The sequence below is a fragment of the Rahnella sp. CFA14(1/10) genome, from assembly GCF_004195095.1.
In the GTDB taxonomy this organism is placed as follows: domain Bacteria; phylum Pseudomonadota; class Gammaproteobacteria; order Enterobacterales; family Enterobacteriaceae; genus Rahnella; species Rahnella perminowiae.
The window spans coordinates 227,008-284,678 of sequence record NZ_SEWS01000009.1; the positions used below are offsets into that span (position 1 = coordinate 227,008).

General features: G+C 53.4%; 51 protein-coding genes and 2 tRNA genes (2 of these 53 only partly in view). 26 read left to right on the top strand and 27 right to left on the bottom strand.

The window, feature by feature from the left end; translation table 11 throughout:
• The 3 genes from EVX52_RS18895 to EVX52_RS18905 all read right to left on the bottom strand — a co-directional run.
• Positions 1-772 carry the 5' portion of a glycoside hydrolase family 1 protein gene (locus EVX52_RS18895; protein WP_129991883.1) on the bottom strand. The gene continues 626 nt to the left of window position 1, outside the view, so 772 of the gene's 1,398 nt are visible here — the first part of the coding sequence; it begins with the start codon at positions 770-772; its stop codon lies beyond the left edge, outside the window.
• Between the two features lie 22 nt (positions 773-794).
• Entirely contained in the window at positions 795-2,669 is a 1,875-nt protein-coding gene (bglF, locus tag EVX52_RS18900) for a PTS beta-glucoside transporter subunit IIABC (protein WP_129952656.1), read from the bottom strand.
• A 305-nt stretch (positions 2,670-2,974) separates the two neighbouring features.
• A complete protein-coding gene (locus tag EVX52_RS18905; protein ID WP_129991884.1) occupies positions 2,975-3,748 on the bottom strand; it encodes an SDR family NAD(P)-dependent oxidoreductase in 774 nt (257 codons plus the stop codon).
• Between the two features lie 118 nt (positions 3,749-3,866).
• Between EVX52_RS18905 and EVX52_RS18910 the strand changes: the two genes are divergently transcribed.
• The 3 genes from EVX52_RS18910 to EVX52_RS18920 all read left to right on the top strand — a co-directional run bounded on the left by EVX52_RS18910 (position 3,867) and on the right by EVX52_RS18920 (position 8,864).
• Entirely contained in the window at positions 3,867-4,769 is a 903-nt protein-coding gene (locus tag EVX52_RS18910; protein WP_129991885.1) for a LysR family transcriptional regulator, read from the top strand.
• Positions 4,770-5,076: 307 nt separating this feature from the next.
• Positions 5,077-6,489 (top strand): MFS transporter, encoded by a 1,413-nt coding sequence (locus EVX52_RS18915; RefSeq protein WP_129991886.1) that lies wholly within the window; start codon positions 5,077-5,079, stop codon positions 6,487-6,489.
• A complete protein-coding gene (locus tag EVX52_RS18920; protein ID WP_129991887.1) occupies positions 6,486-8,864 on the top strand; it encodes a glycoside hydrolase family 3 N-terminal domain-containing protein in 2,379 nt (792 codons plus the stop codon). The genes EVX52_RS18915 and EVX52_RS18920 overlap by 4 nt, the downstream gene beginning before the upstream one ends.
• A 64-nt stretch (positions 8,865-8,928) precedes the next feature.
• Here EVX52_RS18920 and ruvB read toward each other — a convergent pair whose 3' ends face one another.
• The 6 genes from ruvB to aspS form a co-directional block, all read right to left on the bottom strand.
• The gene (gene ruvB / locus EVX52_RS18925; protein ID WP_129991888.1) at positions 8,929-9,936 is read right to left on the bottom strand and encodes a Holliday junction branch migration DNA helicase RuvB; all 1,008 of its coding nucleotides are present in this window, start codon (positions 9,934-9,936) and stop codon (positions 8,929-8,931) included.
• An 8-nt stretch (positions 9,937-9,944) separates the two neighbouring features.
• A complete protein-coding gene (gene ruvA / locus EVX52_RS18930; RefSeq protein ID WP_129952650.1) occupies positions 9,945-10,559 on the bottom strand; it encodes a Holliday junction branch migration protein RuvA in 615 nt (204 codons plus the stop codon).
• Between the two features lie 87 nt (positions 10,560-10,646).
• Positions 10,647-11,168: a crossover junction endodeoxyribonuclease RuvC gene (gene ruvC, locus EVX52_RS18935; RefSeq protein WP_120133488.1), complete on the bottom strand. Its 522-nt coding sequence runs from the start codon at positions 11,166-11,168 to the stop codon at positions 10,647-10,649.
• 108 nt (positions 11,169-11,276) lie between these two features.
• Entirely contained in the window at positions 11,277-12,020 is a 744-nt protein-coding gene (locus EVX52_RS18940; protein ID WP_013575035.1) for a YebC/PmpR family DNA-binding transcriptional regulator, read from the bottom strand.
• 25 nt (positions 12,021-12,045) lie between these two features.
• A complete protein-coding gene (gene nudB / locus EVX52_RS18945) occupies positions 12,046-12,492 on the bottom strand; it encodes a dihydroneopterin triphosphate diphosphatase (RefSeq protein ID WP_129952649.1) in 447 nt (148 codons plus the stop codon).
• Positions 12,492-14,288 (bottom strand): aspartate--tRNA ligase, encoded by a 1,797-nt coding sequence (aspS, locus tag EVX52_RS18950; RefSeq protein ID WP_129991889.1) that lies wholly within the window; start codon positions 14,286-14,288, stop codon positions 12,492-12,494. The genes nudB and aspS overlap by 1 nt, the downstream gene beginning before the upstream one ends.
• A gap of 335 nt (positions 14,289-14,623) precedes the next feature.
• On the opposite strand from aspS, the gene EVX52_RS18955 reads away from it, so the two are divergent.
• From EVX52_RS18955 to EVX52_RS18980, 6 genes are all read left to right on the top strand, one after another.
• Complete coding sequence (locus EVX52_RS18955; protein ID WP_129991890.1) at positions 14,624-15,199, top strand: hydrolase; 576 nt, start codon at positions 14,624-14,626, stop codon at positions 15,197-15,199.
• Between the two features lie 84 nt (positions 15,200-15,283).
• The gene (locus EVX52_RS18960) at positions 15,284-16,102 is read left to right on the top strand and encodes a DUF72 domain-containing protein (RefSeq protein WP_129952646.1); all 819 of its coding nucleotides are present in this window, start codon (positions 15,284-15,286) and stop codon (positions 16,100-16,102) included.
• Between the two features lie 111 nt (positions 16,103-16,213).
• Entirely contained in the window at positions 16,214-16,609 is a 396-nt protein-coding gene (locus EVX52_RS18965) for an MAPEG family protein (protein WP_095922388.1), read from the top strand.
• 136 nt (positions 16,610-16,745) lie between these two features.
• Entirely contained in the window at positions 16,746-17,489 is a 744-nt protein-coding gene (gene cmoA / locus EVX52_RS18970; RefSeq protein WP_129952645.1) for a carboxy-S-adenosyl-L-methionine synthase CmoA, read from the top strand.
• Entirely contained in the window at positions 17,486-18,457 is a 972-nt protein-coding gene (cmoB, locus tag EVX52_RS18975) for a tRNA 5-methoxyuridine(34)/uridine 5-oxyacetic acid(34) synthase CmoB (RefSeq protein ID WP_129952644.1), read from the top strand. Before cmoA ends, cmoB begins: the two co-directional genes overlap by 4 nt.
• 170 nt (positions 18,458-18,627) lie before the next feature.
• On the top strand, positions 18,628-18,831 hold the full coding sequence (locus tag EVX52_RS18980) for a hypothetical protein (RefSeq protein ID WP_129991891.1): 204 nt from the start codon (positions 18,628-18,630) through the stop codon (positions 18,829-18,831).
• A gap of 388 nt (positions 18,832-19,219) precedes the next feature.
• Here the strand turns inward: EVX52_RS18980 and cutC are convergent, their stop codons facing one another.
• Positions 19,220-19,978, bottom strand: coding sequence for a copper homeostasis protein CutC (gene cutC / locus EVX52_RS18985; protein ID WP_129952642.1), 759 nt, complete (start codon positions 19,976-19,978; stop codon positions 19,220-19,222).
• 113 nt (positions 19,979-20,091) lie between these two features.
• Here cutC and EVX52_RS18990 point away from each other — a divergent pair, with 113 nt between their 5' ends.
• Entirely contained in the window at positions 20,092-21,240 is a 1,149-nt protein-coding gene (locus EVX52_RS18990) for a MalY/PatB family protein (RefSeq protein ID WP_129952641.1), read from the top strand.
• Here the strand turns inward: EVX52_RS18990 and EVX52_RS18995 are convergent.
• Entirely contained in the window at positions 21,237-21,806 is a 570-nt protein-coding gene (locus EVX52_RS18995; protein WP_165385190.1) for a VOC family protein, read from the bottom strand. The two genes, EVX52_RS18990 and EVX52_RS18995, sit on opposite strands and share 4 nt — an antisense overlap.
• 217 nt (positions 21,807-22,023) lie before the next feature.
• Between EVX52_RS18995 and argS the strand changes: the two genes are divergently transcribed.
• Entirely contained in the window at positions 22,024-23,757 is a 1,734-nt protein-coding gene (argS, locus tag EVX52_RS19000) for an arginine--tRNA ligase (protein WP_129952640.1), read from the top strand.
• 66 nt (positions 23,758-23,823) lie between these two features.
• On the opposite strand, the gene murJ is transcribed toward argS, so the two are convergent.
• The 4 genes from murJ to rimJ all read right to left on the bottom strand — a co-directional run bounded on the left by murJ (position 23,824) and on the right by rimJ (position 27,743).
• Complete coding sequence (gene murJ, locus EVX52_RS19005; protein WP_129952639.1) at positions 23,824-25,359, bottom strand: murein biosynthesis integral membrane protein MurJ; 1,536 nt, start codon at positions 25,357-25,359, stop codon at positions 23,824-23,826.
• Positions 25,360-25,563: 204 nt separating this feature from the next.
• Positions 25,564-26,475, bottom strand: a complete 912-nt coding sequence (locus EVX52_RS19010; protein WP_129952638.1) for a Gfo/Idh/MocA family protein — start codon at positions 26,473-26,475, stop codon at positions 25,564-25,566.
• 16 nt (positions 26,476-26,491) lie between these two features.
• Positions 26,492-27,145 (bottom strand): YceH family protein, encoded by a 654-nt coding sequence (locus EVX52_RS19015; protein ID WP_129991892.1) that lies wholly within the window; start codon positions 27,143-27,145, stop codon positions 26,492-26,494.
• A 10-nt stretch (positions 27,146-27,155) separates the two neighbouring features.
• Positions 27,156-27,743 (bottom strand): ribosomal protein S5-alanine N-acetyltransferase, encoded by a 588-nt coding sequence (gene rimJ / locus EVX52_RS19020; protein WP_129952636.1) that lies wholly within the window; start codon positions 27,741-27,743, stop codon positions 27,156-27,158.
• A 212-nt stretch (positions 27,744-27,955) separates the two neighbouring features.
• Between rimJ and mdtH the strand changes: the two genes are divergently transcribed.
• The 3 genes from mdtH (at position 27,956) to EVX52_RS19035 (ending at position 30,681) form a co-directional block, all read left to right on the top strand.
• Positions 27,956-29,161 (top strand): multidrug efflux MFS transporter MdtH, encoded by a 1,206-nt coding sequence (mdtH, locus tag EVX52_RS19025; RefSeq protein WP_129991893.1) that lies wholly within the window; start codon positions 27,956-27,958, stop codon positions 29,159-29,161.
• Positions 29,162-29,326: 165 nt separating this feature from the next.
• Complete coding sequence (gene grxB, locus EVX52_RS19030; RefSeq protein ID WP_129952634.1) at positions 29,327-29,974, top strand: glutaredoxin 2; 648 nt, start codon at positions 29,327-29,329, stop codon at positions 29,972-29,974.
• 143 nt (positions 29,975-30,117) lie between these two features.
• Complete coding sequence (locus tag EVX52_RS19035) at positions 30,118-30,681, top strand: lipoprotein (RefSeq protein WP_129952633.1); 564 nt, start codon at positions 30,118-30,120, stop codon at positions 30,679-30,681.
• 75 nt (positions 30,682-30,756) lie between these two features.
• Here the strand turns inward: EVX52_RS19035 and EVX52_RS19040 are convergent, their stop codons facing one another.
• The 4 genes from EVX52_RS19040 to EVX52_RS19055 form a co-directional block, all read right to left on the bottom strand.
• Positions 30,757-31,341, bottom strand: coding sequence for a molecular chaperone (locus EVX52_RS19040; RefSeq protein WP_129952632.1), 585 nt, complete (start codon positions 31,339-31,341; stop codon positions 30,757-30,759).
• A gap of 60 nt (positions 31,342-31,401) precedes the next feature.
• Positions 31,402-32,142, bottom strand: coding sequence for a phosphatase (locus EVX52_RS19045; protein WP_129991894.1), 741 nt, complete (start codon positions 32,140-32,142; stop codon positions 31,402-31,404).
• A 69-nt stretch (positions 32,143-32,211) separates the two neighbouring features.
• On the bottom strand, positions 32,212-33,153 hold the full coding sequence (gene ghrA, locus EVX52_RS19050; protein WP_129952630.1) for a glyoxylate/hydroxypyruvate reductase GhrA: 942 nt from the start codon (positions 33,151-33,153) through the stop codon (positions 32,212-32,214).
• A 125-nt stretch (positions 33,154-33,278) separates the two neighbouring features.
• Positions 33,279-34,760 (bottom strand): peptide MFS transporter, encoded by a 1,482-nt coding sequence (locus EVX52_RS19055; protein WP_129991895.1) that lies wholly within the window; start codon positions 34,758-34,760, stop codon positions 33,279-33,281.
• A gap of 396 nt (positions 34,761-35,156) precedes the next feature.
• Here EVX52_RS19055 and EVX52_RS19060 point away from each other — a divergent pair.
• Both EVX52_RS19060 and EVX52_RS19065 read left to right on the top strand, forming a co-directional pair.
• Positions 35,157-35,246: transfer RNA gene (locus tag EVX52_RS19060), tRNA-Ser, on the top strand.
• A gap of 195 nt (positions 35,247-35,441) precedes the next feature.
• A tRNA-Ser gene (locus tag EVX52_RS19065) sits at positions 35,442-35,531 on the top strand.
• Between the two features lie 294 nt (positions 35,532-35,825).
• Here the strand turns inward: EVX52_RS19065 and astE are convergent.
• The 5 genes from astE to EVX52_RS19090 are packed head-to-tail and all read right to left on the bottom strand — an operon-like array spanning position 35,826 to position 41,978.
• Positions 35,826-36,806 (bottom strand): succinylglutamate desuccinylase, encoded by a 981-nt coding sequence (astE, locus tag EVX52_RS19070; protein WP_129952628.1) that lies wholly within the window; start codon positions 36,804-36,806, stop codon positions 35,826-35,828.
• A 20-nt stretch (positions 36,807-36,826) separates the two neighbouring features.
• Positions 36,827-38,170 carry an N-succinylarginine dihydrolase gene (gene astB / locus EVX52_RS19075; RefSeq protein ID WP_129991896.1) on the bottom strand — a complete coding sequence of 448 codons (1,344 nt, stop codon included), beginning with the start codon at positions 38,168-38,170 and terminating at the stop codon, positions 36,827-36,829.
• Positions 38,171-38,180: 10 nt separating this feature from the next.
• Complete coding sequence (gene astD / locus EVX52_RS19080; RefSeq protein ID WP_129991897.1) at positions 38,181-39,659, bottom strand: succinylglutamate-semialdehyde dehydrogenase; 1,479 nt, start codon at positions 39,657-39,659, stop codon at positions 38,181-38,183.
• Positions 39,656-40,729 carry an arginine N-succinyltransferase gene (astA, locus tag EVX52_RS19085; RefSeq protein WP_129991898.1) on the bottom strand — a complete coding sequence of 358 codons (1,074 nt, stop codon included), beginning with the start codon at positions 40,727-40,729 and terminating at the stop codon, positions 39,656-39,658. The genes astD and astA overlap by 4 nt, the downstream gene beginning before the upstream one ends.
• A gap of 28 nt (positions 40,730-40,757) precedes the next feature.
• Positions 40,758-41,978 (bottom strand): aspartate aminotransferase family protein, encoded by a 1,221-nt coding sequence (locus EVX52_RS19090; RefSeq protein ID WP_129991899.1) that lies wholly within the window; start codon positions 41,976-41,978, stop codon positions 40,758-40,760.
• Between the two features lie 818 nt (positions 41,979-42,796).
• Here EVX52_RS19090 and EVX52_RS19095 point away from each other — a divergent pair.
• The 6 genes from EVX52_RS19095 to EVX52_RS19120 all read left to right on the top strand — a co-directional run bounded on the left by EVX52_RS19095 (position 42,797) and on the right by EVX52_RS19120 (position 49,782).
• A complete protein-coding gene (locus EVX52_RS19095) occupies positions 42,797-43,783 on the top strand; it encodes an autoinducer 2 ABC transporter substrate-binding protein (protein ID WP_129991900.1) in 987 nt (328 codons plus the stop codon).
• Positions 43,784-44,049: 266 nt separating this feature from the next.
• Positions 44,050-45,570, top strand: a complete 1,521-nt coding sequence (locus EVX52_RS19100) for a sugar ABC transporter ATP-binding protein (RefSeq protein ID WP_129952622.1) — start codon at positions 44,050-44,052, stop codon at positions 45,568-45,570.
• Complete coding sequence (locus tag EVX52_RS19105) at positions 45,563-46,552, top strand: ABC transporter permease (protein WP_129952621.1); 990 nt, start codon at positions 45,563-45,565, stop codon at positions 46,550-46,552. Before EVX52_RS19100 ends, EVX52_RS19105 begins: the two co-directional genes overlap by 8 nt.
• A 1-nt stretch (position 46,553) precedes the next feature.
• The gene (locus EVX52_RS19110; RefSeq protein ID WP_129952620.1) at positions 46,554-47,507 is read left to right on the top strand and encodes an ABC transporter permease; all 954 of its coding nucleotides are present in this window, start codon (positions 46,554-46,556) and stop codon (positions 47,505-47,507) included.
• A 29-nt stretch (positions 47,508-47,536) separates the two neighbouring features.
• A complete protein-coding gene (locus EVX52_RS19115) occupies positions 47,537-49,177 on the top strand; it encodes an FGGY-family carbohydrate kinase (RefSeq protein ID WP_129991901.1) in 1,641 nt (546 codons plus the stop codon).
• Entirely contained in the window at positions 49,174-49,782 is a 609-nt protein-coding gene (locus EVX52_RS19120; protein WP_129991902.1) for an SIS domain-containing protein, read from the top strand. Before EVX52_RS19115 ends, EVX52_RS19120 begins: the two co-directional genes overlap by 4 nt.
• Before the next feature lie 8 nt (positions 49,783-49,790).
• Here the strand turns inward: EVX52_RS19120 and EVX52_RS19125 are convergent, their stop codons facing one another.
• On the bottom strand, positions 49,791-51,224 hold the full coding sequence (locus EVX52_RS19125; protein ID WP_129952617.1) for a PLP-dependent aminotransferase family protein: 1,434 nt from the start codon (positions 51,222-51,224) through the stop codon (positions 49,791-49,793).
• A gap of 368 nt (positions 51,225-51,592) precedes the next feature.
• Here EVX52_RS19125 and spy point away from each other — a divergent pair, with 368 nt between their 5' ends.
• The 3 genes from spy (at position 51,593) to EVX52_RS19140 (ending at position 54,755) form a co-directional block, all read left to right on the top strand.
• A complete protein-coding gene (gene spy, locus EVX52_RS19130; RefSeq protein ID WP_129952616.1) occupies positions 51,593-52,102 on the top strand; it encodes an ATP-independent periplasmic protein-refolding chaperone Spy in 510 nt (169 codons plus the stop codon).
• A gap of 288 nt (positions 52,103-52,390) precedes the next feature.
• The gene (locus EVX52_RS19135) at positions 52,391-54,457 is read left to right on the top strand and encodes a carbon starvation CstA family protein (protein ID WP_129991903.1); all 2,067 of its coding nucleotides are present in this window, start codon (positions 52,391-52,393) and stop codon (positions 54,455-54,457) included.
• Positions 54,450-54,755 carry a YbdD/YjiX family protein gene (locus EVX52_RS19140; RefSeq protein WP_129952614.1) on the top strand — a complete coding sequence of 102 codons (306 nt, stop codon included), beginning with the start codon at positions 54,450-54,452 and terminating at the stop codon, positions 54,753-54,755. The genes EVX52_RS19135 and EVX52_RS19140 overlap by 8 nt, the downstream gene beginning before the upstream one ends.
• A 113-nt stretch (positions 54,756-54,868) precedes the next feature.
• Here EVX52_RS19140 and nac read toward each other — a convergent pair whose 3' ends face one another.
• Together nac and EVX52_RS19155 are read right to left on the bottom strand one after the other, a co-directional pair.
• Positions 54,869-55,795, bottom strand: a complete 927-nt coding sequence (gene nac / locus EVX52_RS19145) for a nitrogen assimilation transcriptional regulator NAC (protein ID WP_129991904.1) — start codon at positions 55,793-55,795, stop codon at positions 54,869-54,871.
• 494 nt (positions 55,796-56,289) lie between these two features.
• Positions 56,290-57,189 (bottom strand): GntR family transcriptional regulator, encoded by a 900-nt coding sequence (locus EVX52_RS19155; RefSeq protein ID WP_129952612.1) that lies wholly within the window; start codon positions 57,187-57,189, stop codon positions 56,290-56,292.
• A gap of 192 nt (positions 57,190-57,381) precedes the next feature.
• On the opposite strand from EVX52_RS19155, the gene EVX52_RS19160 reads away from it, so the two are divergent.
• Positions 57,382-57,671: the beginning of an ABC transporter substrate-binding protein gene (locus tag EVX52_RS19160; protein WP_129991905.1), read on the top strand. The gene runs 529 nt beyond the window's last position; only the first 290 of its 819 coding nucleotides appear in the window; it begins with the start codon at positions 57,382-57,384; the stop codon falls past the right edge of the window.

Below are 57,671 nucleotides of genomic sequence, written 5' to 3' on the forward strand. Positions count from 1 at the left end.
CATCGCCGAAGAATAACCAGTCGCGGTTTTGCTGCAACGTTTCCATCATATCGGCCGGTTTGCAGGTCAGCGGATACAGCATGCCCCCGAGCAACATATTACCGATTTTACCGTCAGGAATAATCTCGTGACAGGCTTTAACCGCTTTGGCACTGGCAACCAGCTGATGGTGGATGGCCTGATAAACTTCCTGCTTGCTGCTGTCTTCCGGCAGTCCCACGCCGGTGAACGGCGCATGCAGCGACATATTGATCTCGTTAAAGGTCAGCCAGTGCTTCACTTTATCTTTATAGCGGGTGAACACGGTACGGGCGTAATTTTCAAAGAAACCGATGGTGTCGCGACTGCCCCAGCCACCGTGTTTCTTCACGAGGCCGTACGGCATTTCGTAGTGAGAAAGCGTCACCAGCGGTGTAATACCGTATTTTGCCATTTCATCAAACAGGCGGTCGTAGAATGCCAGACCCGCTTCATTCGGCTGTGATTCATCACCCTGCGGGAAGATACGCGTCCAGGCGATTGAGGTACGCAGCACGGTAAAGCCCATTTCGGCGAACAATTTCATGTCCTGCGGATAACGGTGATAGAAGTCGATGGCAACATCTTTCACGCCGAAATCCCCTTCCGTACGTTCCTGCACCGGGCCGAAAACTCCCTGCGGTTGTAGATCTGATGTGGATAAGCCTTTACCGTCTGTCAGGTATGCCCCCTCCACCTGATTGGCTGCGACGGCTCCGCCCCATAAGAATCCGTTTGGGAATTGTTTGTTCATATGAACCTCCAGGCTCTGTTCGTTAGCGTAATAAAGTCAGTAAAGGGGTCTGTTCGCGGGCATCCTGCCCGACACCGGCCGGAATGACGTCAAGATAATCATCGCTGTTGGTGACAATCACTGGGGTAGTCAGGTCATAACCCGCATCCGTAATGCCCTGCAAATCGAATTCCAGAAGCAGATCACCCTGTTTCACCACCGCATCGACAGCAACGTGTGGCGTAAAGAATTTGCCGTCGAGTTTCACGGTGTCGATGCCGACGTGGATCAAAATTTCTGCGCCGCTTTCCGATTCAATTCCGATGGCGTGATGGGTTTTGAACAGTGAAACCACCGTGCCATCCACCGGTGACACGACTCTTCCGCTGACAGGCACAATGGCCACACCTTTACCCAGCAACCCGCTGGCAAATGTCGGATCTTTCACAGTATCGAGCGCGATACACGGACCGCTCATCGGGCTGGCGACCAGCGTTTTGCCACGCGGTGCCTGGATGGCTTCCGCTTTGGCCTTTTCGCTGACTGCCGGTGCGACCGCTTCTTCTTTCATCCCGAAGAAATAAGTCGCCAGTGCGGCAAACAGTATGGCAATCAGGGTGCCGGCAATCGCCGCCGTCACCGTGTTATTAAACCCTGCCGGCGGAATAATTTGGGTGAAGGTGAAAATACTGGGGAAACCGAAGGAGTAGGCAGTCGTCTGGAAATAGCCGAGGATCGCCGCGCCCAGCGCCCCGCCGATGCAGCCGAAAATGAACGGACGGCGATGCGGCAAGGTGATGCCATAGACCGCCGGTTCAGTAATACCGAAAATCCCGGCGCTGATCGCCGACCCTGCCAGCGCTTTGGTACGGGCATCTTTGGTGCGCAGCATCACACCAGCGACCGCACCGACCTGCCCCATCACCGCAGGCAGTAACAGCGGAAGCATAGTGTCATGGCCGAGCACGCTGAAGTTGTTGATCATCAGCGGCACCAGCCCCCAGTGCAGACCGAAGATCACACACACCTGCCACAGCGCACCCATAAAGGCACCCGCGACCATCGGGCTGACGTGATAAACAAACTGGTAGCCATTGGCCAGTTGCTGACTGGCCCAGGTCGCCACCGGACCGATAACCAGGAATGTCAGCGGCACAATCACCATTAGGCAGATTAATGGTGTAATAAAGTTACGCAGCGCGCCGGGCAAAATTTTCATTGCCCGCTTTTCCAGCCAGCTTGATGCCCACGCGGCCAGGATCACCGGGATAACCGAAGAGGTATAATTGATAAAGACCAGCGGGATGCCGAAGAAATGCTCACCCTGTGCGCCAGGCTGCTGTGCATTAAAGGCGGCAATCATCAGCGGATGCACCATCGCGCCGCCAATCATCATGGTCACAAACGGGTTACCGCCGAATTTTTTACCGGCGGTATAACCGATCACCAGCGGGAAGAAATAGAACATAGCGTCGCTGGCGGCGAACCAGACTTTATAGGTCCCGCTTTCCGGCACCATCCAGCCGCAGGCCAGCGCCAGTGCCAGAAAACCTTTCAGGATCCCTGATGCGGCCATAATGCCAATAAACGGCGTGAAGATGCCTGAGATGACATCGATGGCTCTTGCAAACAAACTGTCTTTTTCGCCGGTGTCGTCGTCACCGCTGTCGGAAAGCGCGCTGCCTTTCACCAGCGCGTCATACACTGCACCGACGTGGTTGCCGATCACCACCTGAAACTGACCGCCGCTCTCGACCACCATGATTACGCCCGGATTTTCTTTCAGCCCGGCTGCATCGGCTTTACGGGTGTCTTTGAGTTTAAAACGTAAGCGGGTGGCGCAATGCACCACACTGTTAACGTTGTCCTTTCCGCCCACTCCGCGGAGAATTTCATCGGCTAATGTTCTGTATTCCATAGTGTCATCTCATCAGAGTAATGGCGTCGTGCACGACATTGCCGTTGTGTTTCAAAGGGGCGGCCGGCCCCTGAATTCAGGCCAAAAAAAAACCTAAATTTCCCGATTCTTTGCGATACACAAAGAAATGAGAAATTTAGGTTTTGCCTGTCAGACAGTAACAATCCTGCTTTCTGAACCGGATTCTCTGGCGAATCGTAAACAGAAACAAGTCGTAATATCTGCCGGATGATGAAATTGTGATCGGCTTCAGATTTTATGCAGACAGACGCCCGTCCCTGAGCCTCCGTCTCTTTTCGTCTTATCTAGCGCAACCCCGCCACCGTGAATCCACCATCCACCAGCAGATTCTGACCGGTCACAAACCTCGCTTCATCGCTGCACAGCCACGCCACCACGTCGCCGACATCTGCCGGTTGGCCCACGCGCCCAGCCGGGGTCAGCCGCACAAAAGGGATCAGCGTTTCTTCATTGGCTCCCAGCCGCCGCGCCATGGGGGTATCGATAATGCCGGGATTAACGTTATTGATGCGGATATTCTGCGCACCGGTTTCCAGTGCTATAGCGCGGATCATCGCGTCAAGTCCGCCTTTGCTGGCGGAATACGCCGCAGAGCCAATACTTGCTCCGTGCGCCAGCCAGGAAGAGGTATTCACAATCGCGCCGCCACGCCCTGCGGCGGTCATGGCTTCCAGCTGATATTTCACTGACAGCCAGACGCCTTTCAGATTAGTGGCAATCACCCGGTCAAATTCTGCTTCTGTCATGTCACTGACCGGCGCAAAGCCTTCCACACCCGCGTTATTAAACGCGGCGTCCAGCCGCCCGTACTGTGCCAGCGTCGCGGCAATAAGATGCCGGACCTGTGCGCTGTCTGACACATCGGTCGGCACCGCCAGAGCATCACCGCCGCGTTCGCGGATCATCATCACCGTTTCCTGCAGTTCTGTTTCCCGTCTGCCTGCCACCACGACGTTCGCCCCATCGCGTGAAAATGCCAGTGCAGCCGCCCGCCCGATGCCTGAACCGCCGCCGGTGACCAGCGCAACCCGACCCTTTAACCGTAATATCTGAGACATGTTTTCTCCCGTGGATGAATGTTCCGTACCGAGACCTGACTATAAGTGGATTGATTGATGTAAATAAGCCATGCTATATCGCATGCTTTACTGGCTCACATTCATCAACAGGAAACTCATGCGCCCCTGCGAATTTGGAGAACTGACCGCTTTTGTCGCCATAGCGGAAGAGAAGAGTTTCCGCAAAGCTGCGGCGCGGCTGAATTTAACGGCTTCAACGCTGAGTCATTCCTTACGGTCCCTGGAAGAGCGTCTGGGTGTACGGTTGCTGAACCGCACCACGCGGCAGGTGTCGCCAACCGAAGCGGGTATCGCCCTGCTGGCGGACATCGCTCCGGCATTGTTGGCCATCTCCGGCGCGGTAGAAAATATCAATGCTTTCAGGGAAATACCGAAAGGCACGGTGCGCATTAATACGCCGCGCATCGCCGCCGAAATGGTTTTCCTGCCACAGTTGCGTGAATTTTGTCAGCAGTTTCCGGATATCACGCTCGAACTTGCCACCAATGACGGTTTTGTGGACATCATCAGTGAGGGTTTTGATGCGGGGGTGCGCATCCGGGGCGATGTTCAGCAAGACATGAATGCTGTACGCCTGACTGCCGATTTTCACTCTGCGGTGTACGGTTCGCCGGATTATTTCGCACGACATCCGCAACCCCGAACGCCTGCCGATTTGAAAAATCATGCCTGCATTGGTCGTCGGGAAATTGCCAGCGGTTCGCTCTATCGCTGGGAGTTTGAAAAAGACGGGCGACAGGTGGCTGTGCCCGTCAGGGGGCCACTGGTGGTCGACAGCGTCAGCATGATGACCCGCATTGCACTCGACGGCGCCGGGCTGGTTTACAGCGCACAGAGTGCAGAACATGATGCGCTGGTGGCAGAAAGTAAGCTGATCCGGGTACTTGAAGACTGGTCGGTCACTTTTCCCGGATTCTTTCTCTACTACCCCGGCCACCGCCAGTTATCCGCCGCATTAAAAGCGGTAACCGGTTATTTCCGCTGGCGGGAAGCTTTATAAAACCATCGTCTCAGCCCGTTCACTGGCGGTAATCTCCGGCACAATCATGTCCTGCGGCGGTTTTGTCAGACATATACCGCCTTTCATGCCTCCGGTGGCAATGATCAGTTTGATCCCGTTCACAAATAAAAAACAAAATCAAAAAACGTAATTTGTATATTCGTTTCCTCAATTGTTTACCTTGGTTCTATTCACAATACTTTTGGCATCAATTGACTTCCTCAGGTTATTTATCTTTCTTTCGTTAAAGACATTAATAATTATTTTCCGTCGGTTATCTCTCCTTACAGAAAGCAGGTAACAAATAATGATGATCACTCCGGTTCTTTCAGTGAAAGATAAGATTGGCTACGGACTCGGCGATATGGCCAGTGCGCTGGTCTGGCAAACAGCGACCTTGTTTCTCGCTTATTTCTATACGGATGTTTTTGGTTTACCCGCCGCGATTATGGGCACGCTATTTTTAGTGGTTCGTGCCGTGGACGCCTGTGTCGATCCCTGCATCGGCGCGCTGGTTGACCGCACCACGACGCGCTACGGGAAATTCCGCCCGTGGCTGCTGTGGTTTGCGATCCCGTTTGGTGTCTGTTGCCTGATCACATTTTATGTGCCTGATATATCGCCAACCGGTAAAATTATTTATGCAGCAGTGACTTATACTTTACTAAGCCTGGTATATTCCGCCATCAATGTGCCGTATTGTGCGATGCCGGGGGCGTTAACGCTCGATCCACGCGAACGCCATTCACTGCAATCGTGGCGCTTCGGGTTGTCATTTATCGGCGGCCTGGTGGTCACGGTGATCGCCCTGCCACTGGTGGAAAAACTCGGTGCCGGTAATCCGCAGAAAGGCTACTTCTATGCCATGAGCCTGATGGGACTGCTAGGTATCGTATTATTTTTCTGTTGTTTCGGGCTGACGCGGGAGCGTTATCAGCCACGTAATGATACGTCCGGTTCAATGCTGAGCGACCTGAAATTGCTGTGGAATAACTCACAATGGCGCATTGTTTTTATTTTTAATATTTTGCTGCTGTGCGCCGTGGTTATCCGGGGTTCCGCCACGCTGTATTACGTGAAATATGTGCTGGCCCGTCCGGATCTGGTATTTAATTTTATTGTTTTCGGTATGATCGCCTCATTATTGGGTGCCTTACTGTCTGAGAAATTATTAGGTAAATTCGACCGAATTAAATCCTATCAATGGACAATCCTGACCTTTGTGATCTGCAACGCGGCTATTTTCTTTGTTCCTTCGCCGTCCATTGGCCTTATTTTCGCCCTCAATCTGGTGTTCAGTTTTATCCAAAACCTCACCACGCCGTTGCAATGGACAATGTTCTCAGACGTCGTAGATCATGAAGAATCCCGCACCGGCCGGCGGCTTGACGGGCTGGTATTCTCCACGGCGCTGTTTGCCATTAAATTCGGGCTGGCACTGGGTGGAGCTATTGTCGGCTGGGTGCTCGGTATGGTCGGTTACCTGCCGAACGGTGCCACGCAAAGTGCGCCGGTAATGTTAACCATTAATTCACTGTTCACACTGGTGCCGTGTGCGCTATTCCTGCTGATGGCCGCCCTGCTTTTCATCTACAAACTCAACAACCGCACAATGCAAACTATCGCCTCATCCCTCGCAACGCGACGTTCTTTCGCAGGCGCAGAGGAACCCGTGCTCAGCGGTTCCCGGCCTTTGATTAATCAAGGAGATGCAAGATGACTTATCTTTATCAGGATGCTTCCCAACCCGTATCCAGCCGCGTCGCCGATCTTCTGGCCCGTATGACGCCGGAGGAAAAATTCGCCCAGATGCATGCGTTCTGGCTGATCCTCGACAGCCACGGCAATCACAAAGAACGTACCGACCTGAGCGATGACTTTGCCGGGCATAAACAGAGTCAGGGACTGGAACAGCAACTGGCACTGGGTGCCGGGCAAATTACCCGCCCGCTTGGCACCCACGTGGTGAGCCCGGCTGAAGGCAGACAAGCGCTGAACCGGCTGCAAAAAACTCTGGTGGAAGAAACGAGGCTGGGCATCCCGGCAATGTTCCACGAGGAATGTCTGGTGGGCCTGCTGTGTAAAGATGCCACGTTGTTTCCCTCATCCCTGTGCTATGCCTCAACCTGGGATCCGCAATTAATGGAGCAGATTGCCGCCGCTATCCGTGAGGAAGCGCAAAGCGTAGGTTGTCATCAGGGGCTGGCGCCGGTGCTGGATGTGTCACGCGATGTGCGCTGGGGACGTACCGAAGAAACCTTTGGTGAAGACCCGTATCTGGTCGGCGTGATGGCAACGGCTTATGTACGCGGCTTACAGGGTGAAAAGCGTGACCTGCTGGCAACGCTGAAACATTACGTCGGGCACTCTTTCAGCGAAGGCGCGCGTAACCATGCGCCTGTACATCTGGGGTTTCGCGAACTGAATGACACGTTTCTGCTGCCCTTTGAGATGGCGGTGAAACTGGCAAATGCCGGTTCCGTCATGCCGGCTTATCACGATATTGATGGACAGCCGTGCCACAGCGATCATTTCCTGCTGACCGAAATTTTGCGTAAACAATGGGGATTCGACGGCCTGATTGTTGCCGATTATGGCGGCGTCAGTCTGCTGCATCAGCATCACGGCGTCAGCCATGACGATGCCGAGTCTGCCGCTTTATCGTTTAATGCGGGTCTGGATATTGAATTACCGAAAGGTGACTGCGCGCAGCATCTGGCAGATGCCGTTTCACGTGGCCTGATTGATATGGTGAAGATTGACGAAATTGTTGCCCGCATACTGACCGAAAAATTCCGTCTCGGGCTGTTTGAACAACCTTATGTCAGCGAACTTCAGCCGCAACTGCAGCAACCTGCCACACGGGCACTGGCCCGGAAAGCGGCTGTGCGATCCATCACCTTACTGGAAAATAATGGCATCCTGCCGCTGAAACCGACATCTGGCCAGAAAATTGCGGTAATAGGCCCGACGGCAGATGATCCGCTGGCCTTACTCAGCGGTTACAGCTTCCCGGTGCATCTGATCATCAGCGAAATGCAAGCGCAGACAGAACAGGTCATCACGCCGTTACAGGCTTTGCGCGACGCTTACGGTGAACAAAATATCCGTTATGCCAAAGGATGCCATATTCTCGAAAAACGCACCGCCGGTGCGCCGGTATTCCCCGGCGATGCAGGAACCCCGATGCAAAACTCACCGGTCTCACAAAGCACCATACTTATTCCGCAGGCGGTTAAACTGGCGCAGGAGAGTGACGTCGCACTGGTATTTGTCGGCGATCTGGCCGGATTGTTCCAGAGCGGCACAGTAGGAGAAGGTTCTGATACTGACAGCCTGAAATTGCCTGGCGTTCAGCAACAGTTGCTGGAAGAGGTCATCGCCACCGGCAAACCGACCGTTGTGGTGATGACCGGCGGGCGGCCGTATTCGCTCGGCGGACTGGAAGAAAAAGTCGCAGGATATCTTATGGCGTTTGCCCCCGGTCAGGAAGGTGGATGCGCCATCAGCGACATCCTCAGCGGCAAAGAGGCTCCGTCCGGAAGGCTGGTGCTTTCCGTGCCGAAAAGCGCCGGTGCAATGCCCTATTATTACAATCACAAGCTGAAAAGTGGCGGCACGCCGGTTGCATTCCACTTTGGTGCAAAATATCCGTTTGGTTACGGACTGAGCGGCACCACGTTCCGTTATCATGATTTTCAGCTCAGTCAGCATCCTGTCGCCATCGAAAATGGCGACATTGAGGTGCAGATACAAGTGACCAATACCGGTAAGCAAGCGGGCAGCGAAGTGGTGCAGGTTTATCTGCGCGACTGCGTGGCATCACTGGTGCGTCCGGTGCAGGAACTGAAAGCTTTCGAACGCGTTGAACTGGACGCCGGGCAAACGGCAACGCTCAGTTTCAGCATCCCCACCGATATGCTCAATTTCACCAGTAACGCCGGTAAGCGTATCGTCGAACCGGGTTTTGTCGAGGTACAGGTAGGGTCGTCGAGCAGGGATATTCAGGCGCGTGGCAAAATCACGCTGGCCGGCGAAGTGCGGGAATTGCCCCGCGACTGGCGGATGGTCAGCCGGTGCGACGTCAATCAGTAACCACGGATGATGAAAAGCGAAACGGACGCCCTGAGCGTCCGTTTTTTATGCATACAAAGCGTTGTTACTCAGTCTCTCTGACGATACCAAAATGCTTATAGGCATGATTGGTCGCCATGCGTCCGCGCGGTGTGCGCTGAATAAACCCCTGCTGGATCAGGAAAGGTTCGATCACGTCTTCAATCGTCTCGCGTTCTTCACCGATCGCCGCCGCTAAGTTATCCAGCCCGACCGGTCCGCCGGTGAACTTGTCGATAATCGCCAGCAGCAGTTTGCGGTCCATGTAATCGAAACCTTCCGCGTCGACATCCAGCATATCCAGCGCGCCGTTGGCCACATCACCGTTGATGGTGCCGTCGCCTTTAACTTCGGCAAAGTCACGCACACGGCGCAACAGACGGTTGGCGATACGCGGCGTTCCGCGTGAACGGCGGGCAATCTGATGCGCGCCCTCTTCCGACAACTCCAGCCCAAGGCATAACGCACTGCGCCCGACAATGTGCTGTAAATCCGCCACCTGATAAAACTCGAGACGCTGCACAATCCCGAAACGGTCACGTAACGGTGACGTCAGTGAACCGGCGCGGGTCGTCGCACCAATCAGGGTAAACGGCGGTAAATCAAGTTTGATGGAACGTGCCGCAGGCCCTTCACCAATCATGATATCCAGCTGATAGTCCTCCATCGCCGGATACAGAATTTCTTCGACGACCGGTGAGAGACGGTGGATTTCATCAATGAAAAGCACATCGTGTGGCTCGAGGTTGGTCAGCATCGCGGCCAGGTCACCGGCTTTTTCCAGCACCGGCCCTGAAGTGGTCCGTAAATTCACGCCCATTTCATTCGCCACGATATTAGCCAGCGTGGTTTTACCCAGTCCCGGCGGTCCGAAAATCAACAGGTGATCGAGCGCGTCTTTGCGTTGCTTGGCCGCCTGAATAAAGATTTCCATTTGCGAACGCACGTGAGGCTGACCGACGTATTCGTTGAGCAGCTTCGGGCGGATTGCACGGTCGATGACTTCTTCTTCACTGAAGACTTCAGAAGATATCAGGCGGTCAGCTTCAATCATCGTTTACCTCACAGCGCCGCGCGCAGCGCTTCTCTAATTAGCGTTTCAGATTCGGCGCCCGGTTTGGCAACTTTGCTGATCATACGGCTGGCTTCTGGGGGTTTGTATCCGAGGGAAATCAGTGCTGCAACGGCTTCGCCTTCGGCGTCAGATTCCTGAGCTTTCGACGACGATGCAGGTAACGTGATATCAGTATGACTGTTAAATAGATCACCGTTTAATCCTTTAAACCGGTCTTTCATTTCGACAACCAGACGTTCTGCCGTTTTCTTACCGACGCCCGGTAACTTAATTAATGCGGTGATTTCTTCCTTTTCTACCGCACTGACAAATTGCTGAGCCGACATACCTGACAAGATCGCCAGCGCCAGTTTGGGTCCGACTCCGTTCACTTTGATCAGTTCACGGAACAGCGCGCGCTCTTGTTTATCGTTAAATCCATAGAGCAGCTGGGCATCTTCACGGACGATAAATTGCGTGAATATGATAGCTTCCTGGCCCAGTTCCGGCAATTCATAAAAACAGGTCATCGGCATATGCACTTCATAGCCAACGCCTTGGGTTTCAAGCAGCACCAAAGGGGGCTGTTTTTCCAGAATAATGCCTCGTAGTCTGCCTATCACGTTCATTTTCCTTATCAGGTCAAAAGCAGCGATGTTTATATCATAAAAAAGGCTGGATGAATATCCAGCCCAACGAACGCACCGCCGCTATCGCATACGTCCGCGCGCCATTTGTAATTTGTCACTGCTGAGCCGGATAGCATTCTGGCTCATATGGCAATGTGTTATCGCAATTGCCAGCGCATCGGCGGCATCTGCCTGCGGATTCGCCGGTAATTTCAGGATTGAACGCACCATATGCTGAACCTGCGTTTTTTCTGCGGCACCGGTACCGACGACGGTCTGTTTGACCTGCCTCGCGGCATACTCAAAGACCGGCAGGTCCTGATTAACGGCGGCCACAATGGCGGCACCGCGCGCCTGGCCAAGTTTTAACGCAGAATCGGCATTCTTCGCCATAAACACCGATTCGATGGCAAAAAAATCAGGCTGAAATTGCGTAATAATTTCCGACACACCGGCGTAAATCAGTTTCAGACGCCCCGGCATATCGTCCACGACAGTACGGATACAACCGCTGCCGAGATAACTGAGCTGACGTCCTGTCTGGCGGATAATGCCATAGCCGGTAATACGCGAACCGGGGTCAATCCCCAGAATAATAGCCATAGCCAGTTAACGCCTTGTGTTGTCGTTTTTTACAAAGTTGGGGAGAGTATAAACTGCTGAGGGGCAACAGGATAGCCAGCCGGTGGTAGCCACCGGCTGGCAGAGAGATTACAGCGTTTCTGCGATCTCGTCGGAGATTTCACCGTTGTGGTAAACCTCCTGCACATCGTCACAATCTTCCAGCATATCAATCAGGCGCAACAGTTTTGGTGCAGTTTCTGCATCCATGTCGGCCTTGGTCGATGGGATCATCGTGACTTCGGCGGAATCAGCTTTGTAACCGGCAGCTTCCAGCGCGTCTTTCACTTCGCCCAGATTCTCCCAGGCAGTGAACACATCGATAGCGCCGTCATCATAAGAAATGATGTCTTCTGCGCCTGCTTCCAGCGCGGCTTCCATCAGCACGTCTTCATCCAGACCCGGTGCGAAAGTGATCACGCCTTTTTTGGAGAACAGATACGCCACGGAACCGTCGGTACCCAGATTGCCCCCGGTTTTGGTGAACGCATGACGCACTTCTGCCACGGTACGGTTACGGTTGTCACTCAGACATTCCACCATGATGGCTGAACCACCAGGGCCGTAACCTTCATAAATGATGGTTTCCATGTTGGTGTCTTCGTCACCGCCCACACCGCGTGCGATAGCACGGTTCAGGGTATCGCGGGTCATGTTGTTGGACAGCGCTTTATCGATAGCCGCACGCAGACGTGGGTTTGAACCCGCATCACCGCCGCCCAGACGCGCAGCCGTGACCAGCTCACGAATGATTTTGGTGAAAATTTTGCCGCGTTTAGAATCTTGCGCCGCTTTGCGGTGCTTGGTGTTGGCCCACTTACTGTGACCTGCCATAAATATCTCCAAAAAGTCTAAAGTCTTAACAGACCGAATAGTTTACAAATTCTTCAATCGCCTGCTGGTTGCTCGGTGAGACCGTCAGCGCTGCCGCTGCCGGTTTATCGAGCCACCGGTACGCATGATGTTCAGTCAGAACCACATCACGCTCGTCGGGTAACGCCAGACAGAACCAATGTTCTTTGTTACGGGTCACGCCGGGAGCATAGCGATGGCGCAAATGCGCAAATATTTCAAAATCCTCGCAGCGGTTACAGTCCTGAAGCGGCAGGTTTTCACCTGCAATGTCGATACCGACTTCTTCCATGACTTCCCGCTGCACGGTTTGATTCGGGGATTCCCCGTCTTCCAGACTGCCGGTCACCGACTGCCAGAAATCCGGGTCATCCTTACGTTGAAGCATCAGCACCCTGCCGGTGTTTCTGGCGTAGATGACGCACAGTATCGACTCAGGACGCTTATAGCTCATTAGTTATTCTCTGTATTTGTGTCGGGTGTCACTTCTTTTTTAGCCACAACCGCAATGCCCAGTTCCAGCAGTGACGCCGGGTTGGCAAAACTTGGTGCTTCGGTCATCAGACACGCCGCTGCGGTCGTTTTCGGGAAAGCGATTACGTCACGGATGTTATCCGTTCCGGTCAGCAACATCACCAGACGATCCAGACCAAATGCCAGGCCTGCGTGCGGAGGCGTACCGTATTTCAGTGCATCGAGCAGGAAGCCGAATTTCTCGCGCTGTTCGTGCTCGTTAATGCCCAGAATACTGAACACCGTCTGCTGCATTTCGCTGCGGTGAATACGCACAGAACCGCCGCCCACTTCGTAACCGTTGATGACCATGTCGTAGGCGTTAGCAATAGCAGAAACCGGGTTCGCAGCCAGCTCTTCAGCCGTCATGTCTTTCGGCGCAGTGAACGGGTGGTGCATAGCGCTCAGACCGCCTTCATCGGTGTCTTCAAACATCGGGAAGTCGATCACCCACAGCGGAGCCCACATGTCTTCTTTGGTGATTTTCAGGTCACGACCGACTTTAAGGCGCAGTGCACCCATGGCGTCAGTCACAATCTTAGCGCTGGCTGCGCCGAAGAAGATCATGTCGCCATCTTGTGCACCGGTACGTTCAATCAGGGCAGACAGCAATTCTTCATTCAGGAATTTAGCCACCGGGCTCTGAATGCCTTCCAGGCCTTTCGCGACCTCATTCACTTTGATGTAAGCCAGGCCTTTGGCACCGTAGATTTCGATGAATTTTGCGTATTCGTCGATTTGTTTACGGCTCAGGGAGGCACCGCCAGGGACACGTAATGCTGCCACGCGGCCTTTCGGATCGTTGGCCGGATCGGCAAACACTTTGAACTCGATGTTTTTCATCAGGTCCGCAACGTCAACCATTTCCATCGGGTTGCGCAGGTCCGGCTTATCAGAACCGTAACGACGCATCGCTTCTGCAAAAGTCATGACCGGGAAATCGCCCAGATCCACGCCTTTCACTTCCTGCCACAGTTCGCGGGCCAGTTTCTCCATCACTTCACGCACTTGTTCTGCGCTCATGAAAGAAGTTTCCACATCGATCTGGGTGAATTCAGGCTGACGGTCAGCACGTAAATCTTCATCACGGAAGCATTTTACGATCTGATAATAACGGTCAAAACCGGACATCATCAGCAGCTGTTTGAACAGCTGAGGAGACTGCGGCAAGGCATAAAACTTGCCTTTGTGCACACGGCTTGGCACCAGATAGTCACGCGCACCTTCCGGCGTGGCTTTGGTCAGCATCGGAGTTTCGATATCCAGGAAGTCATGGCTGTCCATGAAACGGCGCACAAAACTGGTGATTTTTGCGCGTGCTTTCAGGCGGTTAGCCATTTCAGGACGACGCAAATCAAGATAGCGGTATTTCAGACGCGCTTCTTCAGTGTTGACGTGGTTGGAGTCCAGCGGCAGCGATTCTGAACGGTTAATGATGTTCAGATTGCTGGCGAAGACTTCCACTTCACCGGTCGCCATGTCTTTGTTGAACTGGCTTTCCGGGCGTGCACGCACAATACCGGTTAGCTGGATGCAGAACTCGTTACGCAGTTCAGACGCCAGCTTGTAGGCTTCAGCCTGATCGGGGTCGAAGAAAACCTGGACGATGCCTTCGCGGTCACGCATATCGATGAAAATTAAACCACCCAAATCGCGGCGGCGGTTAACCCAGCCACACAATGTTACTTCCTGGCCCACATTGGACGCATTCAGTTTTCCACAATATACAGTACGCATAACGGTATCCTTTTGATCCCACTACCCGGCCTCATGGCTCACAGGCACAGAAACGGTTATTGACTCTGGTCGCCCGCCGCAAAACTCAGCAGCGCGCGGAATGGGTTTTATTCAGGTCGAAAAAAGGCGGCTATTATAAAGGAATTTCCGGCGAAGGATAAGTACGAACATGTCAACGCTGGCGCGGAAATTTATGCCTGTTGCTAGCTACACATAATTTAACAAAATTATATCTTTTTGCCCCCCGCGTTAGCATAAACTCGCGCCATCCCCTTTGTACACGCAGTAAATCACTCCTTTCTCTTATTACCTATTTTGAAAACCAGGAGCTAAGCATGAAACTTGATCCAAAAACGACCGCGCTGGTACTGATCGACTTACAGAAAGGGATTTTACCGTTCGCGGGCGGCCCGCACACCGCACAGCAGGTGCTGGACAACGCGACTGAACTGGCCAACCGTTTCCGTCAACTCGGTGCGCCAGTGGTGATGGTACGCGTAGGCTGGTCTGACTCCTTTGACGAAGCGCTGAAGCAACCGGTGGATGTGCCTTCTGTCGCACCGGAAGGCGGTTTACCGGCAAGCTGGTGGGAATTCCCGGAACAGCTGAACGTTACCGACAGCGATTTGCTGGTGATCAAACGTCAATGGGGCGCGTTTTACGGCACCGACCTGGATTTACAACTGCGTCGCCGTGGCATTAAAAGCATCGTACTGGCCGGTATTTCCACCAATATCGGCGTGGAATCAACGGCCCGTAATGCCTGGGAACATGGCTATGAACTGGTGATCGCAGAAGATGCGTGCAGCGCGCACAATAATGATCATCATCAGGCGAGTATGCAGTTTATTTTCCCGCGTATCAGCCGTGTCCGTTCCACCGCCGAAGTGCTTGCCGCGTTGCCAGCGTAACGTTACCCTGATTTCCATGCCTGAACGCCGCCCGCTGAGGCGGCGTTTTACCTGGGATCCGGCCCGGAAAAAAGGAGCACCGATATGTATATTGGTTTACCGCAATGGCACCACAGCGCCTGGGCGAAGATGGGTTTGCGTGATCTGGCCGATTACGCGCGGTACTTCAATTGTGTCGAAGGCAATACGACATTTTACGCCCTGCCCAAACAGGAAGTGGTGATGCGCTGGCGTGATATGACGCCTGAATCTTTCCGCTTTTGTTTCAAATTTCCTTCCGACATCAGCCATAAAGCGGCACTGACGAATTGTCAGGAAGACGTCAGTATGTTTTACCGCACGCTTGAACCGCTTGGCGGACGCACCGGGCAACTCTGGCTGCAACTTCCGGCAGCGTTCGCGCCTGTCCATCTTGACCGCTTATGGCAGTTCCTTGATGCCCTGCCCGCCGGTTTCGATTATGGCGTCGAAGTTCGTCATCCGGATTTCTTCAAAAAAGGCGAGGCGGAACGTGCACTGAATCAGGGGTTACATCAGCGCGGCATTAACCGTGCGATCCTCGACAGCCGCCCGGTTCATAGCTCTACATCCGAAACACACGCGGTGCTTGAAGCCAAACGTAAAAAACCCGTTTTGCCGCTGCATGCACTGGCGACATCCACCCGGCCAATTGTCCGCTTTATCGGTGGCGACAGTCTCGAAGCGAACCGCCCGCTGTTCGGTCAGTGGATCACCAAACTCAGCGACTGGCAATCACAAGGATTGTCGCCGTACCTGTTCATTCATACGCCTGATTGTTCCGACGCCCCCCAGCAGGCACGCAGCCTGTGGCAGGATCTGCGCCAGCATATTCCTTCGGTTCAGCCCGCACCGGACTGGCCGGAACAGGACACGTTGTTCTGAGAATATTCATGTTTTTCTGACGACAGTTTTACGTCATCCCGTTATCATAGTGACGCAGCGGAAAATCAGTGCCGTTCCGCCGGAAAACAGGGAATAACCAAGGAAGTCATCATGATTAGCGCGTTATATGTCGTGCTTGCCGCCATACTTTTAATCAAACTCTCTTTCGATGTTGTCCGTTTGCGGATGCAATACCGTATCGCCACCGGTGACGGCGGATCCTATGAATTACAAACGGCCATCCGCGTACACGGCAACGCCGTAGAATATCTGCCGATCGGCTGTTTACTGTTGCTGTATATGGAAATGAACGGCGCGGCAATCTGGACAGTACATGCCTGCGGCCTGTTATTGATCCTCGGCCGGTTATTTCATTATTACGGGCTCAAAAACCGCGAATTTGCCTGGCGCCGTAATGGCATGGCTGCCACTTATATTTCGCTGGTCCTGATGGTCGTGGTCAATATTATTTATCTGCCATGGTCACAGTTTTTGAACTTTGACTGATTCCTGTGCCATTACCCGATAAATTTGATGTCCTTTTGAAACAACTCCCAGGCGCGCAGGTATCTGCCTGCGCCAGTATCTGCTAAAATCTGCCCTCAACTTTTTACCCACATTCTTTTTGGCCTGACTCACCGCTATGGCAAACCACGATAGATTGTTTTCTGCACCAATAGATAAGCTTGGCGACTGGACGTTCGATGAACGCGTCGCGGAAGTTTTCCCCGACATGATCCAACGCTCTGTCCCGGGCTATTCCAACATTATTTCGATGATTGGCATGCTCGCGGAGCGCTTTGTTCAGCCCGACTCCAATGTCTATGATCTGGGTTGTTCACTGGGTGCTGCCACGCTGTCGATGCGTCGTAACATTAAGGTGCCGGGCTGCCAAATTATTGCTGTCGATAACTCCCCCGCCATGGTGGAACGCTGCCGCCGCCACATTGACGCTTTCCGAGCAGATACGCCGGTGAGCGTGATTGAATCCGATATTCTGGATATCGGGCTGGAAAACGCCTCCATGGTGGTGCTCAACTTTACCCTGCAATTCCTCGAACCGGCAGACCGTCAGCGTCTGCTCAATCAGGTGTATCAGGGAATGCGACCGGGTGCGGCGCTGGTGCTGTCAGAAAAATTCAGTTTTGAAGACAAAGACGTCGGTGAACTGTTATTCAATATGCATCACGACTTCAAGCGTGCAAACGGCTACAGCGAGCTGGAAATCAGCCAGAAACGCAGCATGCTCGAAAACGTTATGCTGACGGATTCCGTTGAAACCCATAAAGCCCGTTTGCATCAGGCCGGTTTCCAGCACACGGAAGTCTGGTTCCAGTGTTTTAATTTCGGCTCACTGATTGCACTGAAAGCCGGAGATGCAGAATGATTGATTTTGGTGATTTTTATCGCGTCATCGCTAAAGGGCCGCTGAGTCCGTGGCTCAATACCCTGCCCTCACAGCTAACCGCGTGGCAGAAAGAATCCCTGCACGGCAAATTTAAACTGTGGTTTAACTCCGTAGACCGCCTGCCGTTGCTGCAACCCGAGCGTCTGGATTTACTGCACGGCGTCAGCGCAGGTATGGAAATACCGTTGCCTGCAGGCCAGCGCGAAGGCATTGAAAACCTGCTGCGCAACATGATGCCATGGCGTAAAGGTCCGTTTTCACTGTACGACGTTGAAATCAATACCGAATGGCGTTCAGACTGGAAATGGGATCGGGTTCTGCCGCATATTTCATCCCTTGTCGGGCGGACGATTTTAGATGTCGGCTGCGGCAGCGGTTATCATATGTGGCGCATGATTGGCGCAGGCGCCCATCTTGCCGTGGGTATCGACCCGATGCAGCTTTTCCTGTGTCAGTTCGAGGCGGTGCGTAAATTACTGGGCGGCGATCAGCGCGCGCATTTACTGCCGCTGGGCATCGAACAATTACCCGAGCTGAATGCGTTTGACACCGTTTTCTCTATGGGCGTGCTGTATCATCGTCGTTCACCCTTAGATCATCTTCTGCAACTGAAAAATCAGCTGGTCAGTGAAGGGGAACTGGTGCTGGAAACACTGGTTGTCGAAGGGGATAGTGAACAGGTTCTGGTACCGGGTGACCGTTACGCACAGATGGGGAATATCTATTTTATCCCTTCCGCACCAGCCCTGAAAAACTGGCTGATTAAATGCGGCTTTGTCGATGTGCGTATTGCAGATGTCAGCGTCACGACATGTGAAGAACAACGCCGTACCGACTGGATGACCAGCGAATCTCTGGCTGAATTCCTCGATCCGCAGGATCCGACCAAAACCATTGAAGGCTATCCGGCACCGCGCCGCGCCTTGCTCATCGCCCGCAAGCCGTAATTTCCTCTCACCTCCGTCAGTCAGTCCCCTGTCTGCCGGAGGTTATTGCCCGCACTTAACCCACACTTTCAGTCGCGTTACGCTGTACATCCTGCAGTAAAAAGGTCTAACCTTTCAGAAGGCTATCGGTTGTGATGACAAAGATCGTCTTTCGCGTTACGGGAGGAAGTATGAAGTTCCCAAAAGGCAGCATCGTTAAACACGTATCAGGTGATATCAAAGGCACCGTGATGAATACCTTTGAATCAGAGCACAACATCGTGTCGTATTACGTTTCCTGGGAAGATGGCAGCAGCAGCCTGCACCAGGAAAACGAATTACACTGGGCAAATATTGACGTCGAGATAAAAATAAAAAACTTTTACGAGAAGTAGTCTCCCCCTGTCTGCCACAGCCCTTTGTAAAGCTTCGCATTTTAACGCTTTATCATTGGATTGATCCCTGGCTTCTCGTGTATAAGTTCGTCCAGATCAATTTATCAGTACGCGAGTATTTCGTGGAGAAATCAATGCGCAGAAGAATTCGATTCCTCATGGACCGCGCCGTTATTGTTTTAGGTCTTTTTGTGATGTGCCTGGTGGTGAAAGCAGGAATGTTCGGTGTGGCGCTGCTGACCTGGGGCTGAAGTGTTTTGCCCGTCAGAAAAAGCGCCTCTGCAAGTGCTTTTAAGAGCATAAAAAAAGCCCCGCCAATATGACGGGGCCTGGTACTTGCGCAGGGCGACGCAATAAGGGTCGTGTGACCCGGTTAAATTTTTATTTATCACGCCGTGCGGGATATTTCATCGTCAAACTGCAATGTACTTTTCATTGCGGCAACAATATCGCCGTCCACGCAATAACGACTGAATTCATCAAAGTCCGTGTCAGAGCTCATCGTGACACCGGCTTTACGGTAGCGCATGGCGGATTTAACCTGACGTCCCGCTGAGCTGTGTAACTCGCTCAGCCCGATATCAACGAACTTCTGCAAATTCGTCAGGCGCACACCCGCGCCAGCCATAATGATTGGACCACGCGTTAGCTGATTCAGTTCCCGTAGCATCGGTAAACCGACTTCGGCATTTTGTTGTTGTCCGGAAGTCAGAATGCGCGCCACCCCTAACTGAGTCAATTGCTCCAGTGCAATCTTCGGATTCAGACACATGTCGAATGCACGATGGAATGTCACGGCCATATCACCGCACAGCGCCATCACTTCCCACATTCTCGCCATATCTATGTGCCCTTCCGCGTCCAGCATGCCGACAACCAGCCCCGGATAACCAAGATCGCGAATACAGGCAATATCACTTTTCAACACCTCAAATTCACTTCGGCTGTAGCAAAAGTCACCCCCCCTTGGACGGACAATCGGGTGTACAGGGATGGTCACTTTTTCCCTCGCCAGAAGGAGAGTGCCGTAACTCGGCGTAATGCCGCCGTCAGCCTGACTGGCGCACAATTCAACACGATCGGCCCCGGCCTGTTCTGCTGTCAACGCACAATCAACGCTGTAACAACACACTTCTAATTTAGTCATGTGATCTCTCCTGTTTACGGCATTATGCTACAACACTTGTCTGTAACCGGCCATGTCGCGTAGGCTTTGAGATGAGCATCCCCGCCCAACCTGCTTGCTTAGGAAAGCTAACTATGACACTCAATTTTGATTTATGGGTAGACCGCAGTCACAGTGATAGCGTTAAGTGGAATAAATACAATAATCAGGATGTGATCCCGCTCTGGGTGGCCGATACCGACTTTACTTCTCCACCACAGGTTATCAAAGAGTTGCAGCAACGCGTTGCAGAAGGCGTCTTCGGATATGGTTTTACACCGCCGGAACTGGTTGATTTAGTTGTAAAACGTCTGGCGGATCGCTACGAATGGACAATTAAGCCCGAATGGATTGTCTGGCTACCGGGTCTGGTGTGCGGATTAAACGTCGCCGTTCGCGCCACCGTGGCACAGCAAAATTCCAGTCTGATGCCAATGCCCATTTATCCGCCATTTATGCAGGCGGCTCAGTCTGAAGGCCGTCAGTTTAAATACATTAATGTAACTGAACAGCAACAGCGCTGGGTGGCCGATTTTTCCAGTGCCGAAAACGTACTCGATGGCAGCGAAAAGCTGCTGATGCTCTGCAACCCCTATAACCCCGGTGGCACAGTGTATCGTCGCGAGGAATTACTCGAACAACTGGCCTTCGCCCAACGTCACGATCTGGTGGTATGTTCGGATGAAATTCATTGTGATCTGATCCTCGAGCCGGGCCTGAAACATATCCCGTTTGCTTCCCTCAATGCCGATGCTGAGCAGCGTTCGATCACACTCATGTCGCCGTCCAAAACTTTCAACCTGGCCGGTCTGGGCGCGTCGATGGCGATTATCCCTGACCCGGAACTGCGCCGGAAATTCCTTGAAGCCAGTAAAGGCATTATGCCGCACGTCAACATTCTGGCGTATGTTGCGGCAACCGCAGCTTATCGCGATGGCGAAGAATGGCTTAACGCGCAGCTCAGTTATCTGCGGGGTAACCGCGAACTGGCGACGACCAGAATCAACGCGATGCCGGGCTTACGCATGCTGGCACCGGAAGGCACCTACCTTGGCTGGATTGATGCCAGCGCACTGCCGGTGCAGGATCCTTACCGTTTCTTTGTCGAAGCCGGTGTTGGTTTCTCAGGCGGGGCCGATTTTGGCGCACCGGCTTACGTACGTATCAATCTGGGCTGCCAGCGCGCATTACTGGAAAAAGCGCTGGATCGCATGGATGCCGCCTTACTGGCGCTGCACCGTTAAGCCTCATCCCTTTCGCTGGCGACAATCGCCCGCAGGCTGTGCGGGTGAAATTTGATGGTCACAGATCCGTCGGTGACTGCCAGCGTCGGATTAGGCAAACGCTCGTTTTCCCCTTTTGGCGCACTTTGTTTCAGCTTAACACCGGGCGTCATCAACGCTTCATCGGCAATCAGCGCCAGCGCACGTGTATATAATTCGTCTTCAGCCCCCGGCAGGACAATTTCAATATGTTCCCAACCTTCGTGCGGATAACGTTTATCGCCGGGATAAGGCAACTCGATCAGATCAATACTCAGCGGCCCGACCTGCACAGGTTCGTTCAGTGAGAACAGACAAATTGGCCGTCCGTTAATCAGGGTTTCATTCAGCAGGCTGCCACACTGTTCCAGCCCGGCTTTCCAGCGTTCCGCCGTGGTGTTCTGATGACAACGCACTGAAATATGATCCGCGTGAAACTCGCTCAGATTGATATGTAATTTTGCGGCGAACGCCGTCAGTACGCCGACAAAGCGCGGTAAATCATCAGCTAAATCCTGTAACTCCGGCACATGGTTCATGGCGGCCATCCTATCTTGTTTCAGTTTACGAATCTTCAGGGTCGGGTAATTTACACAGCCTTTCATCCGGTTGCCAGAGACAGGCCGCACAATCGCGCTTTCCTCAGCCCGGACGCGCGGTGATACTGACGTCGCAGGGCGAATATGATATAAACACGCATTATTTTAGGTTCGTCCGCATTGGGATGAACAGCAAACAACCACATTCCTAAATAAAGGTACTTCGGTGAATATTCAGTCACTTCTTTCAGATAAAGTCAGCCAGGCGCTGATCGCTGCAGGCGCCTCAGCCGACAGCGAAGCGCAAGTCCGTCAGTCCGCTAAAGCTCAGTTTGGCGACTATCAGGCTAATGGTGTTATGTCCGTGGCAAAAAAACTCGGCATGCCACCGCGACAACTGGCAGAGAAAGTCGTTGAACTGTTAGATCTGAGCGGGATTGCCAACAAAGTTGAAATTGCCGGACCGGGTTTTATCAATATCTTCCTGGATCCTGCTTTTGTTGCCGCGCAGGTAGACCACGCGCTGAGCGATGAAAAACTGGGCATCGCACCGGTTGAACCCCAAACTATCGTTATCGACTATTCCGCGCCAAACGTAGCGAAAGAAATGCACGTTGGCCATATCCGCTCCACCATTATCGGTGACGCTGCCGTACGCACCAATGAATTCCTTGGCCATAAAGTGATCCGCGCTAACCACGTTGGCGACTGGGGCACACAGTTCGGCATGCTGATTGCCTACCTGGAAAAAGTGCAAAACGAAAATGCCGGTGATATGAATCTGGCGGATCTGGAAGAATTTTACCGCGCGGCCAAGAAAAATTACGATGAAGACCCAGCCTTCGCTGAGCGCGCACGTGGTTATGTAGTGAAGCTGCAAGGCGGCGATGAATATTGTTTGCAGATGTGGCGCAAACTGGTTGACGTAACCATGAAGCAAAACCAGCTCACCTACAATCGCCTGAACGTCACCCTGACCGAAGACGATGTGATGGGTGAAAGCCTGTACAACAGCATGCTGCCGGGCATCGTTTCTGACCTGCAGGCCAAAGGTCTGGCCGTCGACAGCGAAGGGGCTGTTGTCGTTTATCTGGATGAATATAAAAATAAAGAAGGCGATCCGATGGGCGTCATCATCCGTAAAAAAGATGGCGGCTACCTCTACACCACTACCGATATCGCCTGCGCGAAATACCGCTACGAAACTCTCGGTGCTGATCGCGTGTTGTATTACATCGACTCCCGTCAACATCAGCACCTGATGCAGGCGTGGACCATCGCCCGTAAAGCGGGTTATGTGCCGGATTCCGTGGCACTCGAACACCACATGTTCGGCATGATGCTGGGTAAAGACGGCAAGCCGTTCAAGACCCGTTCAGGCGGCACGGTGAAGCTGTCCGATTTGCTGGATGAAGCCATTGATCGCGCACGTAAGCTGATCACGGAAAAGAATCCGGAAATGAAAGACACCGCTGAACTGGAAAAACTGGTGAATGCCGTCGGTATCGGCGCCATCAAATATGCTGACCTGTCAAAAAGCCGTACCACTGATTACATCTTCGACTGGGATAACATGCTGGCGTTTGAAGGCAACACGGCACCTTACATGCAATATGCTTATACCCGTGTGGCGTCTGTCTTTAAACGTGCCGATATTGACGTAAACAGCCTGACCCGGCCGGTTGTGCTAAGCGAAGAACGCGAAGCGGCGCTGGCAACCCGTTTGTTGCAGTTCGAAGAAGTGCTGACGGTTGTTGCCCGTGAAGGCACACCGCACACCATGTGTGCCTATCTGTACGATGTGGCAGGCCTGTTCTCCAGCTTCTACGAACATTGCCCGATCCTGAATGCAGAAGATGAAACCAGTCGCAACAGCCGTCTGAAACTGGCGCTGCTGACACAACGCACGCTGAAAACCGGTCTGGATACGCTGGGTATCGAAACCGTAGAACGTATGTAACTCACGGCTGTGGATATTAAAAAAGGGCGCTCAGGCGCCCTTTTGTGTTTCTGAAATCTGCGTTAATCAGTCCAGCTTGCGGGCAAACTCTTTCACCCTAAAGCCCAGCAGGCCAAGCACCGCAAAGTAAGCCACCACCCCGACAGCGACCACTGCCGCCAGACGTGCCAGACGATACGCCATTCCGCCCACATCCCATGCAGGCATCAGCCACATCATGCCGAGCAATGCGGCTGACATCGCAACCACTGCCACGATCAGCTTGATCAGGAACACTCTCCAGCCAGGCTGCGGCTGAAAGATATCCTGCTTACGCAGTTGCCAGTAAAGCAGGGAGGCATTCAGACAGGCGGCCAGCCCGATCGACAGGGAAAGCCCCGCGTGTTTGAGTGGCCCGATAAAGGCCAGGTTCATGACCTGCGTCATCAGTAACGTAATGATGGCAATTTTCACCGGTGTTTTGATGTCCTGACGCGAATAAAAGCCCGGTGCCAGCACTTTCACCACGATCAGTCCCATCAGTCCGACGGAATAGGCCACCAGCGCACGTTGCGTCATCGAAGCATCAAATGCGCTGAATTTGCCATACTGGAATAATGCCACCGTAAGCGGTTTAGCCAGAATACCCAGCGCGACAGAACTTGGCAGCGCCAGCAGGAAACACAGACGCAAGCCCCAGTCCATCAGGCGATTATATTCACCATGATTACCGCTGGAGAAACTTCGCGCCAGTGAAGGCAGCAGAATAGTGCCGAGCGCCACGCCCAGTACACCGGAAGGAAACTCCATCAGACGGTCAGCGTAATACATCCATGACACAGAACCGGAGACCAGAAACGATGCGAAGATGGTATTGATAATCAGTGAAATCTGGCTGACAGAGACACCTAAGATAGCAGGCCCCATCTGACGCATCACACGCCACACACCGGCATCTTTCAGATTCAGACGAGGCAATACCAGCATGCCGATTTTCTTCAAATGCGGAAGCTGATAACCCAGTTGCAGCACTCCCCCGGCCACCACAGCCCAGGCCAGTGCCAGCACCGGCGGGTGGAAATACGGCGCAGCAAACAATGCAAAACCAATCATGCTGACGTTCAGGAAGGTCGGGGCAAAAGCCGGGATCGAAAATCGGTTCCAGGTGTTCAGTATCGCCCCGACCAGGGATGCCAGGGAAATCAGCAGGATATACGGGAAGGTGATCCGCAGCAGCGAACTGGTGAGGGCAAATTTGTCAGGAGAATCCACAAAGCCCGGGGCAGTAATATAAATTACCCAAGGGGCTGCGATCATGCCCAACACGGTGACAATCGCCAGAACCAGCGTCAGTAATCCCGAGACATAGGCAATAAAGGTGCGGGTGGCCTCTTCGCCCTGCTGAGTTTTGTACTCAGCCAGAATCGGCACAAAGGCCTGTGAGAATGCACCTTCTGCAAAAATACGGCGCAATAAATTCGGGAGTTTAAACGCCACAAAAAAGGCGTCGGTGACCATTCCGGCGCCAAATACACGAGCCACAATGGCATCGCGGGCAAAACCTAATACACGTGAAAACATCGTCATAGAACTGACGGCTGCCAAAGATTTAAGTAGATTCATGTCGCTTTCTTGTTTACCGGTTTACATGTATATCAAATAGTTAAACCATCACGGCTGCATCAGCAACGTGAAAGAGGAACCCGCATGGCTCAAAGATGCGCTTAGTCTACGCATCCGCCATACAATAGCCACCGGCAGTTGTTTTATGTTGTTATAGAGTGTTAACCGTGCCATCCCGCGCGGTTTTCCTGTTAAGAATTCAGGTTAAGAATCCAGAATTTTGCCGATCATTGCCTGCGCATAAATTGCCTGCTCGCCGCTGGTTTCCGGCGTCGTCTGGTTACTCACGCAGGACACGAAGTGTTCAATAGCACCGACAAATCCGCGCTGCGCCAGCGTACTTTGCCAGCCCGGTACCGGCAGTTGTGTGAGAGTATCCTGCTGTTCTTCCCGCCAGATTTGCATATTATCCAACTGATAGACTGCGCCGTCAGCCACTGCCTGCACGCTCTCACGGAAAGTCCCTGCCCGGCGGTGCATTGATGTCGTCACCAGCGTCTCGCCACAGAGGAAATGATGTTCGCCGTACAACATCTGATTGGCTTCGTTAATCTGAATCAGACCGCTTTCCAGGCTGGCATTGCCCCCGGCCAGCCACAGCGCGGTATCCACCACGTGCAGATAATCGTCCAGCAAGGTGAAACGCAGGTCATTTGGCCCGACGCTGTCGGTCCGGTGTTTGTCCATGCGCACGGACGCTGGATTTTGCATCTGTTGTTTTAACTGGCGGTACAGCGGCGCAAAGCGGCGGTTGAAGCCGACCATCAGCGTTTTGCCCACTTTGTCAGCCTGTTCAACCAGCTGCTCAGCCTGCTTAAGTTCAGCGGCCAGCGGTTTATCCACATACACATGCACACCCTGCGCCAGCAGTTGACTAACCACCTCAAAGTGGCTGGCGGTACTGCTGTGCACAAAAACGGCATCACACTGCCCCGCCAGTTCATCCATGCGCGAAAAATTCGCCATGCGGTAACTGTCGCAAACGGCCTGTGCTTTTTGCTGATTGGGCGAAAAACCGCCCACCAGCGTCCAGTTTTGGGCATGACTGAGCACCGGCAGATATGCTTTTTGCGCGATACCGCCCAGCCCGATCACTCCGATACGTAATTTACTCACCGCACGCTCCTTTTCATTAATCGGCCAGATGCTGCAACAAATTTTCCAGACGCTGTTTCAGCTCCGCAACGTCGGCTTCCAGCGTTTCCACGCGCGCGGCGAGATCAGCGCTTTCCGGCGCAGCGCTGAACGGCGGTTCTTCGGCGCTGCTGGCCACGTTGCTGACTTCTCCGCTGAACAGATGCATATAACGGCTTTCACGCTTACCCGGTTCACGCGCCAGACGCACGCAGAACGGGCCGTCTTCACGGTTTGTCAGTTCAGTCAGCGTTTGCTCAACTTCAGCGACGTCTGAGAAATCATGCAGACGGTTAGTGCGGGTTCGCAGCTCGCCCGGTGTCTGCGCGCCACGCAATAACAGCGTGGTGACAACCGCCACTTCCTGCGGAGAAAATTTAAGATTACCGAATTCGGAATTACAAAAGCGGTGCTCATACTTCATGGTACGTGAGCCGCTCAGGGTACGGATGATGTGTTTACGCAGCAGTAAATCCAGCGTTTGCTGAACGTCACTTTCACTCAGTTCCATTATCGGCTCGCGGTTGGTTTTCTGATTGCAGGCCGTCGTCAGGCCGTTAAGTGTCATCGGATACTGTTCTGGCGTAGTGAGTTGTTTTTCCAGCAAACAGCCCACGACACGGGCCTCGCGGGCGCTGAGTTCGTGTTTCATCGTGCTCTCCTTATCGGGACGGGGGTGTCCATTCGTGCCAGGTTAATGCTGTCAGCACGTGATCCTGCCATTTGCCGTCAATCAGCAGATAGTCTTTGGCATAACCTTCGCGTTCAAAACCGAGACGTTCGAGCAGCTGACCACTGCGTTTATTGTGCGGCATGTAATTGGCCATGATGCGGTGCATTTTTTGCTGGCGTTGCATATAGCGGATCAGGGACTGCAACGCTTCCTGCATCAGGCCTTTGCCTTGCCATTCCTGTCCAAGAGAATACCCGAGGAAACAGGCATGGAAAGAACCGCGCAGCACGTTGCTGAAGTTCGCCACTCCCATAACGCGATTTTCATCAGGGTCGAGCAAAATAAAATAATATGCACTGCCCTGTTTTTGCATCTCGGTAATCAGCCCCAGACGCGCCTGCCAGCCTGAGGGATAACAATGGCTTTCATCCCTGACCGGTTCCCACGGTTTCAGAAACGCGCGGTTCTCAGCGTAGTATTCAGCCAGCCGGTGTGCATCACGATCATGAACCAGGCGCAGGACCATCCGGTCAGTGGTAAGCCGTACCTTTGGCACGGCAGATTTGTAGCCAAACATCCCTTCCCTCCACATTCCGCATGGGTCGATAAATAGAATTTATAGGAAACGACAGATCATCGCTAATTCTGCCAGTCAGAACGCGGCTTGACGATAAAAAAATATTATCAATAGCGCCCTATCTAAATGCCTGTTTCCGGTTCAGACTGGAACGGTCTTTTCTCCTTTCTGTATCTGCCGGACAGGATACATATAATCGCTCATGGTGAAGCATGTCTCTGGTATCACAAGCTCGGAGCTTGGGTAAGTATTTTCTGTTATTAGACAACGCGCTGGTGATTTTAGGCTTTTTCGTGGTTTTTCCGTTGATCTCGATCCGATTTGTCGATCAGCTTGGCTGGGCAGCAATGGCCGTTGGTCTGGCGCTCGGCGTTCGTCAGCTTACGCAACAGGGATTAGGCATTTTTGGCGGGGCGATTGCTGACCGGTTCGGGGCGAAACCCATGATTATCAGCGGCATGTTATTGCGTGCTGCAGGATTTGCCGCGATGGCGATGGCCGATCAACCGTGGATCCTGGTCTGCTCCTGTATTCTTTCCGGCCTTGGCGGCACGTTATTTGATCCACCACGCACCGCGCTGGTGATCAAACTGACCCGTCCGCATGAACGCAGCCGTTTCTTTTCTCTGATGATGATGCAGGACAGCGCAGGCGCCGTTATTGGCGCCCTGATCGGCAGCTGGCTGCTGCAATATGATTTCCATTACGTTTGCTGGACCGGAGCCGCAATCTTCTGTCTGGCCGCTGCCTGCAACGCCTGGCTGTTACCGGCTTACCGCATTTCCACCCTGCGTACGCCGATGCGCGAAGGCATGATGCGCGTATTGCGTGACCGCCGTTTTCTGGCCTACGTCCTCACGCTCACCGGTTATTACATGCTGACTGTTCAGGTGATGCTGATGCTGCCGATTGCGGTCAATGATGTCGCAGGCAGTCCGTCAGCGGTGAAATGGATGTACGCCATCGAAGCCGTGCTGTCGCTGACGCTGTTATATCCGATTGCCCGCTGGAGTGAAAAACGTTTCCGTCTTGAGCAGCGCCTGATGTTCGGTCTGCTGATCATGACACTGAGCCTGCTGCCGGTCGGGCTGGTCACCTCAATCAACCCGCTATTGTTGCTGATTGGCTTTTTCTACATCGGCTCCATCATTGCTGAACCGGCCCGTGAAACCCTCGGTGCCTCTCTGGCCGATGCCCGCGCGCGTGGCAGCTACATGGGCTTCAGCCGTCTCGGGCTGGCTCTCGGCGGCGTCATCGGTTATACCGGTGGCGGCTGGATGTACGACACCGGCCGTGCGCTCGAATTGCCCGAACTGCCGTGGTTATTACTCGGCGTTGTCGGTTTTATCACCCTCACCGGTTTGTACTGGCAGTTCAACCTGCGCCGCATCGAACCCGCCATGCTCAGCGGCAACTGATCCCTGTCATTCACACCGCGCTTTCGCCAGCGCGGTTTGATCTCACTGACATCTGTAACCATACTGGCTTTACTATATCGGGAAATCGGGAAGAATCTGAACCTACATCCGGCAGTTTTCATGCACCCTACAGGTCACCGCCGGCGATAACAGGAGCTAAGTACTATGAGACTTTACATTTACGAACATTGCCCTTTCTGCGTGAAAGCCCGCATGATTTTCGGTTTGAAGAACATCCCCGTTGAGATCAAGGTGCTGCTCAATGATGATGAAAAAACACCCGTATCAATGGTCGGTAAAAAAATGGTGCCCATCCTGCAAAAAGAGGATGGCGGCTTCATGCCTGAGAGTATGGACATCGTGCACTACATCGACAAAAGTGACGGTAAACCCCTGCTGACCGGGCCGCTGAATGCGTCAATTGCCGCCTGGCTGCGGCAGGTGTCCGACTATACCGGACGTCTGCTACTGCCACGCTTTGCCGCCGCGCCGCTGGAAGAATTCTCCACGCCGGCAGCACGTAAATATTTCTCCGATAAAAAGCAGGCCGCCAGCGGCAGTTTTGAGGAGCATCTGCAGCATTCTGAGGGGCTGGTGAAAAAAATCAGTCAGGATCTGCGCGCACTCGACAAACTGATCGTTGAGCCTAACGCCGTGAACGGTGAGCTTTCCGAGGATGATATTAATCTGTGGCCGTTACTGCGTTCACTGTCGATCGTTCAGGGTATTGACTGGCCTTCGCGGGTTCAGGCCTATCGCGATAATATGGCCAAGCAGACCCAGGTTAACTTATTAACACGCTTAGCAAGTTAAGCCTTTGCAGCCGGAAGTGCGCTTCCGGCTATTTTTCCTTTTCTTCCCCTCGTTCAGCACTTAGGCTAATCAGCGTTGTCTGATTGGCGCGATACCGCATTGCGGTCATGCTGAGAAAATAGTTTTTACGTAATGAGGGAAGAATGACAAAGCGATTTATAGGAGCCGCCGCACTGATTTGCGCCAGCCTGCTGGCAGGCTGTAATCAGCTGACGCAGTACACCATCAGTGAGCAGCAGGTGAATGATTACCTGCAAAAAAACAACAAATTTGAAAAACAGTTGGGTGTTCCTGGCCTGGTGGATGCCAAACTGGTGCTGACCAATCTCAGCAGCCAGATCGGCCGCGCTGAACCCGGCGTCGTGACGCTGACCGGGGATGCACATGTCGATATCTCCTCACTGTTCGGGCCGCAAAAAGCCGATATGCACCTGACCCTGAAAGCGAATCCTTCTTATGACCGCGAAAAAGGCGCTATTTTCCTGCGGGATATGCAGGTGACGGATTACACCATCAAGCCTGAAAAAATGGATAACGTGATGAAAGGTCTGATGCCATACCTGAACAATTCACTGAACACCTATTTCAACCAGCGTCCGGCTTATGTGCTTAATGGCGATCACAGTAAAGGCGAGGCGATGGCGAAGAAACTGGCGAAAGGGATAGAAGTGAAACCGGGGCAACTCGTCATCCCCTTCACTGATTAATTTCAGCTAAAGAGTCACCATAAAAAACCCGGCGTGATGACCCACCGCCGGGTTTTTTATGTTCTTCGCCAGGGGTTACTGATCGTCTTCTTCAGCGTCATCCAGATCGGGTGGCAACTGTTCCTGCAATTCATCACGCATGACCTGCAAGGCTTCGCGGCTGATTTCAGACAAGGTACGATAAAAACCGCTGGTCGCATGCGCTTCCACTTTACCGAGGAATTTACCGCACCACGGGAAAAGCAATTCATCGAACAGCGCGATTTGCGCACCCACTTCATCCTCCTGCGACTGATCTTCCAGCCAGGACGCGGCCAGTAACATGCCACCAAAATGATCGGCAGGTGTTTCACCTAAAGGCATTCCGCGCTGTTGCAGGAATGTGCGCACATCCATTTCATTTGCGCCCTCAACGTAATCACTGCGGAATGGTGAAACTGCGCATTCTGAACCGACAAACAGACGGTTAAATTCAGCGGCCAGTGCTTCCGGACTGGCACTTTCCTGTAAGCGGATCAGCAACGCATCCTGTTCCAGCGGCCAGTGTTCACGCAGCTTCCCATCCTGAATCAGACCAAACAGCGGAACCAGTAACGGATCCTGCGGCTGGCGATAAAATAAGGTGCCCAGCACGCGGCAGACAATCGAAAATTCATTCATAACAGTAACCTGATCAGACAATGAAAAGGGTTTATCACCCGCACGTTGGCCGCGACAATGTCACAGTTCGCTTAATTCAGCAATGGGCGCACGGCCACGGGCCTCAAGAAAATCGAGGAAACGACGCGGGCTGACGTTAAGAATACGGTCTTGCGGAAAATCAATTTCGCGCAGAATACGTTCACAATGTTCAAAGCCACCGAGCGAATAGGCGATATGCGAATCCGACCCCAGCGCCAGCCAGCCACCGGCTTCTTTTACTGCCAGCGCAATGGCGCGGCAATTGGGTTCACTGCCCACACGCGAATGGATGAACGACGAATTATTCAGCTCCAGGGCCACATTATATTTTGCGGCAGCGGCTGCCACCGCCGGAATATCAATCGGGTATTTCGGGTTGCCCGGATGCGAAATAATATGCACTTCACCTCCCGCCATTGCCGCAATCACCGCCGCGGTATGGGTTTCTTTATCGACAGGCTGCATCACCGGCTCATGGAAACCGGCGATAATCACGTCAATTTCATTGAGCATCGGGCCGGTGCAATCGATATCGCCATGAATATTCTTAATGTTCGATTCAATACCGCGCAGAATGCCGATGCCATTCACCAGACGCGGCCACACCCGCATATTCATAAAATGCCAGTAGTGCGGCGCATCAGCCATATCAGGGCCATGATCGGTGATGGCAAACAGCCTGATGCCCTTTTGTACTGCTTCATCGATGTAATCATGCAATGTACTGTAGGCGTGTGTGCTGGCAACCGTGTGCATGTGTAAGTCAACCGGGTACGGCATGTGCTCTCCTTGAAAATCTTCCGCTGCGGCAAAAATAACCGCAGCATTTATCATGTTAGCAGATGAATATCAGTAACCCCGACCGGGATCGACGCGGCCTGTCGGCTCGCGCCCCGCTTCTATCGCCAGAATATTACTCACGATGCTGTCCATCGCCTGCTCCGGCAAGGTGTCAGCACCGACGTGTGGCGTAATGCTGACACGCGGATGCGACCAGAACGGGTGCATGGCCGGTAACGGCTCTTCGATGAAGACATCCAGCGTGGCAGCCGCAATCTGGCCGCTGTCGAGGGCGCGTAACACATCACCTTCCACCAGATGTCCGCCACGGCCAAGGTTAATCAGGTACGCATTATGCGAAAGATTTGTGAACAGTTGATGATTGAGAACACCGGCGGTATGCGGGGTATTGGGCAACAGATTGATCAGCACTTTGCAGCCACGGGCAAACCCCGCCAGTTGATCGTCCCCATAGAAACTCGCCACACCTTCCAGTGACTTGGCGCTGCGGCTCCAGCTGCGCACCGTAAACTGCATGTCCACGAGTGCCTTCGCCACGCTGCTGCCGAGCACGCCGGCACCGAGAACACCAATGGTGAATTCACTGCGTGAATGCGGGGCAAGCGGGTGCCACTGCTTTTGTTGCTGGAACAGCTGATATTCATCCATCCGGCGAAAATAACGTAATACCGTCGCCAGCGCATATTCCTGCATCTGCAAAGACATGCCGGTATCTTCAAGGCGCAGCAATGGCACACCGGCTGGCAGTGTGCCCGGATGGCGCTGTTCCTGCGTGAGGATAGCGTCAACGCCAGCCCCCAGTGCGAAAATGCCTTTCAGCATAGTGCGGGACGCAAGCATAGCGCTCGGCGGCCGCCAGACCAGCGCGTAATCCGCCGGGTCATGATCATCAGCATTCCACACGCGGATACTGGCCTGCGGTAATCTTTTTGTTATGCCGTCAATCCAGGGTTTTGCATCAGATGTAGGGTGGTAAAAAATAATGTTCATCGGGGAAGCCTCCTGTGAGCAGATAGATTTCCCTGAATATCATCGTGATGCTACCCTGTGACGTAAAAAAGAACAAGCCCCGGAATTCGGGGCTTGTGAAGCGACTGCCGGATACTGCGAATAAATCAGGCGCCCGCCGGCTCGCGGTGGATCATCCGGCGCAGCAGCGGGATAAGTACCAGCAGTACCACACCTGTGATAACAGACCCCCAACCCAGCACGTTAAACACCTGGCTGTAGCCCGGATTGGTCAGTACCGGTGTACTGCCTGCGTTTTGCGGCATCAGCCCGGAAATGTAACTCGCCAGCACCGACGCCACACCGGTCACCATCATCCAGCAACCCATCATGACGCCCTGATAACGCGGCGGAGCCAGTTTGCCAATCATTGCGTAACCGATCGGGGAAATCAGTAACTCACCGATACTTTGCAGCAGATAGCTGATCGCAATCCATTTAAACGCCACCAGACCGTCGCCGCCCGCCAGATGGATCCCCAGCGGTAACACCAGCATCCCAAGTCCCATGCAAAATAATGAGGCAGAGAATTGCGCAGGAATATCAATGTTCCAGCCGCGCTGACGCAGGCGGTTGAACCACAGTGCCATCAGCGGACCGCCGATCACGATAACCACAGTATTAATGTTCTGGATCCACTGCGGTGCCACGCGGATACCGTACACATTCAGGTTAATATTATTTTCAGAGAACAGCATCAGCCCCATCGGAGCCAACTGATACAGGGTCCAGAAAACCAGCGAACCGAGTGCCAGCAGCAGATATGCCTTCATGCGGCGGCGTTCACCGGCATCACGATGGCGGAATGTCACCAGCGTCATCAGCGCGAAAATCACCATACCCAGTGCGACCACAAAATAACTGCTGAATTCTGCGTGCGTCAGCAACATGCGGATGACCGGTACCAGCACAATCAGAATGGCTATACCGATCGCCATCCGGCGCAACAACTGGCTGCGGCTGGCTTCTTTCAGCGGCGTGCTGAGGTCGGCCAGAATCGACCAGCGGGAGAGTGTCACCACAACTGCCGCGACATTACCTAACGTGGCGAACAAAAACAGTGCGCGGTAATTTTCGCTGAGCTGGAAATAACCGGCGACCGCAAAACCAATAAAGAAGCCGAGGTTCATCCCGGCATAATTCCACAGGAAGGCCGATTCACGGCGGTCATCGTCCGGCGCAAACCGCTGGGTCAGCATCATGTTCAGGCAGGTCACATTCAGCCCGCTGCCGGTCAGGAACATGGCTAATCCCCAGTACAACCCGGTCACGCCTTCCAGCGCAATCAGCGCACAGCCAAAGACCTGCAACACCATGCCGAGTACGAAAAGATTGCGGTTACTAAGATAACGTCCGCCGAGGTAGCCACCGAACATATGCAGCCCGTAGTTGAAGGCACCGAAAACGCCCATGATGGCGTTGGCATTATCTTCACTGAAGCCGAGTTTTTTGGTGGCATAAAGTACCAGTGTGGAATACAGCACAGCAAAGCCGAGCGTTGCGAACGTCTGAACAAAAAATAATGTGCCCGCACCGGCAGGTATGGCGGTCCGGTGCTGCGATCCGACCGTGTTATTTGGCTGACTCAAGAATGCCCCCTGTCTTTATGTGATAAATAAACGCTGCTTCAAATGGTGACCTGTACAGTTTTTATGCGAAGCATTTTTTCAGAGTGCATTGTTATACCGCTACCGGAGATGATTACCACAACATATCTTGCTATTTAGCGGTAACAAAAAGTGTTTGCGGGATAATTGTGCTTCTATGCAGAAGCGCTACTTATTTATGCATTTTGATAAGTCATTTTAATCACCGTGCGTCATCAGATCCCGGCTGTACATCCTTAAGGCATTTTTTGTTCTTTAAATCATCAGATTGTTCTAAGTTTGTTTAAATGGCATCGAACCGGTAAAAGAGAGTTGACGGTGAGACTACTTTTCCCTACATTAGCGCCGGTCAGCAGCACTGCGGTGCAGCTGGCGACTGGAGAGGTGTCTGAGTGGCTGAAGGAGCACGCCTGGAAAGTGTGTATATGAGCAATCGTATCGAGGGTTCGAACCCCTCTCTCTCCACCACATTAAACAAAAAAGGTTCTGATGAAAATCAGAGCCTTTTTTGTTTCGGGCGCTTCAAAAACCCGGCGACCACGGCATTATTTCCGCTGAACAGACTCTGAGCACCTGACACAAAACGCTGAAAATTTTCTTGACCCTTCGCGGCTGTCTCCCTATAGTAGCGCCCCGTTGCAACGCTCGCGCTGTAACGAACACGGTGAGGTGTCTGAGTGGCTGAAGGAGCACGCCTGGAAAGTGTGTATACGAGAAATCGTATCGAGGGTTCGAACCCCTCTCTCACCGCCAAATTAAAGAAAAAGGGTTCTGATGAAAATCAGAACCCTTTTTCTTTTGGGGTGGTGCATGCCGGGGCGGTTTTGCTGGCAGGCAACATCATTCCCTGCACACACCTCAGCTTCTCGTGCCGCTATGAATACCCCCTTCGCAGGGGAAGGAGCAAGAAAACCCACCCGAGATTTAGCATGGGACAAGCAAGAAAACCTGTTCCATTTCTTCGCAGCTGGAAAAAAACTCGAGCGGCTCCCTACCCTGCGAAGGGGTGGGGTGGGGTTTTAATGGCAACTACATTGCTTTTACTCATCACATTTTCACCAGCATCAGCCCTGCCCTTAACCCCAGCGCAACGTTCGGGTTCGGGAACAGCACGACTTCTTCCTCTGCTTCCACCTTGTAAGTTTTGCCGCTTTCTTTTGCGATCACAAAACCCTGCCTGAACGCCGTAAAATTCAACGCATCAGCCGGGATAAACAGCTGAAAATCGTCCTGTGAGCGGATCACATCCTGCACCACGCGGTAATGCACCAGCGGCGCGGCAGCTTCGCGTGCGGGCAACGGTTGGCCGCTGACCAGCGCTTCCAGCGCACGGCGGATACCGGTGAACTGCGTGTGGTCGTTACTGCCAAACGGCAGCGCTTTGCCCAGTTCCAGCGTGCAACTGTCGGCCTGAAAAACCTCGCTGCTAAAGTGCGTGAATGTCCCTCCGGGCGAACGATGATGCACCAGCGCATCCAGCCCGGCGGCGTCGAGCCACGCAAGCATCGCTGCGCTTTTCGCTCGCGTCTGTAACGGCAATAACCCGAAACGCACATGCTTTGAACCACGGATCGCCGTGTGCAAATCATAGTGGAATCGCTCAGTTGTCCCTGCGGCGGTGGCGCTGCGATAAAACAATGCCATCACCTGTTCAAGTTCCTGCGCCCGGCGGGTTTCATTATCAGGTGTATAACGCGCGTGACGTCCGCCAAACATGCGGTTCATATCGGCGCCGGTAAACCGCTTATTGATACGCATTGACGGCGGATTGCCCAGTAATACCAGCAACCGGACCCGCAACAACCTTTCACCTGACAGCAGTTCGCTGACCAGTTGATTAAGCAGTTCAACAGGCGCAGTTTCATTACCGTGAATACCGGCAGAAATCACTACCGCCGCCTGACAGGGCTGACGCGGTGAAAGCTCAAGAATGCCTTCGCCGCGCCATTGCCAGTCCAGCGTTTCGGTTTGTCCTGCAGGTTCAGTCACCGCGTCGCCGGACAGCGTCGTCGCCAGTAAATCAAACATACCTTCACTCCTGTGATGGCTCAGCGCTGGAACGGATAAATCGCACCCAGCCCGAGAATAGTCGTCAGCTCGTCGAGCGCAGTGCGCACTTCGGTCAGAAGCTGCGGATCAGCCAGATCTTTAGCCTGCATCCGGTCACGATAATGCGTATCCACCCAGGTATTAAGCCGCGTGAACTGGTTGTCGTTCATCAGCGAAGCCACATTGATGGCATTAAGTTCGTTGCGGTTGAGCGCCACACGCAGACGCAGACACGCCGGACCACCGCCGTTGCGCATGCTTTCGCGCAGATCAAACACTTCAAGCTGATCGACCGGACCACCGCTGTCTTTCAGTGCAGAAAGATACGCCCAGACGCCGGTGTGCTGGCGGGATTCTTCCGGCACCACCAGCAGCATTTTGCCGTCGGATTTGGTCAGTAACTGGCTGTTAAACAGATAGGTCGCGACCGCATCGTCGAGAGATACTTCCGACTGCGGCACTTCAACCGGGCAGAAATCCAGCTCAAGCGCCGCCATTTTGCGGCGGATTTCCTCCAGCGCTTTGCCTGAATTGACAAACGCCTGCTCGTGATGGAAAAGCACGTTACCGTTACTGACAGAAATGACGTCATTATGGAAAACGCCGCTGTCAATGGCTTGCGGATTTTGCTGAATAAACACCGTGCGTTTTTCATCAAGCTGATGTAAACGCGCCACGGCGTCACTGGCTAAACGGGTCTGGCGTGCCGGATAACGCACCGGTTCGTTCCCGCCGGTCGCCAGCCCGTCACGTCCGTAAACAAACACCTGCACCCCGGGTTTATCGTACGCACCACATAACCGGTTGTGATTCGCCGCGCCCTCATCCCCCAGCGCAGCCACCTGCGGCAGCGCATCATGATGAGCAAAATATTTATCGGCATGAAAGGTCGCGCGCAAAATGGCAGACGTGGTTTCTGCCTCAATGGCCCGGTGGAATTTATTGTTCAGGTTGGCGACCGTGAAATGCACACGCCCGTCCGCGCTGTCGGCTGAAGGCGACACCGTGGCCGCATTGGCTACCCACATGGAAGACGCCGAACTCAGTGACGACAGCAAACGCGGCGAATAAGCCTGCGCTTTGGCCAGCACCTCCCGATCGCTGCCACCAAAGCCCATTTTTCGCAACGTGCTCAGATGCGGACGTTCGTGGGGTGGCAAAATGCCCTGCGCAAAACCCAGGTCAGCCAGCGCTTTCATTTTCAGCAAGCCCTGTTTTGCCGCCAGACGCGGATTCGCCACCGTATCCTGGTTTTTAGTCGAGGCTTCATTGCCAAACGACAACCCGGCGTAATGGTGCGTCGGGCCAACTAATCCGTCAAAATTTGCTTCACATCCAGACATTCCTGTCTCCTCAGATTGTACGGAAATCAATACCTGGCGACAGCGTCGCAGGGAGTTCCAGTTTGTCCGTTTCCAGCGAGGCCATCGGCCAGGCACAATAATCCGCCGCATAATATGCGCTGGGACGATGGTTACCCGAAGCGCCGATCCCCCCAAAAGGCGCATTGCTTGATGCACCGGTCAGCGGTTTATTCCAGTTCACAATGCCCGCCCTGGCTTCTAACAATAGCTGCTCAAACTGATCACGATCAGCAGAGATAAGCCCGGTGGCGAGCCCGAAACGCGTCCGGTTGGTGAGGGCGATGGCATTATCAAAATCGCTGTAACGGTAAATGCTCAGCAACGGGCCGAAATATTCTTCATCAGGAATACCGGCCACGCCGGTCAGATCGATAATGCCCGGCGTCAGGACCGTATTCAGCGGGTCCGGGCGTGTCAGCAACAGCAGCGGCTTTCCGCCCAGCGCCAGCAGCCCGTCCTGCGCTTTCAGCATATTGCGTGCTGCAACGTCAGAAATCACACCCCCCATAAACGGCTGCGGCGTGTCATCCCATCCCCCGACCCGCAGTTGCATGGTGACATCAAGCAAACGCGCAATAAATGCATCACCCGCCGCCCCCTCTTTCACCAGCAGACGGCGGGCACAGGTACAACGCTGTCCGGCAGAAATAAATGCTGACTGAATAGTCAGATTAACCGCTGCATCAATATCCTCTACCGGCTCGACAATCAGCGCATTATTGCCGCCCATTTCCAGTGCCAGAATTTTTTCAGGCTGACCGGCGAGCTGACGGTGTAACTGATAGCCGGTACCTGCGCTGCCGGTAAACAGCAGGCCGTCGATATTATCGCAGGCTGCCAGCGCCTCACCGGTGCTGCGACCGCCTTGTACCAGATTCAGAACGCCTTCCGGCAATCCGGCTTGCTCCCACAATTTCACCGTTTCTTCGGCGGTTTTGGGCGTCAGTTCGCTCGGTTTAAACACCAGCGTATTACCCGCCAGCAAAGCCGGAACGATATGGCCGTTCGGCAGATGGCCGGGGAAATTGTACGGACCAAAAACGGCCAGCACGCCATGGGGACGGTGGCGCAGCACGGCTTCACCGTCGGGCATTGCGGTGTGTTTTTCGCCAGTGCGTTGCTGACAGGCTTCCAGTGAAATAGCGACCTTGCCGATCATGGCCTGAATCTCTGTCAGCGTTTCCCAGCGCGGTTTGCTGGTTTCCTGACTGATGATTTCCGCCAGCCGGGTTTTGTGTTCCGTCAGTAAATCCGCGAAACGCTTAATCACCTCAGCACGTTGGGTCACGGTTTTACGTGCCCATGCAGGGAATGCCGTGCGTGCGGCTGTACAGGCGGCCCCGACATCTTCAGCACTGGCGCTCAGCGCCGACCACAGCAATGTATTATCGGCCGGATTAGTTTTGTTCAGTTGCGCGCCTTGTCCGCTGCGCCACTGGCCCTGAATAAAAAGTGCAGGTTGCATCATGCGAGACTTTCCTTTTTGAGAAACTGGGTTGCAGGAGCCGGGGTATCACCTGGGAAAAGCGCCACGGCACGCAGGGTATCGCCCTCGCGCAGACTGAGCAGGTCAGCTTCGCGGCCATTAAGCGTCAGAGAATGCGGCGAGTCGCCGCCCGGCACCAGTAAGGCACGGAAATTCTGATATTGCTCATTGGCGACCAGATACAGCGGCTCGTCCCGCCCGCTGCGATGTTCCGCCAGCCGGACAGGCAGCAGACAACTTTCCTTTACCGCGCGTAACTGATCGATTTCACCTTCGAGCGTCGGGCCGGCATCAAAAATATCCACATACCCTTCGTAACGAAGCCCTTCACCTTCAAGCACAGCACGCGCCGGGGCGGTTTGCGGATGCACTTCGCCGATCACCTCACGCGCCTCGTGACTGAGCAACTCGGTATATAAAGGATGCTTTGGCATCAGTTCGGCAATAAAGGATTTTTGTCCCATACCGGTCAGACGGTCGGCTTCGGCGAATTCCATACCAAAAAAATGCCGTCCGACGCTGTCCCAGAACGGTGAATGACCGTTGTCGTCAGACATACCGCGCATCTCCGCAATCACCTTGCGGGAGAAGTGCTCACGAAATGCCGCCAGGAACAAAAAACGGACTTTCGATAACAATTGTCCGTTTTTGCCGTGGCGGTAGTCCGGGTCGAGAAACAACGTACAAAGTTCGGTATAACCGGTGTGATCATTACTGAGAAAAAGCGTCGGCACCGGTTTATAAATGTTCAGGCTTTTGGAGGCATGCACCAGCGTGCCAAGGCGAAAGTTGTACCACGGTTCACTGAGCCCGACCGCCACTTCGATGGCACTGACGCCCACCACTTTTTTCTGTTCAGTGTCTTCGAGTACGAACAGATAACCTTGCTCGGCTTTATCCAGGCGACCTTCCCAGGTCGCCACTGAGCGCTCAATGCGCCCGCGTAAATGCGCTTCATCCTTGGGCAAAGACGTTAAACCGATGCCGGTTTTGCCTGACAACTGCAGGATGTCGGCGAGATCGCCGGGCCGCACAGGTCGAATCAACATCATGATGCTTTACCTCATTTATCCCAAACAATCACACGCACAGGCGCGCAACGGCACGCTCAAGCCGGTTCAGCCCTTCTTCAATATCCGCACCCGGAATAATCAGTGATGGCGCAAAACGCAGTACGTTAGGCCCGGCAATCAGGGCGATCAGTCCTTCTTCGGCCGCCAGCGTATTGAGCTGTTTGGCCTGATCTTTATACCGTTCGCTCATCACTGCACCTAACAGCAGCCCCTGCCCGCGCACCTCACTGAACACCCGATAACGATCGTTGATGCGCTTAAGGCCATCGGCAAACCACTGATGACGCTTTTGCACACCTGACAACACCTCCGGCGTGTTAATCAGCGCAAAGACTTTTCCCGCCACCGCCGTTGCCAGCGGGTTACCGCCGTAAGTGGTGCCGTGCGTACCCGGCTGGAATAACGCGGCATAACGGTCAGTGGTCAGCATCGCACCAATCGGGAAACCGCCACCCAGCGCTTTGGCACTGGTCAGAATATCCGGCACGACACCATAATGCTGATAGGCATACAATTCGCCGGTGCGTCCGACGCCGGTCTGCACTTCATCGAAAATCAGCACTGCCTGATGTTTGTCACACAACTCACGCAGGCCTTGCAGAAATTCCGCCTCTGCCGGCACCACACCACCTTCCCCCTGGATCGGTTCAACGATCACCGCACAGGTGCGGGAAGAGATCTGGCTGGCCACCGCTGCCAGATCGTTAAACGGCAGATGGGTAATGGCCTCTGGCAAGGGGGCAAAATCTTCAGAATATTTCGGCTGACCGCCGGTAGTGACGGTAAAGAGCGTGCGGCCATGGAATGCGTTTTTGAAGGCGATAATTTCGTTTTTTTCACCGCCGGTTTTATTGCCGTAAAGCCTGGCCAGTTTCAGCGCCGCTTCGTTGGCTTCTGCGCCGGAGTTACAGAAAAATACTTTGTCCGCAAAAGTGGCGTCGATCAGTTGCTTTGCCAGCCGCAGCACCGGTTCATTGGTGTAACCGTTGCCCAGGTGCCAGACTTTATCCGCCTGCTCATGCAGGGTTTTACGAATTTCAGGGTGCGCATGTCCGAGTGCATTCACCGCAATGCCGCCGGCGAAATCGACATAATCTTTGCCCGCCTGATCCCACAGCCAGGATCCTTCGCCGCGCACAGGAATAAATGCCGCCGGCGCATAAACCGGTACCATCCAGTCATCAAAGTTCTGGCGGCTGACGTTTTGCGGCTGCTGTTGGTGTTCCATATAAACCTCTTATAAGCTGATTTCAGGGTGCACGCGCCCGTCCCCCATACAGACGGGAAATGCACCGGGTTCCGATGTTTTTGCACATTTAGCGGGCAATCACGCTGGCGAGAAATGACAGTTATTAATTTGTTATTTAAAAGTTAATAAATAATCTCACTCAGTCTCATCATAGATTGCACTCTTCATGCCAGCAAAGGAAAAAAGTGAATAAAAAAAGTGAGAGCTAGAAAAAACAACCACTTAATACCTACCATCATTCACTTTTATTGCATAAAAAATGAATAAAAGAAAAAATCCCCTTGTGCAGCAATGCGGTCAGAAGAATGAGTATGCAGGGAAATATTTTTATTTCCGGCGGGATGTTTTATACAGAATTGTGATCCGGCGCGTGAAGCCCGCGCTCAGGCGCAGCGCCATGCCTGATCAAGGTGCAACGATGCACAATGTTGGGGCATGAAAACCCCGTGACCCTCTTCACACTCTGCGCAAATAAAAAAAATCTCACGGTTTTTCTTGCTGATAACCCCCGATTCCTGACGCGAGTTGTATTCTTTTTGTTAAATTTTAGATCTAATTTTGTTAAATTGTTATCGGTAACGCTCCCCCCGCTTTCTCTGTTGTGTGGACTTGATGGTTTTTATTAACTTTAATTTAACATTAAAAGTCATGAAATTTAACTTTTTAGGGCGCTGATCACATTCTGTTTACGGCTGCGCGAAAAAAGCTTTCCCCTTAAGTTAATCTCTGAATGTGGAATAAATAACCACCAGCCGTTCCCTACACCAGAACAGAACATCATAAGAAAAGGTACAGACATGAAATTTAACCTCGCATTAGTCAGTGCATGTGTGGTTTCAGCATGCATGTTATTCACAACACCGTCATTTGCCGCCAAACCTTACGACATAGCCGTCGTTGCCAAAGTCACCGGTATTCCATGGTTCACACGTATGGAAGTCGGCGTAAAAGAAGCCGCACAAAAACTGGATGTTAATGCCTATCAGGTGGGCGCATCCACGCCGGATCCCGCTCAGCAGGTCAAAGTGATTGAAGATTTGATCGCCAAAAAAGTCGACGCCATTATCGTGGTGCCGAACGACGCCAAAGTGCTGGAACCGGTGCTTAAGAAAGCCCGTGATCAGGGCATTGTGGTGTTAACGCACGAATCGCCGGATCAGCAGATTGGTCAGTGGGATATCGAAACCATCGACAGCCAGAAATACGCCGAAGCCAATATGGACGAGCTGGCGAAAGACATGGGCGGCAAAGGCGGTTATGCGATTTATGTCGGCTCGCTGACCGTGCCATTGCATAACGCATGGGCCGATGCCGCGATTAAATATCAGAAAGAAAAATACCCGGATATGCATGAAGTCACGTCACGCCTGCCGGTCGCGGAAAATATTGATAAGTCTTACTCCACAACGCTCGATTTAATGAAAACCTACCCTGATCTGAAAGGGATTATTGGTTTCGGTTCACTCGGCCCGATTGGTGCCGGTCAGGCCGTTCAGCAAAAACGTGCAAAAAATAAAATCGCCGTTGTGGGTATTGCCATGCCAGCTCAGGCTGCGCCATACCTGATGCGCGGTGATATTAAGAAAGTGCTGCTGTGGGATCCGAAAGATGCCGGTTACGCGTTAGTGACGGTCGCCGACCAGATGTTGCAGGGTAAAGAAGTGAATAAAGATCTGAGCATCGACGGGTTAGGCAAAGCTGATGTGAATATGGATAAACACGTGATCCGCTTTAATAAAATCCTGGAAGTCACACCAGAAAATGCGAAATCACTCGGATTCTGATTTAGCTTTTTAATACTTTTATTTACCGGAGATAATTTATCTCCAGCGCCACACCAGGCAAATAGAAACAGATACGGCGTTGTATGTTGTGCCGTATCTGAATTTCTAATCAGACATTGAAAACTTATACCCTAAATAATTCGTGTTGTGAGAAGGCGGCAAATGAGTAACCCCCGATGAGCTTACATAAGTAAGTGACTCGGGTGAGCAAGTGAAGCCAACGCACCCGCAGCGTGAAGAATGAAGGGCATGTTGTAAGGATTGCGATGAATACTCTCAGCACGTCCCCTGCCCCTGCTGAGGCCTTTATCAGCCTCGAAAAAATCAGTAAAAAATTCCCCGGCGTATTAGCGCTGGATAATGTCAGCCTGACGCTTAATAAAGGTGAAGTACATTGTCTCGCCGGTCAGAATGGCTGCGGCAAGAGTACCATCATTAAAGTTATTTCCGGTGTCTACCAGCCGGAGAAAGGCGCAGCCATTACGCTTGACGGAAAACTTTTTCACGCCCTGACGCCACAGCTTTCGTCTTATTATGGCATTCAGGTTATTTATCAGGACTTGTCTTTATTCCCCAATTTATCGGTGGCTGAAAATATTGCTATCCACCGTTATTTACCGGGCGGCGATTTCTGGGTACATCGTGAGGCAATGCGCAAAAAAGCCATCGCGGCGATGCAACGGGTTGGCGTCTCACTGGATCCGGATCGTAAAGTCGAAAAGCTGTCGATTGCTGACCGCCAGTTAGTGGCAATATGCCGGGCAATCGCGGCTGACGCCAGTCTGGTTATTATGGATGAACCCACCGCGTCGCTGACCCGCACCGAAGTGAACGGTTTGCTGCGGGTGGTGAATGAGCTCAAAGCTGCCGGTATTTGCGTGGTATTTGTCAGTCATCGCCTCGATGAAGTCATGGAAGTCGCTGACCGTATCAGTGTGATGCGCGATGGCAAACTGGTCGGTACCTATCCGGCCAGTGAACTTGACAGTAATGAACTGGCCTTCCTGATGACCGGACAGCGTTTTACCTACAGCCATCTGCCGCAACGCGCGCCGGTCAACGTCACGCCGCTGCTGGAAGTCAGCCATCTGAGCCGCAAAGGTCAGTATCAGGATATTTCGCTGTCGCTGCGTCAGGGTGAAATCACCTCGATTATCGGCCTGCTCGGTTCAGGGCGTACCGAGCTCTGCCTGAGCCTGTTTGGCATGAGTCAACCGGACAGCGGGGAAATCCGTGTCAACGGTAAGGCGGTGAAACTCCACAGCAACCGCGACGCTATCCGTCACGGCATTGCGTATGTGTCGGAAGATCGCCTGACGCAGGGGCTGATCATGGAACAATCCATTTATGACAACACGCTGGTGTCAATTTTTGACAAGTTGCGCACCGGCACCGGGCTGATGGATCACCGCAAAGCCGCCTCCGTGGTGAAAGACCTGATCCGTGATCTGAACATTAAAGTGTCGGACAGCAGCCTGCCGGTGAAAACCCTTTCCGGCGGTAATGCACAACGCATCGCCATCGCCAAATGGGTAGCGACGCAGCCACATATCCTGATCCTCGATTCGCCGACAGTCGGTGTCGATATCGCCAATAAAGAAGGGATTTACCGCATCGCGCGCGATCTGGCGGAATCCGGCATGGCAGTGCTGATGATTTGCGATGAAATCCCGGAAGCGTATTACAACAGCCACCGCGTGCTGGTGATGCGTAAAGGCCAGCTGGTGGCGGAATTTGCGCCGCATCAGAGCAGCGAAGCGCAGATTGCGGAGGCGATCAATGAATAACAAATCTCTTACGAAACTGTTTTCCCTGCACGAATTCTGGCTGGGATTACTGGTACTGCTGCTGGTGATTGGCCTGAGTATCAGTACCCGTGAATTTATGACGCTCGGCAACCTGACCGACGTTGCCACCAGCTACGCCATTCTCGGTATTCTGGCCTGCGGCCTGTTTGTGGTACTGATTGCCGGTGGTATTGACATTTCTTTCCCGGCAGTGACCTCTATCGGTCAGTACGTGATGGCGAGTTACATCATTCATCATGGCGGCAGCTTTCCTCTGGCGTTTGCCATGTCGATGGGCATCGGTTTACTGCTCGGGCTGGTCAACGGCTTCCTGGTCTACTGGCTGCGCGTGCCGGCCATTATTATCACGATTGCCACATTAAACCTTTTCTACGGTTTGCTGGTGTATCTGACCAATGGCACCTGGCTTTACGGCTTCCCCGACTGGTTCATGAACGGCATCAACTGGTTCTCCTTTACTGCCGCCGACGGTTACGACTATGGCCTGACGCTGCCGCTGCTCAGCCTGCTGGGCGTCATTATTGCCACCGGCGTGCTGATGAACCGCACCCGTGTGGGCCGGCAGATTTACGCCATGGGCAGCAACCGTGATGCCGCGTCGCGCCTGGGCCTGAACATCCTGCGTCTGCATTTTTATGTGTATGGCTTTATGGGATTGCTGGCAGGTATCGCCGCCGTGGTACAGGCGCAGATCACTCAGTCCGTGGCACCCAACTCGTTACTCGGTTATGAACTGACCGTACTGGCGGCGGTGGTCTTAGGCGGTACCAGTATGACCGGTGGTCGCGGCTCGCTGACCGGCACCGTCCTCGGTGTCATGTTGCTGGCCTTTTTGCAAAACGGCCTGACGCTGCTGAGCATTTCATCTTACTGGCATCAGGTATTTAGCGGCGTGATCATTCTGGTCAGCATCAGCAGCACCGCGTGGAATGAAAAACGCAAACTGGCAAAGGGGATGTGACATGACGACTTTAACCCGATTCTTCCCCGGCGACCGCATCATCCGCTTGCAGTTGCTGATTATCGTTGTTGTTGCCGTATTGTTCTCATTTACGCTGGGCGGCAGTTTTTACAGCATCGGCAATTTCCAGTCGATCTCCTCGCAATTGCCGATTCTGGGCATGCTGGCTCTGGGGATGGGCATCACCATGCTCACCGGTGGTATCAACCTCTCGGTGATTGCCGGGGCAAATGCCTGTTCGCTGGCAATGGCAGCCATTCTGGTGGCGCATCCGGGTCAGCCGGAATATTTCGCGCTGGCGATGCTCGCCGGTCTGGCCGTTGCGGTGGTGACTGGCGTACTCAATGGCGCGCTGATTGCGTATATCGGAGTTTCACCGATTCTGGCAACGCTCGGCACCATGACGCTGATTGCCGGGCTGAATATTCTGCTGACCAACGGCGCGGTGATTTCCGGCTTCCCGGCGGCAATCCAGTATCTCAGCAACGGCAGTCTTTTGGGCATTCCGGTCGCACTGCTGTTATTCCTGCTGGTGGCGCTGTTGTTATGGGTATTACTCGAACACACCACACTTGGCCGCAGCTTATATCTGATGGGTTCCAACGAACAGGCCACGCGGTTCAGCGGCGTCAATACCCATAAAGTTACTATCGCGGTGTATGTGCTTTCCGCCCTGCTCGGCTGGGGTGCGGCATTGCTGATGATGTCCAAATTTAACTCGGCAAAAGCAGGTTACGGCGACTCCTATTTGCTGGTGACCATTCTGGCCTCCGTACTCGGCGGGATTAATCCCGACGGCGGTTTCGGCCGGGTCATCGGGCTGGTACTGGCACTGATCGTCCTGCAAATGCTGGAAAGTGGCCTGAACCTGATGGGGGTAAGCAGTTATCTGACAATGGCTCTGTGGGGCGGCGTTCTGATCCTGTTTATCGCTCTGCAAAACAGAAAATCTTAAGCGAAAGCTTTTTACCGAAGGGAAAGAACATGGCGAGTTATTTTATTGGAGTCGACGTAGGTACCGGCAGCGCCCGCGCGGGTGTCTTCGACATGACCGGCCGCATGGTTGGCCAGGCCAGCCGTGAGATTACGTTATACCGCCCGAAAGCCGATTTCGTCGAGCAATCGTCCGATGAGATCTGGCAATCTGTCTGTAACGCCGTGAAAGATGCGGTTAATCAGGCTGACATCAACCCGATCCAGGTGAAAGGTATCGGCTTCGACGCCACCTGTTCGCTGGTGGTGCTGGATAAAGAAGGTAAGCCGCTGACCGTCAGCCCGTCCGGGCGCAGCGAGCAAAACATTATTGTCTGGATGGATCACCGTGCCATTACCCAGGCCGAGCGCATCAATGCCACCGGTCACCGCGTGCTGGAATTCGTTGGCGGGATTATTTCACCGGAAATGCAAACGCCGAAATTGCTCTGGCTGAAACAGCATATGCCGACCACCTGGAACAACGTCGGTCACCTGTTCGACCTGCCGGATTTTCTGACCTGGCGCGCCACACAGGACACCACGCGCTCGCTGTGTTCCACCGTCTGTAAATGGACGTATATCGGCCATGAAGACCGCTGGGATCCAAGCTATTTTCGCCAGATCGGGCTGGAAGATTTGCTGGAAAACAACGCGGCGAAAATCGGCAGTGAAGTAAAAACCATGGGCGAGCCGCTCGGGCATGGTCTGACACAGCGCGCCGCCGCAGAGATGGGGCTGATGGCAGGCACCGCCGTCAGCGTTTCTATCATTGATGCCCATGCAGGCAGCCTCGGTATTCTCGGTGCCAGCGGCGCATCCGGTGAATCGGCCGACTTCGATAACCGCATCGCGCTGATTGGCGGCACTTCCACGGCGCACATGGCGATGTCCCGCAGCGCACGTTATATCGGCGGCATCTGGGGGCCTTACTACTCGGCTATTTTGCCAGATTACTGGCTGAACGAAGGGGGGCAATCCACCACCGGCGCGCTGATTGACCATATGATTCAGTCGCATCCGTGTTATCACGATTTACTGAAACAGGGTAAAGACAGCGGCAAAACTATTTACGAAGTACTCAACAATATTTTGCGAAAAATGGCCGGTGAACCGGAGAATATCGCCTTCCTGACCAAAGATATTCATATGCTGCCCTACTTCCACGGCAACCGTTCACCGCGCGCCAACCCGACGCTGACCGGTACGCTGACCGGTCTGAAACTCTCGCGTACGCCGGAAGACATGGCACTGCATTATCTGGCCACCATTCAGGCGCTGGCGCTGGGCACCCGCCATATCATCGAGACCATGAACCAGAGTGGATATCGCATTGATACCATGATGGCAAGCGGTGGTGGCACCAAAAATCCGGTGTTTGTACAGGAGCACTCCAACGCCACAGGCTGTGCAATGTTGTTACCGGAAGAAAGCGAAGCGATGTTACTCGGCAGTGCCATGATGGGCACCGTTGCGGCCGGCGCATACGACTCGTTGCCGGAAGCGATGGCGGCCATGAGCCGCATCGGCAAAACGGTCACACCGCAAACCAATAAAATCAAAGAGTATTACGATCGCAAATACCGTGTGTTTCATGAGATGTACCACGACAGCATGAAATACCGCCGCCTGATGCAGGGGGAAACCCAATGAATGCGGAGGATGAATTTGCCCTGGCGTGCCAGGGCTGGCAAACCTACAGCCAGGAATTGCTGGCATTACGGCACAATCTCGATGCCGATATCTGGCAGCAGTTACTGACCCTGATCACCGGCTGTAAGGGCAAAATTGCCGTCAGCGGCGTCGGGACGTCGGGCATTGCGGCGCGGAAAATCGCCCATATGCTGGCATGCGTCGAACAACCGGCGGTATATCTCAGCGCCACCGATGCCGCCCATGGTGATTTAGGCTTTATGCGCAGCGATGACCTGATGATTTTAATTTCCCGGGGCGGAAACTCTGAAGAACTGACGCGTTTGTTACCGGCGCTGAAAGCCAGGGGCGTGGCGATCATCAGTGTGACGGAGAATACGGATTCGGCGATCGCCCGTGCCGCCACGCTGGTGGTGAAAACACATATTGAGCGGGAAATCGACCCGCTCAATATGCTGGCTACCACGTCCATCATACTGGTGCTGGCGGTGTTCGATGCGTTGTGTGGCAACATCATGCTGCGCAACGGCTTTGATCAGCAGCGGCTGCTGAAAGTCCATCCGGGCGGAAATGTCGGTAAAATCCTGCGCGAACAGGATGTGTGAAACCATTCTCACCTTTTAATTTCTTCCGCCACCAGCGCTGCCAGAATGGAGACGGCACGCGCGGTGTGCGGTCCCCATTCGAAAGAGGTATTAATGCGCATGCAATGGCTGAAACGCGCGTCGGCGGAGAACATGGTGCCGGGCGCGACGCTGACGCCTTTTGCCAGAGCGCGCTGATAGACCCGTGCCGCGTCCACGTTATCGCCTAAATCCAGCCATAAAAAATACCCGCCGGCGGGTTGCGTCACTGTCACCTGCGCCGGAAACTCAGCCAGGATAGCGTGACGCATCGCCATCTGGCGTTGTTCAAGCACACGGCGCAACCGCCGCAGATGGGTATCGTAGCCGCCCTGCTGCGCACCTTTTTGCATATAATCGGCTAATGCCAGCTGAACCGGCACACTGGCCGATAATGTACTCATCAGTTGCAGGCGTTGAATACGTTCGGCATAAGCCCCCGCCGCCACCCAGCCTACGCGAAAGCCCGGTGCGAGAGATTTCGAAAAAGACGAACAATGCAGAATTTCGCTGCGGTATGACGAGGCTTTCAGCGGCACCGTCCGTTCACTGTCAAAGTACAGTTCGCTGTAGACATCGTCCTCTATCAGCGCCACTTTATGCGCCTGAAGAATACTCACCAGCCGTGTTTTTCTCTCCGGCGGCAAACTGCATCCGAGCGGGTTCTGAAAGCTGGACATCAGCCAGCAGGCTTTGATGGGATAAATTTCCAGCGCCTGTTCCAGTGCCTCGGGATCCATGCCGCTACGCACGTCAGTCGGAATGGCGACGGCTTTTAATTTACGCCGCTCAATCGCCTGCAATACCCCGTAAAAAGCCGGCGATTCGATAGCCACCCAATCCCCCGGCTCGGTCACAACCTGCAAACTTAACCCGAGCGACTCCATCGCACCTGACGTAATGACAATTTCATCGGGTGCCACTTCAATGCCGTTTTGCGCATAACGCTGCGCAATGCTGCGACGCAGTTCTTCATTACCCGGCGGCAGATTTGCAGTGGCGCTGTGTGGCGACATCCGGCGGACGGCGCTCGCCAGGGAGCGAGCCAGACGTGGTTGCGGGAAAAGTGTCGGATCAGGAAACGCGGAACCAAGCGGCACCACGGCGGGATCTTGCCCGGCTTTAAGAATATCGAAAATAGCGTCATTGACGTCCACCTGCTCTGCGGCATGTAAACGCCCGTCGGGAGAAGGACGCACCGGTCGCTGCCCCCCCGCCGCCACGAAATAGCCGGACTGCGGACGTGCGACAATCACACCCTGACTTTCCAGCAGCTGATAGGCCTGCAACACAGTCATCAGACTCAGGCCAGACTGTTTACAGGTATCACGCAATGAAGGCAGCCGTTCGCCCGGTAACCAGACCTGCGTATCAATTTGTCTGCGCAAGGTACGCGCCAGCGTTTCATAACGGGATTGAGTCATTATCCATCAGCACTGTTATAGAAAGTGTTAATCAAAAGATAACTATTATACCTGATTTTGCGCTTTCCCTCTGACGTAAACTGCTCATCAACAGCGACGAACATTTAACAGAGAGTTATGGCGGCGAAAGATTCACCATGATAATGTTTGAATTCACCGCATTACTCAGATTTATCTGAGCTTCCTTTCACACCTGTTCGTGCAACCTTACGCTTTCTAAACACTTTCTCCACGATCGCTGGAAAAGTAACACTCCGCCTTTCACTCTTTTACATCCACACCGCATTACTATTCATTGGATTGAGTAGACTTGTTTTCGTCGAAACAAAACGGGCGAATTGCCTGAATCTCCAATGAGGAATTTAATTATGCGTAAACTTACCGCAATGATTGTGGCTTCAACTCTGGCTCTGAGCTCCGCTTCTTTCGCATTTGCTGCTGAAACCACCGCGACACCGGCCACTGACGCCACGACCGCCACGCAAGGCAAAATGCTGCATCATAAAGGACCGCAGCATATGAATCCGTTTGCGGGCCTGAACCTGACTGAACAGCAGAAAACACAGATGAAAGAAATCATGAAAGACAGCGGGGCGCGCCCTGACCGTGCAGCCATGAAAGCCCAGATGGATCAGATGCACAACCTGGTGGCGACCGACAGCTTCGATGAAGCTAAGGTAAAAGCGCAAATTGATACCATCACTAAAGCGCAGTCTGACCGCATGCTTGACCGTGCCCGTGCTGAGAACAAAATGTATAATCTGCTGACACCAGAGCAGAAAAAACAGTTCAATGAAAACTATCAGCAACGCGCCGCCAAAATGGAGCACATGCGTGACCACAAACCAGGCCAGGAAAAGTCAGCAACCGCTGAATAATCCTTAACCTGACAGAATAACCGGCCCATCGTGGCCGGTTTTTTTTGCTTTTTTACTTCCCCGCCACAACTTTGCTGTTATCCGCCCCGTCTGGTTTGCGCAAAGCGCCAGCCGCATCACATTTTCATCTTTAACTTCATACTTTTCTGTTTAAAAACATTATTTTTGAACAATAATTTAACAAGGTCGCAACCAAATATAACCAGGCGACCCCTACCTCTGCACATCACACTCTCGACATAAAAAGTGGCGGGCTCTCACCGGACCCCTCATAAGGAGTTGTACATCATGAAAAGCGTCAAGTCCGGGATAACCTGGCTGGTGGTGGCGTTAATCGGGGCTTTTGCCTTTGGGATGCTGGCCCTCAGCCGTGGCGAACATGTTAATGCTCTCTGGCTGGTGGTCGCCGCTATTGCCTGTTACAGCATTGCTTACCGCTTCTACAGCCTGTTTATCGCTGAAAAAGTTTTTGAACTCAACGACAAACGCATGACTCCGGCCGAGCGTCACAATGACGGGCTGGATTACGTACCGACCAATAAATGGGTCTTGTTCGGCCACCATTTCGCGGCCATCGCCGGAGCCGGTCCGCTGGTAGGCCCGATCCTCGCCGCACAAATGGGTTTTCTGCCGGGCACGATCTGGATCCTGGTCGGCGTGATGCTGGCCGGTGCGGTACAAGACTTCCTGATACTGTTCATTTCTACCCGCCGCGATGGCCGCTCTCTGGGGGAAATGGCCAAACAGGAACTGGGGAACTTCGCGGGCGTTATTACTATGCTCGGCGCGCTGGGCGTGATGATCATCATCCTTTCCGCGCTGGCGTTAGTGGTGGTCAAAGCACTGGCCGACAGTCCGTGGGGGCTGTTCACCATTGCCGCAACCATTCCGATTGCCCTGTTCATGGGCATCTACATGCGTTTTCTGCGTCCGGGAAAAATCGCTGAAGTGTCGGTGATTGGTTTTGTGCTGATGATGCTCGCCATCATTTACGGCGGCAATGTTGCCGAAGACCCGTTCTGGGGACCGTTCTTTACCCTGCACGGCACCACCCTGACCTGGGTGCTGGTGATCTATGGATTTATCGCCTCGGTATTGCCGGTCTGGCTGCTGCTGGCACCGCGCGATTACCTCTCCACATTCCTGAAAATCGGGGTTATTGCCGGGCTGGCCGTAGGCATTGTTTTTGCCATGCCGGAGATGAAAATGCCTGCAGTATCGCGCTTTATCGACGGCAGCGGTCCGGTGTTTTCCGGCAGCCTGTTCCCGTTCCTGTTTATCACTATCGCCTGCGGTTCGATTTCAGGTTTCCATGCGCTGGTCTCCAGCGGTACCACACCGAAACTGATTGAGCGCGAAAGTCATATCCGCTTTATCGGCTACGGTGCGATGCTGATGGAATCCTTCGTGGCGATCATGGCGCTGATTTGTGCATCCGTTATCGACCCGGGTGTGTATTTTGCCATGAACTCTCCGGCGGCCCTGATCGGGACCACGGTAGAAAGCGCCTCGCAGGTGATTAACGGCTGGGGCTTTGTGATCACGCCGGAAATTCTGACGCAAATCGCCAGAGATGTCGGCGAGCAGTCAATCCTTTCCCGCGCAGGTGGCGCGCCTACCTTCGCCGTCGGGATGGCTCACATCATCACCGATGTGTTCAACAGTCGTGCGATGATGGCCTTCTGGTATCACTTCGCTATCCTGTTCGAAGCCTTATTTATTCTTACCGCCGTGGATGCCGGTACCCGCGCCTGCCGCTTTATGGTGCAGGATCTGGTGGGTGTCGCGGTGCCTTCTTTAGCCAATAACCGCTCGTGGATTGGTACTTTCGCCGGAACTACCGTCGCGGTTGCAGGCTGGGGCTTCTTCGTTTATCAGGGCGTCGTCGACCCGCTAGGCGGCATTAATACCTTGTGGCCATTGTTTGGTATCGGCAACCAGATGCTGGCTTCGATGGCGTTGATTCTGGGCACGGTGGTGTTGTTTAAAATGAAGAAGCAGCGCTATGCATGGGTCACCATTTTGCCCACTATCTGGCTGTTTATCACCTCGATGACCGCAGGCTGGCAGAAGATTTTCCACGAAAAACCATCGATTGGTTTCCTGGCGCAGGCCAAGAAATTCGGTGCCGGTATCGACAGCGGCGAAATCATTAAACCCGCCAAAACGCTGGCGGACATGCACACCATCGTACTGAACAATCAGATCAATGCCCTTCTGTGTGGATTCTTCATGCTGGTAGCGGTCACCATGTTGATTTCAGCCTGCTTCGTGATCCGCCGTGCGCTGCAATCAGACACGCCGACAGTGCATGAAACCGCTGTTGTACAACGTCGTGAGGCCCGCCATGTCTGATTCAAGAGCATTATTCAAAACACCGCGGCCTGCGGTGTTACAGGTTATCCGCTGTCAGCCGTTATTCACGGTGCAGCCAAAACCACACAATGTGGCCGGCTGGCTGAGGCTGGCGATAAAACGTACCGCACAGAGTTTTCGCCTGATGGTCGGCGTGCAGGATTATCAGAATTATGTCCGCCACATGGCCGTCAGACATCCGGAAATGACACCGATGACTGAACGTGAATTCCACCGGCGATGTCTGGAGGCGCGGTTCCCGAGCGAAGGGGGGAAGATGGGTAAATGCCCGTGCTGATAGTGAGTTGAACGCCTCAGCTTAAATGGCGATTTTCTTTCTCAGGAGCAGACGTCCGGATGTGGTTTTCTGGCTTTACGCCTCCCCTTTTCAGGGGAGGTCGTCTTAAACTATCAGCTCGCCACTAACATCGGTTCCATCACCGGCGCGGTCTGCTCAAAGACCAGTGACAACAGGATTTTTTTCACCGCCATGGCTTCCTGCGATAATGCCAGCGTTTCACAAACGCAGAGCGACAGCGGAACCTGAATTGCCGGGCCGCTGATACATGACATCCAGGCTTTGGCCGGGCCGGTCATGGCACGGGCCGCAGATTCAGGCAAAATAGTGGCACCCAGTCCGCTGGCGACGGCGGCGGTCAGTGTGGCTGAAGATTCAATTTCACCAATGATATTGGCACTTAAACGGCGTACCGCCATCGCATCATCCACCAGACGGCGGGTAATATTATGTGAGCGCGGCATAAACAGGTTTAGCTTTGCCACATCACTCAGTTCGACATATTTCCCCGGATTCGGCACGGAGTGTGCCCCGACGAGATACAAATCTTCTTTCATCAGTGGCTGACTGCTCAGCCCGGAAGCGATGCCGGAACCGTAAAAAACCGCCATATCCATACGCCCGTTAATCACCAGGTCCCCCAGGGCAGTGCCGAAATTCTCGTTGAGATACAACAGAATCCCCGGATGTTGTTTGCGAACTGCCTGCAACAGCGGCAGCGCCAGCCCGGAGGCAGCAGTGCCCGGCGCAAGACCGACGGAAACCTGTCCGCTAAGCGATTGTCCGGCGTTGTTTACGGCACTGTGGATTTGATCACACTGACGCAAAATGGCCTGCGCATGCGAATAAAGAATATTACCGGCTTCGGTGGGAGTGACGCCGCGCTTAGTGCGAATCAGCAATTGTTGCTGCAATTCCCCTTCCAGCGTCGCCAGTTGCTGGCTTAATGCCGGTTGGGCGATGTGCAGAACATCAGCAGCCTGCGTCAGGCTGCCAATATCGACGATTTTCACAAAGTACTTCAGACGTCTGAGATTCATCTCTGTCTCCATCTTACGCGAAAGGGATAACCCTGGGCGGTCGTTGTTGATGTGAATAATAAGTGTGACTAATAAAAGCAAGATTTACGCCAATCTCCGGCACGTGAATTAAAAACCCCCATTACTGGTGCTAATCCACGAAAATATAAGAGAAAACTATTACACGGGAAAAATAGGCGACAGAAGGCGGGGATAAAATGGAGGATCATGACATACGGCTGCAAAAGAGGCCTGCACCAATATCATGCAGACTTATAGGTTATCTTTAAAAATTAGCAGGTTTAATAACAGCGATGCCACGAAACAGATTCGCAGCATCACTTCCTGACGTAGCGTTTATATTGACGGGATCATGCCGCCATCGACGCGGATCACCGAACCGGCCATATATGACGCCTGCTGACTGGTAAGAAACGCCGCCACAGCGCCATGCGGCCCTGGATACCCAAGTCCATCACTTTTTCCTCTTGTTTATGTAAGACAAAAACAGCGGATCACCCCACTTTACCGACTTTGTTAAGCACCATCTGATAAGCCGATTGCAGGTGGCTGCGCATCATGTCCGCCGCCGCTTCCATCCGCCCTTCCAGCACGGCGTCGATGATCGCGACATGCTCCTCGCACCATTCGCGCACACGCTGTTTATTGGTGTAACTGCCGAACTCCAGCAGGCGGCGCAGCCGGTTTTGCTGCTGAATTGCCTGTAAAACAAAAATATTGCCGCTGAACTCCGCCAGCATTTCATGGAAGGTGGCGTCCGTTTCGAAAATCTGACGGCCATCAACGGCCAGAATATCTGGATGAGTAATCAGATAAATATGCTGCATCCGCAAGCGGCGCAGCGCGCTTTTATCGGCGTGATAACCTGCCGCCATTAGCGCGCCTGGCTCAATCATCAGACGGAATCCGTAGCCGTTACTCAGCGCTACATCGGTATTCAGGGTCGGTAAGAATGACCAGCCATGCCCCTTGTTGCGGGCGATCAACCCGTCTTCCGCCAGACGCAGCAACGTGCGCGCCAGCACACCACGATCAACGTCATAGCGCTGGGCGATTTCCGTCTGCGTCAGGGAATCCGGCAACTTTCCGGCGATACGGTCTTTGACCAGTTGCTCGTATAAATCCTGATCATTACTGGCAGGGATATCAATGCTGATGCGCTGAAGTTCGTCGAAGGCTTTCAGCAGGAAAAAACCCTGATTGCGTCGCGCTTCGATAATTCCTAACTCACACAGTAATTTCAGGGCAGTACGCACCGGCGTACGTGAAACACCGAGCATATCAGCCAGTTGTTGCTCCCTGAGATGATGACCTGGCTCAAATTTTGCTTCACGTATCAGGTCAAGGATTTGGTTTGCCAGACGCCTTCCGCTGGCTGTCGTAGATTGGGTCATGGAATAGCAACACCTGAAAGTATTTGTTGTTTAGGTTTGTACAATATCACAAGCCTTGAGGATGGTGAAGTCTGGTTATAAATCCCCCAAATCGTGCAATTAATGCACCAAAAAAGAGCCTTGACTCACAAATTTAATTGTATTTAATGAGACACAAAGAGCAATCCTGCTCATGGGAAACTGGAGTCTGTCATGTCAAAAAAAGCTTTTTTGCGTCGATATGCCGCCGTCTCTCTGGCCGCTATTTGCCTGAGTGCTCCGTTGTTCAGCCAGGCTGCTGCGCCGGCGCTGGTCAGTAAAGGTCATCTGACGTATGGCACCGCCGCCACGTTCATGCCGTTTGAATTTACTAAAGACGGCAAGCTGACCGGTTTTGATATCGATCTCATCACCGCCCTGTCGGAAAAACTGGCGCTGACACCGGAACCGATGTCGATGGAGTTCAAAGGACTGATCCCCGCGTTGCAGGGCAAACGTCTCGA

Coding starts and splice junctions, on each gene's coding strand:
- bglF (WP_129952656.1), bottom strand. CDS start 2,669: ATGGAATACAGAACATTAGCCGATGAAATTCTCCGCGGAGTGGGCGGA.
- EVX52_RS18905 (WP_129991884.1), bottom strand. CDS start 3,748: ATGTCTCAGATATTACGGTTAAAGGGTCGGGTTGCGCTGGTCACCGGC.
- EVX52_RS18910 (WP_129991885.1), top strand. CDS start 3,867: ATGCGCCCCTGCGAATTTGGAGAACTGACCGCTTTTGTCGCCATAGCG.
- EVX52_RS18915 (WP_129991886.1), top strand. CDS start 5,077: ATGATGATCACTCCGGTTCTTTCAGTGAAAGATAAGATTGGCTACGGA.
- EVX52_RS18920 (WP_129991887.1), top strand. CDS start 6,486: ATGACTTATCTTTATCAGGATGCTTCCCAACCCGTATCCAGCCGCGTC.
- ruvB (WP_129991888.1), bottom strand. CDS start 9,936: ATGATTGAAGCTGACCGCCTGATATCTTCTGAAGTCTTCAGTGAAGAA.
- ruvC (WP_120133488.1), bottom strand. CDS start 11,168: ATGGCTATTATTCTGGGGATTGACCCCGGTTCGCGTATTACCGGCTAT.
- EVX52_RS18940 (WP_013575035.1), bottom strand. CDS start 12,020: ATGGCAGGTCACAGTAAGTGGGCCAACACCAAGCACCGCAAAGCGGCG.
- nudB (WP_129952649.1), bottom strand. CDS start 12,492: ATGAGCTATAAGCGTCCTGAGTCGATACTGTGCGTCATCTACGCCAGA.
- aspS (WP_129991889.1), bottom strand. CDS start 14,288: ATGCGTACTGTATATTGTGGAAAACTGAATGCGTCCAATGTGGGCCAG.
- EVX52_RS18955 (WP_129991890.1), top strand. CDS start 14,624: ATGAAACTTGATCCAAAAACGACCGCGCTGGTACTGATCGACTTACAG.
- EVX52_RS18960 (WP_129952646.1), top strand. CDS start 15,284: ATGTATATTGGTTTACCGCAATGGCACCACAGCGCCTGGGCGAAGATG.
- EVX52_RS18965 (WP_095922388.1), top strand. CDS start 16,214: ATGATTAGCGCGTTATATGTCGTGCTTGCCGCCATACTTTTAATCAAA.
- cmoA (WP_129952645.1), top strand. CDS start 16,746: ATGGCAAACCACGATAGATTGTTTTCTGCACCAATAGATAAGCTTGGC.
- cmoB (WP_129952644.1), top strand. CDS start 17,486: ATGATTGATTTTGGTGATTTTTATCGCGTCATCGCTAAAGGGCCGCTG.
- EVX52_RS18980 (WP_129991891.1), top strand. CDS start 18,628: ATGAAGTTCCCAAAAGGCAGCATCGTTAAACACGTATCAGGTGATATC.
- cutC (WP_129952642.1), bottom strand. CDS start 19,978: ATGACTAAATTAGAAGTGTGTTGTTACAGCGTTGATTGTGCGTTGACA.
- EVX52_RS18990 (WP_129952641.1), top strand. CDS start 20,092: ATGACACTCAATTTTGATTTATGGGTAGACCGCAGTCACAGTGATAGC.
- EVX52_RS18995 (WP_165385190.1), bottom strand. CDS start 21,806: ATGGCCGCCATGAACCATGTGCCGGAGTTACAGGATTTAGCTGATGAT.
- murJ (WP_129952639.1), bottom strand. CDS start 25,359: ATGAATCTACTTAAATCTTTGGCAGCCGTCAGTTCTATGACGATGTTT.
- EVX52_RS19015 (WP_129991892.1), bottom strand. CDS start 27,145: ATGAAACACGAACTCAGCGCCCGCGAGGCCCGTGTCGTGGGCTGTTTG.
- rimJ (WP_129952636.1), bottom strand. CDS start 27,743: ATGTTTGGCTACAAATCTGCCGTGCCAAAGGTACGGCTTACCACTGAC.
- mdtH (WP_129991893.1), top strand. CDS start 27,956: ATGTCTCTGGTATCACAAGCTCGGAGCTTGGGTAAGTATTTTCTGTTA.
- grxB (WP_129952634.1), top strand. CDS start 29,327: ATGAGACTTTACATTTACGAACATTGCCCTTTCTGCGTGAAAGCCCGC.
- EVX52_RS19035 (WP_129952633.1), top strand. CDS start 30,118: ATGACAAAGCGATTTATAGGAGCCGCCGCACTGATTTGCGCCAGCCTG.
- EVX52_RS19040 (WP_129952632.1), bottom strand. CDS start 31,341: ATGAATGAATTTTCGATTGTCTGCCGCGTGCTGGGCACCTTATTTTAT.
- EVX52_RS19045 (WP_129991894.1), bottom strand. CDS start 32,142: ATGCCGTACCCGGTTGACTTACACATGCACACGGTTGCCAGCACACAC.
- ghrA (WP_129952630.1), bottom strand. CDS start 33,153: ATGAACATTATTTTTTACCACCCTACATCTGATGCAAAACCCTGGATT.
- astE (WP_129952628.1), bottom strand. CDS start 36,806: ATGTTTGATTTACTGGCGACGACGCTGTCCGGCGACGCGGTGACTGAA.
- astB (WP_129991896.1), bottom strand. CDS start 38,170: ATGTCTGGATGTGAAGCAAATTTTGACGGATTAGTTGGCCCGACGCAC.
- astD (WP_129991897.1), bottom strand. CDS start 39,659: ATGATGCAACCTGCACTTTTTATTCAGGGCCAGTGGCGCAGCGGACAA.
- astA (WP_129991898.1), bottom strand. CDS start 40,729: ATGATGTTGATTCGACCTGTGCGGCCCGGCGATCTCGCCGACATCCTG.
- EVX52_RS19090 (WP_129991899.1), bottom strand. CDS start 41,978: ATGGAACACCAACAGCAGCCGCAAAACGTCAGCCGCCAGAACTTTGAT.
- EVX52_RS19095 (WP_129991900.1), top strand. CDS start 42,797: ATGAAATTTAACCTCGCATTAGTCAGTGCATGTGTGGTTTCAGCATGC.
- EVX52_RS19100 (WP_129952622.1), top strand. CDS start 44,050: ATGAATACTCTCAGCACGTCCCCTGCCCCTGCTGAGGCCTTTATCAGC.
- EVX52_RS19105 (WP_129952621.1), top strand. CDS start 45,563: ATGAATAACAAATCTCTTACGAAACTGTTTTCCCTGCACGAATTCTGG.
- EVX52_RS19110 (WP_129952620.1), top strand. CDS start 46,554: ATGACGACTTTAACCCGATTCTTCCCCGGCGACCGCATCATCCGCTTG.
- EVX52_RS19115 (WP_129991901.1), top strand. CDS start 47,537: ATGGCGAGTTATTTTATTGGAGTCGACGTAGGTACCGGCAGCGCCCGC.
- EVX52_RS19120 (WP_129991902.1), top strand. CDS start 49,174: ATGAATGCGGAGGATGAATTTGCCCTGGCGTGCCAGGGCTGGCAAACC.
- EVX52_RS19125 (WP_129952617.1), bottom strand. CDS start 51,224: ATGACTCAATCCCGTTATGAAACGCTGGCGCGTACCTTGCGCAGACAA.
- spy (WP_129952616.1), top strand. CDS start 51,593: ATGCGTAAACTTACCGCAATGATTGTGGCTTCAACTCTGGCTCTGAGC.
- EVX52_RS19135 (WP_129991903.1), top strand. CDS start 52,391: ATGAAAAGCGTCAAGTCCGGGATAACCTGGCTGGTGGTGGCGTTAATC.
- EVX52_RS19140 (WP_129952614.1), top strand. CDS start 54,450: ATGTCTGATTCAAGAGCATTATTCAAAACACCGCGGCCTGCGGTGTTA.
- nac (WP_129991904.1), bottom strand. CDS start 55,795: ATGAATCTCAGACGTCTGAAGTACTTTGTGAAAATCGTCGATATTGGC.
- EVX52_RS19155 (WP_129952612.1), bottom strand. CDS start 57,189: ATGACCCAATCTACGACAGCCAGCGGAAGGCGTCTGGCAAACCAAATC.